Source organism: Hahella sp. NS-SX17 (assembly GCF_057367735.1).
This window is the reverse complement of the sequence record NZ_CM170632.1, coordinates 4609732-4666295: the sequence shown is the minus strand read 5'-3', so window position 1 is coordinate 4666295 and position 56564 is coordinate 4609732. Positions and strand designations below refer to the sequence as shown.

54 protein-coding genes (1 of these 54 running past the window's edge) are annotated in these 56564 nt (G+C 54.1%); 25 read left to right on the top strand and 29 right to left on the bottom strand.

Going from position 1 to position 56564, the window contains the following annotated elements; translation table 11 throughout:
* The first annotated feature begins 228 nt into the window (after nucleotides 1-228).
* A complete protein-coding gene (locus AC2IBB_RS20595; protein ID WP_486328636.1) occupies nucleotides 229-765 on the top strand; it encodes a suppressor of fused domain protein in 537 nt (178 codons plus the stop codon).
* Nucleotides 766-957: 192 nt separating this feature from the next.
* Here AC2IBB_RS20595 and AC2IBB_RS20590 read toward each other — a convergent pair whose 3' ends face one another.
* The 3 genes from AC2IBB_RS20590 to AC2IBB_RS20580 all read right to left on the bottom strand — a co-directional run bounded on the left by AC2IBB_RS20590 (nucleotide 958) and on the right by AC2IBB_RS20580 (nucleotide 2279).
* The gene (locus tag AC2IBB_RS20590; protein WP_486328635.1) at nucleotides 958-1137 is read right to left on the bottom strand and encodes a hypothetical protein; all 180 of its coding nucleotides are present in this window, start codon (nucleotides 1135-1137) and stop codon (nucleotides 958-960) included.
* A gap of 226 nt (nucleotides 1138-1363) precedes the next feature.
* Complete coding sequence (locus AC2IBB_RS20585; protein WP_486328634.1) at nucleotides 1364-1813, bottom strand: hypothetical protein; 450 nt, start codon at nucleotides 1811-1813, stop codon at nucleotides 1364-1366.
* Nucleotides 1814-2126: 313 nt separating this feature from the next.
* Entirely contained in the window at nucleotides 2127-2279 is a 153-nt protein-coding gene (locus AC2IBB_RS20580; protein WP_486328633.1) for a hypothetical protein, read from the bottom strand.
* Nucleotides 2280-2488: 209 nt separating this feature from the next.
* Here AC2IBB_RS20580 and AC2IBB_RS20575 point away from each other — a divergent pair, with 209 nt between their 5' ends.
* Nucleotides 2489-2785: a hypothetical protein gene (locus AC2IBB_RS20575; RefSeq protein WP_486328632.1), complete on the top strand. Its 297-nt coding sequence runs from the start codon at nucleotides 2489-2491 to the stop codon at nucleotides 2783-2785.
* 163 nt (nucleotides 2786-2948) lie between these two features.
* On the opposite strand, the gene AC2IBB_RS20570 is transcribed toward AC2IBB_RS20575, so the two are convergent.
* Nucleotides 2949-3905, bottom strand: coding sequence for a substrate-binding domain-containing protein (locus AC2IBB_RS20570; RefSeq protein ID WP_486328631.1), 957 nt, complete (start codon nucleotides 3903-3905; stop codon nucleotides 2949-2951).
* A 429-nt stretch (nucleotides 3906-4334) separates the two neighbouring features.
* On the opposite strand from AC2IBB_RS20570, the gene AC2IBB_RS20565 reads away from it, so the two are divergent.
* Entirely contained in the window at nucleotides 4335-4523 is a 189-nt protein-coding gene (locus AC2IBB_RS20565; protein WP_486328630.1) for a hypothetical protein, read from the top strand.
* A gap of 26 nt (nucleotides 4524-4549) precedes the next feature.
* Here the strand turns inward: AC2IBB_RS20565 and AC2IBB_RS20560 are convergent, their stop codons facing one another.
* The 3 genes from AC2IBB_RS20560 to AC2IBB_RS20550 all read right to left on the bottom strand — a co-directional run bounded on the left by AC2IBB_RS20560 (nucleotide 4550) and on the right by AC2IBB_RS20550 (nucleotide 7649).
* Nucleotides 4550-5833 (bottom strand): sensor histidine kinase, encoded by a 1284-nt coding sequence (locus AC2IBB_RS20560; RefSeq protein WP_486328629.1) that lies wholly within the window; start codon nucleotides 5831-5833, stop codon nucleotides 4550-4552.
* Between the two features lie 157 nt (nucleotides 5834-5990).
* Nucleotides 5991-6425 carry a group III truncated hemoglobin gene (locus tag AC2IBB_RS20555; protein WP_486328628.1) on the bottom strand — a complete coding sequence of 145 codons (435 nt, stop codon included), beginning with the start codon at nucleotides 6423-6425 and terminating at the stop codon, nucleotides 5991-5993.
* Between the two features lie 27 nt (nucleotides 6426-6452).
* Entirely contained in the window at nucleotides 6453-7649 is a 1197-nt protein-coding gene (locus AC2IBB_RS20550) for a multidrug effflux MFS transporter (protein WP_486328627.1), read from the bottom strand.
* A gap of 249 nt (nucleotides 7650-7898) precedes the next feature.
* Between AC2IBB_RS20550 and AC2IBB_RS20545 the strand changes: the two genes are divergently transcribed.
* Both AC2IBB_RS20545 and AC2IBB_RS20540 read left to right on the top strand, forming a co-directional pair.
* Complete coding sequence (locus AC2IBB_RS20545; RefSeq protein ID WP_486328626.1) at nucleotides 7899-8369, top strand: hypothetical protein; 471 nt, start codon at nucleotides 7899-7901, stop codon at nucleotides 8367-8369.
* 63 nt (nucleotides 8370-8432) lie between these two features.
* The gene (locus AC2IBB_RS20540) at nucleotides 8433-9074 is read left to right on the top strand and encodes a glutaredoxin domain-containing protein (protein ID WP_486328625.1); all 642 of its coding nucleotides are present in this window, start codon (nucleotides 8433-8435) and stop codon (nucleotides 9072-9074) included.
* A 48-nt stretch (nucleotides 9075-9122) separates the two neighbouring features.
* Here AC2IBB_RS20540 and AC2IBB_RS20535 read toward each other — a convergent pair whose 3' ends face one another.
* Together AC2IBB_RS20535 and AC2IBB_RS20530 are read right to left on the bottom strand one after the other, a co-directional pair.
* Entirely contained in the window at nucleotides 9123-9680 is a 558-nt protein-coding gene (locus AC2IBB_RS20535; RefSeq protein ID WP_486328624.1) for a 3'-5' exonuclease family protein, read from the bottom strand.
* 41 nt (nucleotides 9681-9721) lie between these two features.
* Nucleotides 9722-12520 (bottom strand): hypothetical protein, encoded by a 2799-nt coding sequence (locus tag AC2IBB_RS20530; RefSeq protein WP_486328623.1) that lies wholly within the window; start codon nucleotides 12518-12520, stop codon nucleotides 9722-9724.
* Nucleotides 12521-12810: 290 nt separating this feature from the next.
* Here AC2IBB_RS20530 and AC2IBB_RS20525 point away from each other — a divergent pair, with 290 nt between their 5' ends.
* From AC2IBB_RS20525 to AC2IBB_RS20515, 3 genes are all read left to right on the top strand, one after another.
* Nucleotides 12811-13476, top strand: coding sequence for a class I SAM-dependent methyltransferase (locus AC2IBB_RS20525; RefSeq protein WP_486328622.1), 666 nt, complete (start codon nucleotides 12811-12813; stop codon nucleotides 13474-13476).
* A gap of 42 nt (nucleotides 13477-13518) precedes the next feature.
* Nucleotides 13519-14727 carry a hypothetical protein gene (locus tag AC2IBB_RS20520; protein WP_486328621.1) on the top strand — a complete coding sequence of 403 codons (1209 nt, stop codon included), beginning with the start codon at nucleotides 13519-13521 and terminating at the stop codon, nucleotides 14725-14727.
* Nucleotides 14728-14851: 124 nt separating this feature from the next.
* On the top strand, nucleotides 14852-16690 hold the full coding sequence (locus AC2IBB_RS20515; RefSeq protein ID WP_486328620.1) for a di-heme-cytochrome C peroxidase: 1839 nt from the start codon (nucleotides 14852-14854) through the stop codon (nucleotides 16688-16690).
* Between the two features lie 95 nt (nucleotides 16691-16785).
* Here AC2IBB_RS20515 and AC2IBB_RS20510 read toward each other — a convergent pair whose 3' ends face one another.
* Nucleotides 16786-17043, bottom strand: coding sequence for a hypothetical protein (locus AC2IBB_RS20510; protein WP_486328619.1), 258 nt, complete (start codon nucleotides 17041-17043; stop codon nucleotides 16786-16788).
* Between the two features lie 183 nt (nucleotides 17044-17226).
* Between AC2IBB_RS20510 and AC2IBB_RS20505 the strand changes: the two genes are divergently transcribed.
* From AC2IBB_RS20505 to AC2IBB_RS20485, 5 genes are all read left to right on the top strand, one after another.
* Complete coding sequence (locus tag AC2IBB_RS20505) at nucleotides 17227-17961, top strand: AraC family transcriptional regulator (RefSeq protein WP_486328618.1); 735 nt, start codon at nucleotides 17227-17229, stop codon at nucleotides 17959-17961.
* Nucleotides 17962-18083: 122 nt separating this feature from the next.
* Entirely contained in the window at nucleotides 18084-19172 is a 1089-nt protein-coding gene (locus AC2IBB_RS20500; protein ID WP_486328617.1) for a YHYH protein, read from the top strand.
* Between the two features lie 13 nt (nucleotides 19173-19185).
* Entirely contained in the window at nucleotides 19186-20289 is a 1104-nt protein-coding gene (locus tag AC2IBB_RS20495) for a HupE/UreJ family protein (RefSeq protein ID WP_486328616.1), read from the top strand.
* Nucleotides 20290-20502: 213 nt separating this feature from the next.
* Nucleotides 20503-21117 (top strand): LysE family translocator, encoded by a 615-nt coding sequence (locus AC2IBB_RS20490; RefSeq protein ID WP_486328615.1) that lies wholly within the window; start codon nucleotides 20503-20505, stop codon nucleotides 21115-21117.
* A gap of 38 nt (nucleotides 21118-21155) precedes the next feature.
* Entirely contained in the window at nucleotides 21156-21947 is a 792-nt protein-coding gene (locus tag AC2IBB_RS20485; RefSeq protein WP_486328614.1) for a suppressor of fused domain protein, read from the top strand.
* A 46-nt stretch (nucleotides 21948-21993) separates the two neighbouring features.
* Here the strand turns inward: AC2IBB_RS20485 and AC2IBB_RS20480 are convergent, their stop codons facing one another.
* Entirely contained in the window at nucleotides 21994-22497 is a 504-nt protein-coding gene (locus tag AC2IBB_RS20480; protein ID WP_486328613.1) for a GNAT family N-acetyltransferase, read from the bottom strand.
* Nucleotides 22498-22849: 352 nt separating this feature from the next.
* On the opposite strand from AC2IBB_RS20480, the gene AC2IBB_RS20475 reads away from it, so the two are divergent.
* Entirely contained in the window at nucleotides 22850-24502 is a 1653-nt protein-coding gene (locus AC2IBB_RS20475) for an ABC transporter substrate-binding protein (RefSeq protein WP_486328612.1), read from the top strand.
* Nucleotides 24503-24524: 22 nt separating this feature from the next.
* Here the strand turns inward: AC2IBB_RS20475 and AC2IBB_RS20470 are convergent, their stop codons facing one another.
* Nucleotides 24525-24953, bottom strand: a complete 429-nt coding sequence (locus AC2IBB_RS20470; protein WP_486328611.1) for a hypothetical protein — start codon at nucleotides 24951-24953, stop codon at nucleotides 24525-24527.
* Nucleotides 24954-25131: 178 nt separating this feature from the next.
* Between AC2IBB_RS20470 and AC2IBB_RS20465 the strand changes: the two genes are divergently transcribed.
* Nucleotides 25132-25731: a hypothetical protein gene (locus AC2IBB_RS20465; protein ID WP_486328610.1), complete on the top strand. Its 600-nt coding sequence runs from the start codon at nucleotides 25132-25134 to the stop codon at nucleotides 25729-25731.
* 52 nt (nucleotides 25732-25783) lie between these two features.
* On the opposite strand, the gene AC2IBB_RS20460 is transcribed toward AC2IBB_RS20465, so the two are convergent.
* From AC2IBB_RS20460 to AC2IBB_RS20450, 3 genes are all read right to left on the bottom strand, one after another.
* Nucleotides 25784-26113: a beta-lactamase hydrolase domain-containing protein gene (locus AC2IBB_RS20460; RefSeq protein WP_486328609.1), complete on the bottom strand. Its 330-nt coding sequence runs from the start codon at nucleotides 26111-26113 to the stop codon at nucleotides 25784-25786.
* A 104-nt stretch (nucleotides 26114-26217) separates the two neighbouring features.
* Nucleotides 26218-27618, bottom strand: coding sequence for a DUF5666 domain-containing protein (locus tag AC2IBB_RS20455; protein WP_486328608.1), 1401 nt, complete (start codon nucleotides 27616-27618; stop codon nucleotides 26218-26220).
* Entirely contained in the window at nucleotides 27615-28460 is an 846-nt protein-coding gene (locus tag AC2IBB_RS20450; RefSeq protein ID WP_486328607.1) for a DUF6502 family protein, read from the bottom strand. The genes AC2IBB_RS20455 and AC2IBB_RS20450 overlap by 4 nt, the downstream gene beginning before the upstream one ends.
* Nucleotides 28461-28576: 116 nt before the next feature.
* On the opposite strand from AC2IBB_RS20450, the gene AC2IBB_RS20445 reads away from it, so the two are divergent.
* Nucleotides 28577-30115 carry a DUF4382 domain-containing protein gene (locus tag AC2IBB_RS20445; protein ID WP_486328606.1) on the top strand — a complete coding sequence of 513 codons (1539 nt, stop codon included), beginning with the start codon at nucleotides 28577-28579 and terminating at the stop codon, nucleotides 30113-30115.
* A gap of 91 nt (nucleotides 30116-30206) precedes the next feature.
* On the opposite strand, the gene AC2IBB_RS20440 is transcribed toward AC2IBB_RS20445, so the two are convergent.
* The 4 genes from AC2IBB_RS20440 to AC2IBB_RS20425 form a co-directional block, all read right to left on the bottom strand.
* Nucleotides 30207-30956: an MBL fold metallo-hydrolase gene (locus tag AC2IBB_RS20440; protein WP_486328605.1), complete on the bottom strand. Its 750-nt coding sequence runs from the start codon at nucleotides 30954-30956 to the stop codon at nucleotides 30207-30209.
* A gap of 238 nt (nucleotides 30957-31194) precedes the next feature.
* Entirely contained in the window at nucleotides 31195-32415 is a 1221-nt protein-coding gene (locus tag AC2IBB_RS20435; protein ID WP_486328604.1) for a 1-acyl-sn-glycerol-3-phosphate acyltransferase, read from the bottom strand.
* 101 nt (nucleotides 32416-32516) lie between these two features.
* Nucleotides 32517-34127 (bottom strand): glycerol-3-phosphate dehydrogenase/oxidase, encoded by a 1611-nt coding sequence (locus tag AC2IBB_RS20430; protein ID WP_486328603.1) that lies wholly within the window; start codon nucleotides 34125-34127, stop codon nucleotides 32517-32519.
* 89 nt (nucleotides 34128-34216) lie between these two features.
* Nucleotides 34217-35119, bottom strand: coding sequence for a LysR family transcriptional regulator (locus AC2IBB_RS20425; RefSeq protein WP_486328602.1), 903 nt, complete (start codon nucleotides 35117-35119; stop codon nucleotides 34217-34219).
* A gap of 128 nt (nucleotides 35120-35247) precedes the next feature.
* On the opposite strand from AC2IBB_RS20425, the gene AC2IBB_RS20420 reads away from it, so the two are divergent.
* Both AC2IBB_RS20420 and AC2IBB_RS20415 read left to right on the top strand, forming a co-directional pair.
* Entirely contained in the window at nucleotides 35248-36240 is a 993-nt protein-coding gene (locus tag AC2IBB_RS20420; protein ID WP_486328601.1) for an NADP-dependent oxidoreductase, read from the top strand.
* A gap of 190 nt (nucleotides 36241-36430) precedes the next feature.
* Nucleotides 36431-37669: a vWA domain-containing protein gene (locus AC2IBB_RS20415; RefSeq protein WP_486328600.1), complete on the top strand. Its 1239-nt coding sequence runs from the start codon at nucleotides 36431-36433 to the stop codon at nucleotides 37667-37669.
* 89 nt (nucleotides 37670-37758) lie between these two features.
* Here AC2IBB_RS20415 and AC2IBB_RS20410 read toward each other — a convergent pair whose 3' ends face one another.
* Entirely contained in the window at nucleotides 37759-39405 is a 1647-nt protein-coding gene (locus AC2IBB_RS20410) for an autotransporter domain-containing protein (protein WP_486328599.1), read from the bottom strand.
* Between the two features lie 95 nt (nucleotides 39406-39500).
* Here AC2IBB_RS20410 and AC2IBB_RS20405 point away from each other — a divergent pair, with 95 nt between their 5' ends.
* Both AC2IBB_RS20405 and AC2IBB_RS20400 read left to right on the top strand, forming a co-directional pair.
* Nucleotides 39501-40700: a glycosyltransferase gene (locus AC2IBB_RS20405; protein WP_486328598.1), complete on the top strand. Its 1200-nt coding sequence runs from the start codon at nucleotides 39501-39503 to the stop codon at nucleotides 40698-40700.
* Entirely contained in the window at nucleotides 40697-41446 is a 750-nt protein-coding gene (locus tag AC2IBB_RS20400; protein WP_486328597.1) for a hypothetical protein, read from the top strand. Before AC2IBB_RS20405 ends, AC2IBB_RS20400 begins: the two co-directional genes overlap by 4 nt.
* A gap of 35 nt (nucleotides 41447-41481) precedes the next feature.
* Here the strand turns inward: AC2IBB_RS20400 and AC2IBB_RS20395 are convergent, their stop codons facing one another.
* From AC2IBB_RS20395 to AC2IBB_RS20385, 3 genes are all read right to left on the bottom strand, one after another.
* Nucleotides 41482-42972 carry a YdgA family protein gene (locus AC2IBB_RS20395; RefSeq protein ID WP_486328596.1) on the bottom strand — a complete coding sequence of 497 codons (1491 nt, stop codon included), beginning with the start codon at nucleotides 42970-42972 and terminating at the stop codon, nucleotides 41482-41484.
* Nucleotides 42973-43113: 141 nt separating this feature from the next.
* Nucleotides 43114-44076, bottom strand: coding sequence for a hypothetical protein (locus AC2IBB_RS20390; protein WP_486328595.1), 963 nt, complete (start codon nucleotides 44074-44076; stop codon nucleotides 43114-43116).
* A 40-nt stretch (nucleotides 44077-44116) separates the two neighbouring features.
* Nucleotides 44117-44947, bottom strand: coding sequence for a M90 family metallopeptidase (locus tag AC2IBB_RS20385; protein WP_486328594.1), 831 nt, complete (start codon nucleotides 44945-44947; stop codon nucleotides 44117-44119).
* Nucleotides 44948-45096: 149 nt separating this feature from the next.
* Between AC2IBB_RS20385 and AC2IBB_RS20380 the strand changes: the two genes are divergently transcribed.
* On the top strand, nucleotides 45097-46194 hold the full coding sequence (locus tag AC2IBB_RS20380; protein WP_486328593.1) for an ADP-ribosylglycohydrolase family protein: 1098 nt from the start codon (nucleotides 45097-45099) through the stop codon (nucleotides 46192-46194).
* Between the two features lie 11 nt (nucleotides 46195-46205).
* On the opposite strand, the gene AC2IBB_RS20375 is transcribed toward AC2IBB_RS20380, so the two are convergent.
* The gene (locus tag AC2IBB_RS20375) at nucleotides 46206-47171 is read right to left on the bottom strand and encodes a GlxA family transcriptional regulator (protein ID WP_486328592.1); all 966 of its coding nucleotides are present in this window, start codon (nucleotides 47169-47171) and stop codon (nucleotides 46206-46208) included.
* Nucleotides 47172-47380: 209 nt separating this feature from the next.
* Here AC2IBB_RS20375 and AC2IBB_RS20370 point away from each other — a divergent pair, with 209 nt between their 5' ends.
* Complete coding sequence (locus tag AC2IBB_RS20370) at nucleotides 47381-47998, top strand: DJ-1/PfpI family protein (protein ID WP_486328591.1); 618 nt, start codon at nucleotides 47381-47383, stop codon at nucleotides 47996-47998.
* A gap of 154 nt (nucleotides 47999-48152) precedes the next feature.
* Complete coding sequence (locus AC2IBB_RS20365) at nucleotides 48153-50234, top strand: PKD domain-containing protein (RefSeq protein WP_486328590.1); 2082 nt, start codon at nucleotides 48153-48155, stop codon at nucleotides 50232-50234.
* A 95-nt stretch (nucleotides 50235-50329) separates the two neighbouring features.
* Here the strand turns inward: AC2IBB_RS20365 and AC2IBB_RS20360 are convergent, their stop codons facing one another.
* The 3 genes from AC2IBB_RS20360 to AC2IBB_RS20350 are packed head-to-tail and all read right to left on the bottom strand — an operon-like array spanning nucleotide 50330 to nucleotide 51988.
* On the bottom strand, nucleotides 50330-51160 hold the full coding sequence (locus tag AC2IBB_RS20360; RefSeq protein WP_486328589.1) for a sulfite exporter TauE/SafE family protein: 831 nt from the start codon (nucleotides 51158-51160) through the stop codon (nucleotides 50330-50332).
* Nucleotides 51154-51615 carry a protein tyrosine phosphatase family protein gene (locus AC2IBB_RS20355; protein ID WP_486328588.1) on the bottom strand — a complete coding sequence of 154 codons (462 nt, stop codon included), beginning with the start codon at nucleotides 51613-51615 and terminating at the stop codon, nucleotides 51154-51156. Before AC2IBB_RS20355 ends, AC2IBB_RS20360 begins: the two co-directional genes overlap by 7 nt.
* On the bottom strand, nucleotides 51605-51988 hold the full coding sequence (locus AC2IBB_RS20350; protein WP_486328587.1) for an ArsR/SmtB family transcription factor: 384 nt from the start codon (nucleotides 51986-51988) through the stop codon (nucleotides 51605-51607). Before AC2IBB_RS20350 ends, AC2IBB_RS20355 begins: the two co-directional genes overlap by 11 nt.
* A gap of 141 nt (nucleotides 51989-52129) precedes the next feature.
* Here AC2IBB_RS20350 and AC2IBB_RS20345 point away from each other — a divergent pair, with 141 nt between their 5' ends.
* Nucleotides 52130-52993 carry an MBL fold metallo-hydrolase gene (locus AC2IBB_RS20345; protein ID WP_486328586.1) on the top strand — a complete coding sequence of 288 codons (864 nt, stop codon included), beginning with the start codon at nucleotides 52130-52132 and terminating at the stop codon, nucleotides 52991-52993.
* Nucleotides 52994-53156: 163 nt separating this feature from the next.
* On the opposite strand, the gene AC2IBB_RS20340 is transcribed toward AC2IBB_RS20345, so the two are convergent.
* Both AC2IBB_RS20340 and AC2IBB_RS20335 read right to left on the bottom strand, forming a co-directional pair.
* Nucleotides 53157-55004: a trypsin-like peptidase domain-containing protein gene (locus AC2IBB_RS20340; protein ID WP_486328585.1), complete on the bottom strand. Its 1848-nt coding sequence runs from the start codon at nucleotides 55002-55004 to the stop codon at nucleotides 53157-53159.
* A gap of 188 nt (nucleotides 55005-55192) precedes the next feature.
* Complete coding sequence (locus tag AC2IBB_RS20335) at nucleotides 55193-55984, bottom strand: substrate-binding periplasmic protein (protein ID WP_486328584.1); 792 nt, start codon at nucleotides 55982-55984, stop codon at nucleotides 55193-55195.
* A 544-nt stretch (nucleotides 55985-56528) separates the two neighbouring features.
* Between AC2IBB_RS20335 and AC2IBB_RS20330 the strand changes: the two genes are divergently transcribed.
* On the top strand, nucleotides 56529-56564 hold the start of the coding sequence (locus tag AC2IBB_RS20330; RefSeq protein ID WP_486328583.1) for a transporter substrate-binding domain-containing protein. 702 nt of this gene lie beyond the right edge of the window; only the first 36 of its 738 coding nucleotides appear in the window; it begins with the start codon at nucleotides 56529-56531; its stop codon lies off the right edge, out of view.

Here is a 56564-nt window from a genome sequence, read left to right as displayed (position 1 = left end):
AACGTGCGTCTATTGTAAAACGAATGACTCGACCGAGGTTGACCATATCCGGTCTCAAAAACAGGATTGGATAGAAGGTGGATATAACGACTCAAGGGATGTTAGAAGTGATAGAGTGAGAGCCCCCCCAACCTTGTTGGCGCCTGTAAATCATGTAACGCTTCAAAAGGTAGCAAACCACTAGATAAAGGCGAAGGCCAATGGACCCCGCCAAAGGATAGATAATATATGACGGCAATCTTAGACTATTACCAATCCAAATACGGTGAAGCATCTAGAACTGCAAAATTTGTCTCGCCAGATGGGCAGGAAGTTTATGTGTTAAAGTGGGACGAATCGAAAACAAACGAAGGCGTTACAATGTATGTGACGCTTGGAGCCAGTAACTTACTTGGCGACTCAAATGAAAGTTGTGAGTTTTTTATAGGGCTCACTCCAGAAGTAGATAGTATCGCGGATGCATTAGCAGAGATTGCTCTTCATGGTAATGGCGCAAAAGGTATCCCTAATAGCGGAGATACCACAACCTTAGCCTATAACCTATGGGGGGGTACATCTGCGCGTACATTTATGTTTACTGATGGAGATGAATTAATTCCTTCAGTAAAAAATGAGCTTGGTAAAGATATTAGCTTTATTCAATTGGTTCCTCTATTTGATAACGAATTGCAATATAAAAAAATGAATGGTGAAGGCGCCCTCTGGGAAATATTAGAGAAGATGGAAGTCCCATACTGGGACTCTACAAGAGAGGACTCCTTGTGAAAAGGTTAGCAATTGGCTTCCACTTTGAATGCACTGAAAAAGCTTGAAAGCCCAGGTTCCAAACTAGGCACTCGCCTAGTCGCTGCGCTCACTTCTCCTTCCTGCAAAGACTAATCACACCACGGGCGGCTATAGCCGCCCGAATACTTCTAAAAGCCAACCAATAGGGGCGAATGCCTCTCAAGATTCAAACTAAGGCATAAGCCCGCTAATCTGACCTTTCAAAGCGCCTGCGCGGCTCGCCTGGCTGCTATGGCTCCCACTGCTTGATGGCGTCCCGCTTCCTCCGCCTCCGTGGGTGTGGCTCGCAGTCGTAGCCGCCAACTCCTGAACCACCCCGATCAGATCAGCAATCACCTGTAACACATCCACACCCCCACCGCCTATGGCGATGGTTGGCGCTGGTCTGCGTGTCGTCGCCTTGGACCGACGCTTGGCGGTTTCGCGCGACGGCTTGGTTAAGATCGGCGGCGGTGGTCAGGTTCAGGTTATCCGCCGCCGATATGCTCCGCGCTATGTTCGCTGACCTCGGTTCGGCTGTCCTGGTAACGCTCCTGGTTGTCCAGGGCCTCCACTCGCCGGCGGGCGCTTTTGTCGGTTATGTCTCCATGCGTTTCCCGCAGCCAGTCGCCTTTGGCGCTAACACGTTGGCGCACCGCTTCGGAGTGCTGCCACACCAGGTCACCGGGCTGGACGCTCCTAGCCCCTGTCCCAATACCGTGCGGATAAAGGGCTGATCCGGCAGGCCGTAGGCGAACGCCACCTCCACGATGGTTCCGGGTTCCGGGAAACCAAATTGCCCGCGCTCAATGCCGCCATAAGACACCGGCAACGGGACGCAACGATAAAGCGGTAACTCCGGGTCGTCTTCGCCCTGGGGCGTCAGGACGCGGACGTCTACGGCGTAGCGGGGACGGAAGCGGTCGCAGAGTTCCGGCTTTTGCAGGGGGGCGCTGATCGCCACCACCTTGGCCAGGCGCGGCAAGTGGTGATTCCCGCTCAGTTCTGGAAACATTCGCAATACTATCTTTTTAATCTCTTCGTCCACGGCGCAGCGCTCCAGGTCAGGTTCATATGATTGTCGGCCAGAGACACCTGGGTGACGTAATGGGTTTGGTTCAGCCAGACGCCTGGGCGGAGTTTTGGCGTTGCTGGCAGGCGGGCGCGGTGAGCCACGCCGAAGCCGTTTAATAAATTCGTCGGGATCTCCACGGGTCGGGTCGCTCAGTAGCTATGCGCCCACCCGCCCACGTAGACCGCGCCGTCGTCTTGCTGTTGCCAGGTCAGTTGCGGGATGGCGTACACTTCCCCAAGGCGTCCATGGAGTGATAACCGCCGCCCCAGGAGTAAAACGCCGGCGCTTAGGTGGTGGCGTAGGGCTCTGGCGGCGTCACGAATGTCAGCCCGCTGATCTGGCTGATCGCCGTCAGGGGGGCATTCAAGGTCACATGGCGGTCATGTTCCCGGTAGAATACCTGTTGTTGTTGGCTGTCCAGGGGCGCGCAACTTTCCACCTAACCGATAAAAACCGCTGTAGGGGCTTGGGGTTATATTCGTAAATCAGCGGCTTTTCGGTCGATTGCGAAGAGTGTTACAAAGGTATTAAGGAGCACCATGAATCAAACTCTTAACAAGGCCAGGCGCCATTGTGCATTACATGCGCAGAACCTCGTTTCGCTGGGCCAGTATTGGTGACGATAACACTCAGGGGAGGCTAAGTGCTGTGAGCATAATAGAAGAGCAGTTGAACCAGATCTTTTCGATAAGAATCGTAACGACTGGCGGACTACCGGAAGAAATGAAAACGGAGCTTGATAAGATTATTCTTGAGCATAGCCTGAAAGATATTTTACAGGCTTTAGATGCTTTAAGGACTAGATATATAGAGGAAGAGATTGCGGCAAGAAAATGTATGGGAGGGTCAGGTATGGGCGCTGAGTTCCATATGGCGGCTGCATTGCGGATTCATTACCTGGATGCAGGTCGTGAGTATGTCAGTGAAATTAGCAAGCCGTTGTAGGCTTGTTGCACAAATAGGCGTGTAGCTGCAATGGCTTATGCTTTGCCTCAGCCGCGCTGAGGGTCTTTAAAACTCTGTGTTAACCAAGTCACAGATGGTATGAGGTTTAGCCGTCTCTCAAAGTTATCGATAACTGGGAAAATATCCGGGTGCTTCTCAGACTCTATTCTGCATTGCAAGACTCAATATTTTCCGGTGTGCAGTAATGATAATCCAGATGATAAAACTCCTTATCGGGCTCTTCGCCATATTTAATATATTGGTACAGTAATTCCGCGCCCAATCTGCCCATTTCAAATGGTCTTTGCCCAATATTCGCGGTAGACAGCCCTTCTGACAGCGCCTCTAACTGTAAAGGTTCTGTGTCGGCGGAAACGATGACAATTTCATTGTCAGCAATTCTAGGCGCAAACTTCTTGAATTGGGGGATGTAGTCCGGCGAAAACTGAGCAAAACCCGCAACGGCGATAATTATGGGAGGAGGTTTGTAGGCCGTAATCATTTGTTCCAACTGGAAGATTGCAGTATCTCTTTTACCCTCTGAATAGAGCGGACAGCGACTGTTTTCTCTCCAGCCCTCTCGCAGCGCCAGACGAACGCCGTCAATACGTTCATTCAGGTTTGGAGTGGTGGGATGACCGCTTTGAATACAGAACTCTGTAATGCTTGCAGAACGCTTGTAGTGCTTTGCGTAGTTGCCGAGCGCTTTGCCAAAGTCAACATTATCAGTCCCGACATAAGCCATCCTGTAACTTCTGTGCGCCGGAAGTAAATCAGAGTCAAACATAATTGTCGGGATAGACTTCGACTTGGCGATAACAAGCGCTCTTTGCACCAAGTGCTCTGAATCCGTTGTTGATATCAGCAATCCATCGACGCCCTGGTTTAGAATTCTTTGCACAACCATTGCCTGGGATCTGGGGTCCTGAAAATCAGCTGGACCATCATAGATGCAGACAACCTCAGAGTGTGTCTCAGCAAAGCGCTGGCACCCGTTATAGGACGAGATGTAAAAGCTGTCGTTCTTTGTTTTTCCGATCACAGCGATCCGGATAGCCTCCGCAGTGCTATCGACAGCGATCAGGAGAAGCGCAAGGGCGAATGTGAGATGTTTAGTCATAATGCCAAGCCCAAAGATTCACGGCCTTTCCGTGAGGCTGATTCTGAACATTTCAGGAAACCGCTATGTTTCATTATAGAAGGGGTTAGCGAATCTGATTTTACCCGCCTAACCGGGTCATTTTTGACCCATTTATTACTTTCCTCCATATAAATGCTCATCTAGCTGATGATTAACATGGCAATGATATTTGCCTGCAAGGTGTGATGCGCTGGTGGTTGGCGGGAGAGGCGGAGGGATGTTCTCAGGGTTGTGTGCAGCGGGCGCTGGAGGGATGAGTGCGGCAGAGGGCTATTGGTCTGCGCGCACTTAGTGACGGTGGCGTTATCTACTATTCCCTTGAAAAGTCTTGATGCGATCGCATGTAAGAATGTAACAGCCGTTGGAATTACGCTGAAATAGACAATGTCGTCAGGCAAGGAGTTGTCAATGAAACCCGATGAATTCATGAAGAAATACGGCTTCGATGAAGAAGACGAGAAAGAGCACAGTCTGCAGGAGAACGCTAAAGAGCGGGCCAGGCATTTGCATCGACCCAACGCCGGAACGCCCTTCGACTGGGAGGACTGGGAGCGTTATCGCAAAGAGCATGATGTGGACGAAGAAAAGGCGGACTAGCTGCTCTTCATTGCAGGCTTGGCCGCTCAGACGCGGGGCAGTTCCAGAAAGAAGCGACAGCCTCCTTCAGGCAGGTTTTGGAAGCCGATGTGTCCTTGGTGCTGCTCAATAATAGCTTTGCTGATGTAGAGACCGAGACCAGAGCCTCCGGTGCTGCGGTTGGCCGCAGTATCGGCTTGTGCGAAGCGAGTGAAAAGGCGTTTGGCCAGTTCCTGGGGAATGCCGGGACCCTGATCGATGACGTCAATATTCAGCCTCTCCGATTTATCCTGAAGCTTTACCTCGATCACGCCGCCGTGGGGGGAAAATTTCAGGGCGTTTGACAGTAAGTTTTGCAGCACTTGCAGCAAACGGTCGTGGTCCGCTTTGACAGGAGGTGCGGCCTGAGGTTGGTAGCGCAGTGTTACACTCTGCAGAGAGGCGGCCGGAGTGATAGTGTCCACGGCTTCCTGAATCAGCTCCCCGGGGTCTAATGGCGCCAGGTCCAAGGTTAACCGGCCTGACTCGATGCGCTCTATGTCGAGCACCTCATTCACCAGTTTTACCAGGCGCACGGTGTTGTTGCAGGCCATTTGCAGCATGTGGGCTTTCTGTTCCGGGTTATGGTCGAAACGGCCGCTTTGCAACAGTCCTAATGAGCCTTGGATAGCGGTTAAAGGCGTGCGTAACTCGTGACTGACGACGGCGACCCATTCCCGACGGATGTGGTCGAGCCTGTCTTTCTCCGCTTCGGCGCGACGTCTTGCTTCCTCGTAGATATGGGCGATGATGGCGACAAAGATCATGGAAGCGATGCTGGCGGACATTCGTCCAATTAAAGAGTCATCCCAGCCTTTGCCTTGTATCAGCGCCATGTCGTGGGCCTTTAGAATGGCGAACAGGCCGATTGCCGCCAACAGGACAATTCCCGGCGCCCGATATTTATCGCCGACGAAGCCAGCAATGAGCGGCAACGCTGGCAGCCAGGTCAGCACGCGAGAAGTGAGGCCGCCGTCGCTCCAGGCGGTGGCGAGAATGATGAAGAGCGTGGATAGCAATAGCAAGTCCGCAGCCAGGCCGGGTCGTCCAGTCAACCAGAGAGCGAGCAGGCCGGATAACAGGGATGGCGTGGCGAAGGCGACGACGACGGTCGAGCTGCTCCAGCCGTCAGTGGCGTAGCGCACCGTCGCCATCATTGCAGCGCTGACAAAGCCATACAACAGCAGACCGACGAGGACTCTCCGGCGGCTCAGTTGCGCTTCGGACAAGGACGCGCCGCCGGGAATAAGCCTGTCGAGTAAACCAACATGCAGCTCTTTAAGTTTCTTCATTATGCGTTGTGCTTGTGGCTGGACTTTCCGGTTTTCCATCCATCGCCGTCAATGCGGAAGAGCAGGTTCGGGCGGGTTGAAGCTGAGGAAAGGCCAGCCCTTAGTGTTGCTGGAGTCAGTGTGTTGTTTGACTACCAGTTTAGACGAGAAATCAAGCTTATAGTGCGGAGTAAAAGTTGGCGTCATCGCCGGGAGTGGCGTTGCGGGCGGTCTCAAATGCTTTGGACATGGAGTCGGCGATGGCGGTTGCGCGGGTCTTCATCAATTCCGCTTTCGGCCCTGCGTGATAACGGTCTATTTCCTGCCGCCACAGAGTAAGCCAGCGTTCGAAGTGTTCTGGGCGCAAAGGGGATTTGGCGTCCAGCGCCGCATGGGCTTCGTAGACTCTGCCTTGAAAGCCTGCGCGCACCCCGAACAATAGAGAGTTCCAGAAGGCGATGATGCGCGGCAGATGGGCGGGTAAGTCAATGGCCGCTATGTCCGTAAAGAAAAAGCCAACCTGCTCATCGTTTAAAAGCAGGCCATAGAAGCGCTCGACGATATCTTGAATATCGTCGATGCTGGCGATGTCCTGCACAGGCTGCGTAGTCACAAGACTTTCCCCTTTATTATGTCTTGGTTATGCGCCAGCAAAGGCTTTTCGCGCTGCACTGGGAGCGCCCCAGGCGAAAGCGGCGTTCAACAGGGCGCATAGCAGCATGATGGCGACAATGGGAATCAGTGTGCCGTCGGACAAGGCGGATGACAAGGCGCTGATAGCGCCGGAAATAGTGAATTGCAATGCGCCCATCAACGCAGAGGCTGTGCCGCTGTTGCTCTTGAAAAACTGAATGAAACAGGCGGAGCCGTTGGGCATGGCGGCTCCCAGAGAGCCTACGGAAAGCATCAGCGCCGGCGCGAACAGATACAGTGACGGGTGGAAGACCGCAATCGACACCAGGGCGACCACCCCACAGGTCTGCAGCCATACCGCCAGCCGCAATAATTGGGCGGACTCCACCCAGGTCAGCAATGTACGGTTGGCCATACTCATTAAGGCCATGACGACAATGTTGCCAGCAAAGAGCATGGAGAAGGCAAAGTCGGACAAGCCGAACCATTCCTGATAAATGAAAGAGGCGTGGGTCAAAAATGTCAGCATGACGCTGAAGCCCAGTGACTGAATAAAGATGAAGCGCAGGGCGGCGGTGTTTTTCAGAATCTCCATGTAGTCTGTCAGCACATTGCGCTTAGGGGGCGGAGAATGAGGCGGCGCATCGGCGAACAAGGAAAACCAGAGCGTGACGATTACCACCCCGGTGTACAGCGCCAGAAACAGGAATATCCAGCGCCAGTCAGCAAAAGCGAGAATGGTGCTGCCCAACGTCGGGGCGATCGCTGGCGCTGCAATCATGATCAGTCCGATCAGAGAAAACAGTTTGGCGGTTTCCTGTCCTTCCGTGCGGTCGCGAATAATGGCGGGCACGCTTACGGCGCACCATCCGCCACCGAAGGCCTGTGTAAAGCGCCAGATCAGCAGGGACGCCAGACTTTCACTCTGCGACAGCATGAGACAGGAAACCAGGAATACGCCCAGGCCAATGAGCATGATGCGACTGCGGCCAAGACGGTCTGATAATGGCCCGCCGATTAACTGGCCAATAGCAAGCCCGAGAATATACACGCTGATGCTGAGAGAGACGTCGTGAATATCCGCGGCAATTGCTTTGGCGATATCGGGAAAGGCGGGTAGGTACGTGTCGATGGCGAAAGGGCCGAGAGCGACCGCCATCGCTAGAATAAAGGCTAGACGTGAGTGGCTTGTAGAAGATGTCATGAGTCGGCTGCGCTGGAGCTTTGTACGAAAAAACAACAAAGCTTGGTTATAACGAAGAAAGCAGGCTAGGATGCCTAATCCTGACCGCCCGGACAAGTGGTAAATTTCGAATTCCTTATGTAATTAATTCGAATTGAAAAATTAACGGATCTGCTCACCGCCATTCCGCATATTCCCTTCGGCTGATTTCATTAGTTTGGAATTGCAGTTAGATTGAACTTACCCTGAAACACAATAAAAATTGATTTTATGTTGCACGATAGATCATTTTTACTGAAATCGAAAGACGCCCTTACTGAAGCGGATCTGCTCAAGACGGAAAGCCCATTTTACGCCAGCGTATTACTGCGGGAGGCGGGGCGCACTATGTTAATGCCTGACCGTATCGGCGCGGCCTGCTGGATTGGAAAAAGCTATTCATTGCGGGATATTCCGTCCTCGCAATCAAGATATTACGCCAGATGGTTCAAGGACTTGCTGGATCGTTTGCGTCAGGAGCGGGTGTTTCTGGTGTATAACGACGACGCGCCGCCGCAAATGCCGATTTTCCAGCGCAGCAAGTTCGGAAATGGTTTGGAGGCCGCCCCGGATTGCGCCGAACTCGCATCTCGTCTGCTCGGTGAATTGAATGCTGACATGGCGCAAAGCGGGAAAAGCGAACCCGCGTCTCACGCTAACCGAGCCCGGCGGAAAAAGCAGGCGGCCTTGATGTTTGAGTAATGTTTGCACACACGGGCAAAAAATGGTCTCATTGCGCGCCTTTTTGTTGTCGTGGTGTTTTTCATGAAAAAGTTGTTCGTCCTGGCGGTGATCGCGGGTCTCATTTATCAGTTCAAGCCGGAGTGGATTCCGTTTACCCAGCCCGAAGGCGCTTATCACGCCGATGGCTCTCCCAGAACGCTGCTGTTTACCTTTAGCGATTGCAAGAAGCCCTGCGCTAAAGTCAAAGACGAATTAGAACGCAGAGGCGCGGCTTTCGAAGAAGTGGTGGTGGACGCCAACGCGGAAAACCGCCTGTTGTGGGACAGCTTCTCTCCCTATAACTCATTCCCATTGTTGATTGTCGGCAAAGAGCGGGCGTATGGCGATATGAGCATTGAGGTGGCGACGACGTTGGCGTTGAACTATGGCGATGGCTTGCTCACTTCAGAAGAGCGTGGATTGACGTCTTCCCACTTCAACTCAGATGGCTCCCCGAGGGTCGTGATGTATAGCGCCGACTGGTGTCCTTATTGCAAAAAACTGCGTGGCGCCTTTAGGGATGACGGCATGGCGTTCAAGGAAATTGATGTGGAGAAGGCGCGCAATAAAGAGCAGCTTATCCGTACCCTTGGCATTAGCGGTTACCCCGTGACTTATGTGGGATACCGTCGGGTGGTGGGAGACGATATCAAGGCCATAAAAAAAGCGCTCGCCAGTTATTAGTCATCACTAAATATCCAAACATGAAAAAGACCGCAATTGCGGTCTTTTTTATTTCAGGTTCTCCTGCAGAATATTACAGAACAGCGCCCCCTGTTCGATGGCGTCGTCCAGCGCCACATGAGTATGGGGCAGGGGATCAAACCAATGTTGGGGCATCTTACGTTTGGCGGTTTCCCTGAAGGGCGTTTTCAGCACCGCCATCGCGTAGCTTTTGATGTCCAGCGCAGAGTGAGAAAACGGACTCTCTCCGGTGAATTTCATCAGATACCAGTAGACGAACATAAAGTCGTAGGAAGCGGGATAACCGACGAAAACCGGCTTGCCGGGCAATTGCTTGAGCCACTGCAGATACTGCTGCATTGCTTGTTGCGGCGGCTGCAGGTCCTGGCGACAGGCTTCCCAGGCGGCCTGATTCTGTTCCCACCAGGCTTGTGTATCCGGGTGAGCGGAGGCTTCAGGGAGTGTTTCCAGGTTGGCGGAGAAGGTCCCGACCAATTCCTTTTCCGCCGTATAAGCCGCTGACGCGAAGCTCAGCATGGAATGCGGTCCGGGAATCGGTCCGTCCGCTTCCACATCGGTACTGACATAAATTTCTGGTTTCGCCATGAGTCACCTGTGCTAATTAAGTAAGAAATGTGTCGAAAGACTTAATCATTGGCCGCTAAATAGGGCGCAATGCCAGTGAATACGGGGCGGTAGGACACCGCCTCCGCCTGCGACAATTCCGCCAACGGGTATTTCTTGCCTTTCCGATAGCGGGGGTTGTTAGAGTCAGTCACTTTGCCATGGCTCAGCAGCGCCTTGATCAATACCTCTATATATAGGCTGCGTATGGGAATTTCATCGTGGATGAAAACCTCCATGATTGCTTCCAGCAGATATCGCTGCGCTGCACGCAGTCCTTGATACTTTAATATGTCGTGTATGCAAGGGATTCCGTCTGCGAGGATGTCGCCGCGAGAGATCTGTGCTCCCTCGAGAGCTGGAGAATAGAAATAGCTCGGCTCGAGTGTGTGACGCTTTCCATTCGTTTCCGTAATGGTGGGGTGCAATAGACTCCCACCGTAGCGAGAGGCAGGGGGGACCTTTTCGAAAGAAAGGCGCCCGTTAACAGGTGATATTATTTGTTTTTGTACATAAGCGTATTTGGAGGCGCGTCCAGTCAGAAAGTATTCCAGTTTGTCAGGGCAGTGATAGAGATCTTTGCTTGGGCTCTGCTTATTCCTTGCTCCTATTTTTTCGCCTTTGTGTACGGTCGCTTTGTCAGTAATGAATATGGAGTCGTTAGGCAAGAGTGGAATCTTGGAGAGTTGTGCACCGGACTCAGAGTAAATAAGTATTGTGGGAGACTGGGTGCGATTATCTTTTTGACGCTTATTTAAAATAATGAAAGATTTCAGTTCGGTAAGCTCGTCATGGACTTCTTCGAATGTCTCGTCCTTAATAAGCTGGTGAAAGACAGCAACGCCATCTTCGAGAGCGATAATAGGCTGATGGTAGGGGTGGGTTTGAAAAAGAGCGTCTCCTGCTTTGATTTGAATCCCATCTTGCACTAACAATGTATCCCCATATCCAACCAGAACGCTGGACCACAGGTTTCCTGCGTCATCTAGAATATTTATTCTGCCATTGAAGGAGCAGGCTACAAACTTTTGTTCTTCCTTATGGATAAGAGTACTTAACCCTGCAAATTGGACCCATCCAGACTTGTTTGCACGTGTGATGTTGTCTTTGGGAGTCGTGCGAAAAGTTGCAGCGCCAAAACTCACAACAATGGGCTCTATAGTTTTAGATAAATGTGCGAATGTAATGTTCGTCAGTGCGGCGATATTTGTGTTGAGCGGCGACCAGTATTGAAGCGTTGGAGACTGTCCACAACATACTTGGCAAACGCCTGCTTCAGCTTGGCAAGTTAGCGGGGACCTTACAACAACGCCGAGCACCTGATGGTTCTGCATCTGACCAAGATGACGTGGCCTGATGACTTTATTGGCTTCAAGAATAACTTGTCCGGTTGCTGGCGATTGGACCGGTTGAGCCGTGACTCGCCCTATCAACGCTGCATTATTGGCAATCTCTGAATGAGAGAGAGGAATGGGGAAACCTGCTTCGGCGTTGCAGTCTTCGACAAGCGTAATTAGCTGCTTATTTATGCGATTAAGCTGTTGGAAAAGTGTTGCGGCGCTTTGCCTCCTTTTAACATTGGCTTTTAACTCGGAGCGGTATATTTCCGCTTCAATGAAGTGCTCAAGAGGCCTGACGCCGCCAGCTTTGTTGCTAGGAAGGGCTGTGGTGGCGTACATGAAATTTTTTCTCAACATATGGATGGCGACAATTGAGCAACAACCTGAGACAGAATCTTTCCCAAGTGCGTTTACCTCGTTGTGCCACAATGTTGGAGAGGTAAGACCAAATCGTTCTGAGAGAAGCGTATCTATTTGTTGGATTGCACTGTTGTGAGTCGTGAAAAGTATAGCGCCATGCTTGTTATAGCGCTCACCTTGGGTGAAAAGTCCTGCTTCATACTGTTCGTAAAACTCCAGCAACTCAGACTCACTCTCCTTCCGAAGTCGCGGTAGATCCGGCAGTGTCTCCAGTTCTTTGAATGATGGAGAGATTGTGAGATGGGGGCGGTATGTATGCGCCAACGTGGTCAATATCTCCGCAAGCATGGGAAGGTCAAAGCTCGACTCCAGGGCCACACGGGCGAACAGTGTGTCGAGAAACAGTTTGTTGAAACAGCGGTTCAGTTCCTCTAATGAGAACCAGCGTGAGAGACTCCGGCTCGCCAAGATACGACCCACCGTTGAGAGCGTGCGGTTGCGACCGACTCTCACTTGTTGCTGTAGTGACGCCAGACCTCGATCATATCGATGCACCGCTTCGTCAGGGTGTAACAGGTCCAGGGTTGGTTTGGCGTCATCCCTGCAGGTCAGCTCGTATAAGGTGATGATATCCGCATTGTTCAGCCTGTTGTGTCCAGGGAACTTGAATTCCTTGTCAGGATCACATTCAAACTGTTGAACTGCACTGACTGTCTGGGCTTCAGTTTGCAGATAGACCCTGGCTCTGGCTCCGTATTCCACATAGTTGTCGGGGTAGTCCTGCGCCGATAACTGGATGGTCGGATCACCGGTGAGACAGGGGATAAGGCTCAAGCTTCGCCAAGGCGAACCCGGAAAATGTATCGCTACCCGATTCTGCGACATGAGCGTCGTTAGGGTCTCAGGCAGGACTGATAAGGAGAGGGCGCGGATATCGCCCTGTGCAAGGCGGGGCGTCAGAAGCGGCGCGAATACTTTGACAGCGACAGACAGGGGCAGCCCCACATGTCCCTGGCGCATTAGCGGCGAATGAACGCTGACAGCGCCTGTTTCGTTTGGATAATTCAATCCTTCGATTATCAGGGCCCGTAATTCCGGCGCTAAATCTTTTATTGCATGCATATCAAATACCCGCTGTTGACAGATGGTCAATGAGCCGTATAATGGCGCTTACATACCTTCCATAAGTTACATATCTTCTTGTTTTCCCTGGCAAAAAAAACCGCTAACGTTAATACTCTTTCATCCTTCTTGCAATGACTTTCCTATATGATGGCGTCTCCGTCGATGGAGTGGCGTTTATCCTTTGCTGATGCGGGTTGGCGACAGCAATTTCAGGACTGCGTTCTATACTTGGCTCAGAACTGAAACTAAGTTTGCGAACTTTTGCAATCTGCGTTGAGGACAAAGGGATGAACGGACAAGAAAAAGTCTTGTTGGACGCTGAGCCGGGCCAAGCGGTTTATAACCGCCTCACCTTGCCGTTGTATGACTCAATGGTGCTTGGCTTCTCCAATTACTTTGCTTGGCGTTGTCCATCGGCGAATCTGCTCGAAATGTATAACCGGAACCTGTCTGCTTCACACTTGGAGATAGGCGTGGGCACCGGCTATTTTCTCGATCATAGTTCTCCTGTCGTTCAGCTCGAAAAGCTGACGTTATTGGATTTGAATCCAACCTGCCTGCGCTATACCGCCAGACGCTTGAAGCGCTACCAGCCGCGGTTGCTGAGGCACAATGCGTTGGAACCCTTCCCTTTGGGCTCACAACAGTTCGGCTCTGTGGGATTGAACTATCTCCTGCACTGTTTGCCCGGTTCGCCGGAGCAGAAAGGCGTTGTGTTCGACCATGTGAAAGCTGTATTGGCGGAGGTAGGCGTCTGCTTCGGTTCGGCGATCGTTAATAACGGCGGTGAATCCCGGTTGGGCGGACTGTTGAAGATGATCTACAACCGCAAAGGGATATTCAGCAACTTGAAGGATACCGCCGACGCCTGGATTGAGCAGTTGGAAGCTAGGTTCAGGCGGGTGCAAACGCAAGAGATCGGCGCTGTTCTGCTATTTTCCGCCAGAGACTGATCTTGTTGCGGTCACTAACTGACTGGCGACAGAGAGCAAAAAATGGCAATTACCTCAAAAAGAACCGGAGTCATCGCGACCGTGGCCGTTATCTGGTTAATCGCGACCTCTTACATTGTATATATCAGTCTCACCACCGAAGCGGGTTCTGACCGCAGGCGGGACATGCGGGAGTTTCAACATGGCGTGGACTTCGTGCGTCGGGCTGACGGCAAGTATGTGCTGATCTGGTCCAGTTCCGGATCGCCTCTGGACCCGAAGGAGGCGGACGGAGATGAATGGATACACGATGTTTATTATTCCCTCATCGATCCGGAAAACCCGCAACTTGACCCGGTCACCCTGATCTCAGCTCCCTGGGCTCAGGAGCCCGCCAGCTCCGCGATCAATAGTGACGGCCACATTATGGTCACCATGGAAGACGCCTGGAATGCGCAGAATGTGCTGGCGCAGACCTTCGGGCTGTACGACAGCAACATGAGCCCGGTCAAAGCTTATCAACAAGTCATATACGACGGCGGTCATTCCGGTCATGTGGCGGCGTCCGGTAAACGCTTTGTGGTGTTTTATTCAGATGAGTGGGTGGATGGCGGCGGCGTCGACGACCTTGGCTCCGGCGACGATGTGATGATGGCGGTTTACGACACCCATGGCGAACTACTGCATGAACGACATGTCGCTGTCGGCGATCGCACCCGGGACTGGTGGCCGCTGGCGGCGGGCTCTGATCGCAGGGCGTTGCTGGTGTGGCAGCGCTTTGTTGATGATAAGCCCTACGCCCGCCTGATGTATCGCATGTATGACCCAGTGGGCGACAAATGGGTGAAAGGGGAGACCGAGCTGGTCAAAACCCAGGAATACTATACCTACGATGTGCAATACATCGGCGCCATTGACCGCTTTCTGGTGACAGGCGCTTACAGCAACGGCGGCGGATTCGCCTATTTGATCGCCTCTGACGGCTCCATCACCGCCAGAAACACCAGCCTGCCGCCTCTGGTGAGGGAAGCGCAACCGGCCATTCGAACCGTGAACGGCAAGTTGCTGGCGGTCTATCCCGCAGCGCCGGACAGGTTGATGGTGTTGTCTCTCACCAAGACGTCAATCTCGCTTGAGAAGCGGATACCGGTGGACTATCGCTGGTCCTACATTGGAACCGATGGCGTTTTCCTGGATGACGGCACGGTGTATTTCGTGTCTCTCTCCGCTAACGGACCCAAACAGCTGAAAGTCAGCGTCAACCTCGATTAAGCCTCTCGCCCAGGCCGACGGACTGAGCGCCGTCGGCGATCCCTGTCTATAGTAAAAGTGGCTGTGAATGATAAACGAATGGAGATTCTCATAGGGAATACCCCAAAGGGAAAGGATCAAGGCTATGGCTACAAGACAGGCAAAGTCGGAGAAGGATAAATGGCGGCGAGGAAATAGATCGCGTCTCATAGGGATGCTTGCGCTGGCGTTGACGTCAGGACTGATGGGATCTTGCGCCTTAAAGCAACAAGGCGAATGGATTCAGGAAGGAGAGAAAGTACCCGGCGCCAAGGGCGATGTGGTGGACCTGGATCAGGGGTGGACCGATGACACCCAGGCGGCGTTTTACTTTTCCTCTCAAGGTTCGCGGATTATTCCTTACAAATGGTTTCTGGTGCTGGAGCGCAAGGACAGTCAGGCGCTGTTCCGTGCGGATGACCATATGGAGCGCATGCGCTATCTGCCGTCTACTCAGGTAGGCTCCTGGAACCCGGACGGACTCCCGGTGGGTTTCGTCAAGGATATTGGAGAAAACGGCGAGCAATGGATGGGGTTTAGTTGCGCCGCCTGTCATACCGGCCAGGTCAGTTATCGGGGGCAGGAGATTCGTATTGACGGCGGTCCAACCCTGGGCGACGTGCAGACTTTCAACGCCGCACTGGTGGATGCGTTAAGCCGCACCTATCAGGACAACGCCAAGTTCGACCGTTTCGCCAACAATGTACTGGGCGAGCCGGATATGGAGGCGAAATTCAAGTTGCGTCAGGCGCTGTTGGCGCAAACGGAAGAGCTGGCCACCCGCAATCTGATCAACCATTCCGCCCCCCACCAGCCGGATTATGGCTATGGACGGGTGGACGCCATCGGGCAGATCTTCAACCAGATCATGGTTTACTTCAACGATATGCCCAACAATGGGCATCCCGCCAATGCGCCGGTGAGCTATCCGTTTCTGTGGGGAACCCAGCAGTCGGATGTGGTGCAATGGACGGGCTTCGCGCCTAATGGTCCGTTTGATTTCGGCGCGCTGATTCGCAATGCGGGCGAAGTGCTGGGCGTTTACGGGCAAATTGATATTCCTGACGATAAATCGGTGTATCGTTACAAGTCCTCGTTTGATATCAAGGGGCTGGGCGATCTGGAAGCCTGGGTGGCGGATCTGCGTTCGCCGGCGTGGCCGACGGAGTATCTTCCCGCCGTTAACCCGGAAGTCGCCGCTCAAGGCAAGATGCACTATGACAAGTACTGTTTGAGCTGCCACCAAGTGATACCTCGTAGCCGTGAGGCGGCGATCTACAGCGCAGTGCTGACTCCGATCAATGAGGTTGGCACCGATCCGCTTGAGTGGACCAATATGATGAAGTGCTATGAAGCCGGTAAGTATGAAGGCCGCAAGAGCATGGGCATCGCAGGCGAGCCTATTCCCGCCAAGACCTCTGGGCTTGAGCCTCTGGTGAATGCTGCGGTGGGCGGCTTGTTGGAGCACACGGCGGACTCTATTGACGCAGCCTCCGTGGACTATGCGACCGAGCTGCATTCCGAGAAGGCGCGCCAGGAGAAACTCAAGGATATTATGGAGCAGTTCAAAATCAAGCAGTCGCCATCCGTCGCCTGTGGAGACAACCTTCCTATCAGTGAGGGGACTTACAAGGCGCGGCCATTGAATGGCATTTGGGCCACGGCCCCCTATCTGCATAACGGTTCCGTGCCGAATCTGTACGAGCTGTTGCTGCCGGCGTCGCAGCGCTCCAAGAAGTTTTATCTGGGTTCGCGGGAGCTGGATGTGGGCAAAGTCGGGTATGTCTCCATTCCCCATATGACGCTGTCGGACGGCACGCTGATCAAGACGTTTGAATACGATACGACTCTGAAAGGCAATTCCAACAGCGGGCATGAGTATGGCGCTAAAGACTTGAAGGAGTCTGAACGTTTGCAGTTGGTGGAATATCTGAAAACGTTATGAGGCGATACCTGCTGAGATGACTGGAGCGCTGTTGGGCGTTCCAGTCCGTTCTATGTCTTGGCGTCGTGGTAGAGCTTCGATCCGACTGTTAGCGGCTAGCCTCCAGTTTGCGCCACCAGCGCGCGAATCTCCGGATCTCTGACTTCAAAGGTGTCGAACACCCCTAACTGACGCAGGCCTGGAATCAATTCCAGCAAATCGTTTTTCGCCGAGGTCCGCTCCGCATCGGAAAGACGTTCGTCCTTCATATCCCGAACGCTCAACATAAACGCGGCGATAGAGCCCTTGCGCAGGGTGACGCCTTGATAGGCGAACATGTTTTCGTTTTCGGCAAGCACTTGTTCTGGTTTCATATCAGCAATTTCCTTTGGGGGGGTTAACGGCGCTGAGGTGTGAGCGCCGGATTGATTTCCATGTTATTTCCTCCTAGATTGACCGGCTAACGCCAATCAGAAAATAAATTGCTCAATTCAGCCAACACTATGTCCTCTTCCATCACAACCACTGATTCGCCGGCTTTATCCCAGGAAATTCTAGTGCGCCGACTGAGATCGGAGGGGATGGAAGAAAGGGAAGGGCATTGTCATGAACAGGGGCAATTGTTCTGCGTATTGCAGGGGCTGACGGTGGCGGATACAGATGCCGGGCGCTGGTTAATGCCGTGCAATCGTCTGGGCTGGATACCTCCAGGCGTACGGCACGGCGCGCAGTATTTCGGCGCCATAGCCGGCTGGAGCCTTTACCTGCATCCCGATATTTGCGAACCCTTGCCTGACGAGCCATGCGTCTATGAAGCGAACGCTTTGATGACGCCTATCATCGCGCGAATTGCTGAATGGCCCCCTGGCGAGTCTCTAGACGCTTCCCGACGCCGTTTGTTGCATGTCCTGCTGGATGAAATTCAGGCCGCGCGGAGAGCCGCGCTGCACCTGCCCATGCCAAGAGACAAACGCCTCCTGCGTCTGAGTCATAAACTGCTCGCGGACCCGGAAAACAACGATTCCTTGCTGGCGCTGGCCAGTGACATCGGCATGAGCGAACGCACGCTGACCCGCAAATTTCGCGAAGAAACTGGTCTGTCCCTGGGACAATGGCGACAGCTGGCCAGACTGGCCCGCGCCCTCGAACTACTGGCCCAGGGCGTCCCCGTCACCCAAACCGCCCTGGACCTGGGATACGACAGCGTCAGCGCTTTTATTACGCTGTTTCGGCGTTATTTTGGGGAGACGCCGGGGCGGTATTTGAAACAGTCAGGATCACTGACAATTTAGTCTCTGTATTAAGCATTTCCTCATTTCTTACACACTTCTTCCGTAGTTCCTGCGGATTCGCCTTTTAGTATGTTTTTCACGGATCAGGAAGAACAACGTGAATAACAGATGTAGGTGGCTGTATGAAAAGCTCTTTAAAAACAAAAAGCGGTGATGAGTATTATGATGCGATCAGGCTGGGTGGAAGTGGTTTGGCGGCGCTGTGTTTGAGTACAGGACTGATTCTGGCCGGTTGCGGAGGCTCTGCGGCGGTGTCCGATGGGGAGGCCAGCGATGACTCGGGAACGGTGGTGGACGAGGGCTCCTCAAGCGGTGCGTCGGGCGATGCTGGAGACGCCTTCAGCGTTGATATCACCAATGCAATATTCACCGAAACCAGCGGCGACTGCGCCGATTATGACAACACGCTTGAAGCCTCCGTCACAGATATCCAGCGCGGGTTTGGTTTTGATGCGGCGGTGACTATCAGCAGCGACTCGGACAGTTGCACACTAATTTCCAACTCGATTCCCAACCACGACTTTAACGACGCCACCGCGCATTTCGCCAACAATGTGGCGGAAGTCAGTCAGAGCTTCAATATTCCCAGAAACCCTTCCTTTGCGTCCTCCACCACCTCGCTCAGTCAGCGTCTGGTCAATGGCGTGATGTTGAACGGAGTGATATTGGATCTGTTGTCCGCAGGTTGCTATAACCCCTCCAGCCCCATGGCGGATGCGGACGGCAACATCGCCATTGGGTGTCCGGACACGTCCGATTGGCTGTTGGACCCTCTGGGCGCAGATAGCAAATTCGGCGCGGACGCCCATAACGCCCACACCCAGCCGGGCGGCCTGTACCATTATCATGGCAACCCCAACGCCATGTTCGACAGCAACCCCGGACCAAATGGATCGCCGGTGATTGGCTTCGCGGCTGATGGCTTTCCGATCTATGGCAGCTATTTTCTGGACCCTGACACAGGAACGGTGCGCAAGGCCGTATCCGGCTACACGCTAAAGACCGGTTCCCGGGGGACCAAGAGCACGACTAACCCGGGCGGCTCCTACGATGGAACCTATATTGACGATTGGGCGTTCACCAACGCTGGCGACCTTGACGCCTGTAACGGCATGACGGTTGACGGTCATTACGGCTACTACGTGACGGATGCCTATCCCTGGGTGCTGAATTGTTTCCGAGGCGCGCCTGACAGCTCGTTCTACAAATAAAAGGAGGTTGGCGATGAGCGCTTTCAGATTCGCATTCGCAGTGTTGTTTGCTCTTCTGACCGCCCCGGCGTGGGCGCACCAGGCTGGCGTCACCGATACCGCCGTGCAGATCGGCGCCAGCAAAGTGAAAGTTGTGTATACCGCGCCAGAGGCGGAGCTCGCCGCCGACTCCGTCATCGCTTCCAGGAGCGAAGCGATGACGGCCTTGGTTGGCGCCGGCTTTCAGTTGCGTAACGACAATCGCGCCTGCGCTCTCATCGACGCCCGCTCACAGACCCTGGAGCAAATCGCCTCGCGTCAGTTCGCCATGCTTTACGACTGCGGTAGCGATATCGGCGTCTTAACGGTTGGTTATCTTCTGTTGCAAAACAATGCCGAGCACAAGAATTTCGTGCGCATAGTCCTGGCGGACCGTACCGCCACGGTGGTGTTTGACAGCGCGCGCAGAACCCAGGAGATTCCCGTCGCGCAGTCATTGCGGGCATGGCGCAAAGCGCTGACGGACGACTTTATGGGGGACTTGGGCGGCTCCAGCGGCATGAGCCAGTATTCCGACTATTTTATGCTGGGGCTGGAGCACATCGTCTTCGGCTTTGATCATCTGTTGTTTTTGCTGGGCCTGCTGTTACTGCCTTTGGGATGGAAACAACTGGCTGCGTTGATCACCTCCTTTACGGTTGCGCATTCGATCACGCTGGCGGCCTCCGTATTGAACTGGGTCAGTCCGCCGATGATGTGGGTGGAGGCGGGCATTGCGTTAAGCATTGTCTACGTGGCGCTGGAGAATTTGTGGGAGCTGCGCGGAGAACTCTCGCCGAAAAACATATCCGCACGCTGGAAACGCCGCTTGCTGGTGACTTTTGCATTCGGCTTGATCCATGGCTTTGGATTTTCATTCATCCTGCGGGAAATTGGACTTGGCGATCAGCTGGCGGGGGCGTTGATGTCGTTCAATTTAGGTGTGGAGGCCGGGCAGATTGCTATCGTAACGGCGGCTTACGCCCTGATCTATTACGCCATGAAAGAGTGGAATCTGCTGCGTATGGCGCGGTTCGGGTCCCTGTTTGTGGCGTCGATGGGAGGCTACTGGCTGGTGGAGAGGTTGGTCGGCTATTAATCCGGCAGACAAATAGCTTCCTTCTATCTATTCGCCGGCCACGACAGGGCCCGAACCTCTCAGGCGGTGTTTTCGGCGCAGAAGGCGAGACTTCGCCACAGAATTGCTTGCATTCGGGCTCCATGGGGTTGATTGCGGACTGGGCGAATGTTAGAACTTGGCTTTCCCCACTAACGGAAAGCCTTATCGCCACGCCATAAGCAAGGGACAAATATGGTTAGCATTGAATATCTGATTACCTCCCTGATTGTCGTCTTGCTGCCGGGAACTGGCGTGTTGTACACCGTTTCCGCCGGATTAATGAGCGGACGGCGCGCGGCCATGTTCGCTGCGTTAGGAAGCACTTTGGGCATCATTCCCCATCTGTTGGCGTGCGCTTTGGGTCTGGCTGCGATTCTGCACGCCAGCAGCCTGGCTTTCCAGGCGGTCAAGTATGCTGGCGTAACCTACCTCATGTATCTCGCCTGGGTGATGTGGAAGGAGTCTGGCGCTATGGCTTTTGATGAGGCGCCTCAAGAGAAAAAAGCGTCCCGCTTTGCGGTCAAAGCCTGCCTGATCAATATTTTGAATCCCAAGCTTTCCATCTTCTTTCTGGCGTTCCTGCCCCAATTCGTTCCCCCTGATGCGGCTTCGCCGGTCTCGCATATGTTGCTGTTAAGCACAATATTCATGGGGATGACGCTGGTGGTCTTCACGCTTTACGGGCTGTTCGCCAACGCGGTGCGCGATTACATAGCGGGCTCCCCAAAACTGATGCAGTGGATACAGAAAACATTCGCCGGCGCTTTCGTTGCGCTAGGCGTCAAGCTCGCGACAGTGGAGCGTTGAGAGCCTCAACTCACAGGAAGTCGTCAAAAGGAGTGAGCGTGAAGAGCTTATTTAACAAACTGGCCGGATTGTTTTCCAACAGGCCGCATGCGAGTAATCAGGCCGCCGCGCCGCTCACGCAGAATGAAAGTCCCCAAGAGCAGTTCTGGCAAAAAGTCTACGATGAGCGATCGGCCTACTATGAAGCGCACTTTGGCGCGTTGCCGTCAGAAATTTTGAAGATTGGCCACATGTTTGGCGTATGGCCCGGCGGCGGTTTGTATATGATTCCCGCCCACAAACTGGGCGAAGGAATGTGGGTATACACCACCTTTGGTTTCACCAATCCAGATATGCCTACGGGCGTGGCGGCGAATAATGTGGAAGTGGAAAAAGACGACCAAGGCCGCGTCCTCAGCAGTGCGGCCACGCTGACCCCTAAAGACGTCGCGCCACATGACGACAGCGTGCCCGGATACGGGTACGAAATGCTTGTCATCGCCAAGGAAAAAGCGGAATGGCCGCTTTGGTTTTTACAGTGGACCGCCAACGCGGAGATTCTCAACGACGCGGGCATACTGGAGCGGGTCAGCAAACATGACGGCCTGACAGTAGAGGAGATTCAGGCCGGCGAATCCGAGTTCATCAACGTCCTGATTGCAAAAGCCCAGCCCCCGCTGCCGTCATCAGGAACGCTCTCCAATGGCAATATGGAGATCCTGATCGCCACTGTCATCACCGACGAGGAGATGCGCTGGTCCATGGAGCATGGTCGGCCAGCGTTGCTACAAAGATTGATGAAAGCCGGCGTGGGGCAGGTGAGCGATCGCCATCGGGCGAGTGTGGTGTGAGCGCTTTTTGATTCTGGGCTAAGCAATTATCGATGTCTCGTCTGTTTCACTCTGCATGCAATTCCGGCTGCGCTATCAGATACTCATAGAAACGAGTGTCGGAATGGCTGGCGGCGAGATGGAAGTTATTTCTCACCAGCATTTTGTGCGAGGCGGCGTTATCCCTGGCGACGCCGCAGCTTAATTTTGCGACGCCTTTGTTCTGCCTCGCCCAACCAATAATTCCTTCCATGAGCTCCGTACCAAGCCCTTGCGACCAATATGCCTCCCCTAAAATGTAGCCCAGGCGCAATTCGGTGAGCCCCGAAGGGAGAGAGATCGGAAAGAGAAATACGAACCCGACGACGTCGGTAGACATGATTTCCTTCACGACAAACACCGGCGACTCCGCTAACCGGTCGTCCAGCCATGCTATGGCGTCCTGCCGATTGACGATGGGGCGCCAGTCGTCAGGAGCAAAGCGGGTTGCGTTCGGTGTGAGAATCCTTTCTATGTCGTGATAAAGGTCATCGCCCTCGCCGGTGGAGGTCACGCAGCGAAGGTTGTACACATAAAGTCTTTGTGTTTTGAATCCACATCGGTACATAGCGGTTTAGCGCTCTCTGGGCTGGCCTTAATGGGCGATTCAGGTAGATATCTATCCTAGAGAGCGGGAGTAGGGCGAGGTAGAGCGGATATAGGTATTAAATCGGCGGATTTTGGGATTTACTGCGTTAGGGAATATCACCGAAACTGCCTTTTCTGACTACACTAAGTCAGTAGACTGACCAACGCCGCCGCCAGTGGTAGTGCCAGTGATAGTGGACGAAACGAGCGCTTCTGCGATGTTATCCAAACGACGCCAAGGACAAAGCTTATCGACTCCGTTTAAAGCGCTGTTATCTCTCTTTGCGCTGGGGTGCATGATGTTTGCGTCCAAAAGCGTTCAGGCCAAAACAGCGCAGGAGTGGGTGGAAACGGAGTTCACCCCCTCAACCCTCAGCCGTGGGCGGCAACTGCAGGAAATGCAGTGGTTTCATAAAGCCTCTGAGCCGTTTCGGGGCATGACGATTTATGTGGTGTCGGAGCCTATCGATACCCATTGGTATGAAGCCGATACGCTCGCCAAAGCCTTCGAAGACATTACCGGCATCCGCGTCGTGCATGAAATCACGGGCGAAGATGATGTGGTGCGTAAGCTGCTGGCTCAGATTGAGACGCAACACAACATTTACGATGGATTTATCAGTGATTCAGACCTGATTGGCGGGCACTTCCGCAGCGGCGCGGTGGTGGCGTTATCGGATTATATGCAGGGGGAAGGCAAAGACGTCACCTTACCGACCTTGGATATAGAGGACTTCTTTGGCCTGTCTTTCACGACCGGGCCTGATGGAAAAGTCTATCAATTGCCTGATCAGCAATTTCCCAGCGTGTACTGGTATCGCCATGACTGGTTCAGCCGGAAGGACTTGAAGGACCGTTTCCGCAAACTCTATGGTTATGAGCTGGGCGTGCCGATGAACTGGTCCGCCTACGAGGATATTGCGGAATTTTTCACCGTGCATGTGCGGGAGCTGGACGGCCATCGGGTATGGGGACACATGGATTACGGCAAAACCGATCCCTCCCTGGGGTGGCGTATCTCCGACGCCTGGCTGGCGATGGCGGGGATGGGCGATAAAGGATTACCCAATGGACTGCCGGTGGACGATTGGGGTATTCGAGTGGAGGACTGCCGGCCGGTTGGCGCCAGTGTTCAGCGCGGCGGCGCTCTAGATAGTCCGGCGGCTATTTACGGCATCCGCAAATTTCTCGACTGGTTCCGGCTGGCGCCGCCAGAGGCCCTTAATGTAACGGATAAAGTGATGGGTGAATGGGTCGGCTCCGGACTGATCGCGCAGCAAGCGTTTTGGTATACGGCTTATCTGGCGCAAATCACCCAACCGGGACTGCCCGTCGTCAACGCCGACGGCACGCCAAAATGGCGGATTGCGCCGTCACCGCTGGGAGCGTATTGGCGGGAGGGGATGAAGTCCGGCTATCAGGACGCCGGTTCCTGGACCTTTCTGAAAAATACGCCGGAGAAGCGCCGCAAAGCGGCCTGGTTATATGCGCAGTTCACCGTATCCAAGACAGTGTCCCTGAAAAAGACAATGGTGGGGCTCACGCCAATCCGATTATCCGATATCAACTCCCAGGCGATGACGGACCGTGCGCCTTATCTGGGTGGATTGGTGGAGTTCTATCGCTCCAACGCCCGTTACTATTGGACCCCGACGGGCGCCAACGTGCCCAGTTATCCCAAACTATCTCCCCTGTGGTGGAAGTATATGACTCAGGCGTTCAAAGGAACCCAGCCGGTAGAGAAGGTCATGCATGATCTGGCGCAGGCCATGGATGAAGAACTGGCGGCGATCGGCCGGGAAGAACCCGGCCCCTGCGCGCCCCGCCTTAACCCCCAATCCTCCAGAGAATACTGGCTCAACCAACCCGGCTCGCCAAAACCCGAGCTCAACGAACGCCCGCCGGGTAAAACCTTGAGTTATGAAGAGGCGTTAAAGGCGTGGCATTGAGAGCCTTCAGGTTGGAGACTATTCAAAATGGAAAGAAGGCGCTTAAAACCGGCCCCAAAGGCAGCGTCAGCAACAGTAAGGCATAGATCGAGAGCGCTGTAATAAACGCGGCGAGGTTCAGCAGCTTTTGTGTCAGAGGGGCATTTCGCATCAGGCTTTCCTCGCGCAGAGGAAACACGCTCTTATCCAGGTTGAAGACAGCGTATAAGCTCAGGATGGAGATGGCGGCCAGTATCGATACCGATAGCCATTGCTGAAACAGGCTGACAATGACCGCAGTGGTGATGCAGGCTTCGAACAGCATGAGTCCGGCGGAGTGGAAAAAGCGATATCTGGCGAAGCCCTTATGGCAGTGGTTGCAGTATAGTGGCGCGCCGATCACGCCGGAATGTTTGTCCCATATTTCCAGACTGTTTTCTGAGCAGGCGGGGCAGTCGGCGTACGTAAGCATTTTGTCTGACTTCTTGAGTGGCGAAATGACTGATACGTCGCAGCATTCAGGATTTGCCATGAGAATGCAAAAAATCCAGGCATGTGTTCTCACTTGGAGCGGCTCTCTTCTTGAAGCATTGCTCTTTACGCAGCTAGAATTCTCTTCCCCTGAATATACTTACCAAAGGTCTAAGGCTATGCAGCAGCAGTCCTCGTCCTCCGCGAGCAACGACGGCCGTCGCACACATGAAACACACGCCAAGAAAGAGGGCAGCGGCATCAAGGAGTCCAGTTTCTGGATCAGCCAGATTTTCATGATTCTGGCGACAGTGCTCGGCGTCTATCTGGCGGCGCAGGAAGGACTGAATCAGGCGATTATTTTTGATGACCTGACTTCCCGGCAAAACAATTATTACTTGCGCAACTCGCTGGCCAGCGAGCTGCAGAGCAACCTCATGCAAGCGGAGAAGTATGCGGAGTTTGTGAAATCCCCTCCCAGCCGCAGCGCGATCAAGATGTTTCCGCTTCAGCTCGATTTATTCGTGTGGGAAAGCATGCGTTACTCTCCCTCGGCGCTGGAGACGCCTAGTCAGTTCATTCTCGAAATTCAACGCTATTACCGGGAAATAGAAGACATTCGCGGAAAGATTGAGAGCAGCGCCTATGCGCCTCATTACGGCGCAGAGGAAATAAAAAAGCGTACAGAGCGGATGAAAAGCGAGGTGCTGCCCAAGCTGCTCGCCAATATCGATACTTTGCGACGTTACTTAAAAGATCATAATGTCCCGGTCGATTAACCTTCCAAAGCGCATGGTTCGCGCCATTAACATGGCGATGATATTGGCCTGATTAATATTTGTGCCGGGTCTCCGACATTACCCATAAGGAAATGCCATTGCTGACGCTTCTGCAGAAAGCCAGCACCGGCTTTTCGCAATGCTCCATGATATCGATAAAAGAACTGATTTGAGTTTGTTCGTCCGCATTTTTATGTGAAGGAACGCTGTGGTAAGACAGTCCGAGGGCGTCAGCCCCGCGGCGTAGAGATTCGGACTCCGCCTCCTGGTCGGGTTCGTTATTGACGATTGAGCGCACGCCCAGTTGGGCGGCGGCCTCCAGCTCGTCGCTTGACAGGCTGGAGGTGACGTAAAAATCAATTGCTAATCTGGTAATCGACACTGTTTACCGCCTTCTAATCGTAATAGACGCCAATCCCTGATGTAGGACTCTTTGTGAAGCCCCGCGCAAAGCAGCTGGTTTTAGCCAGCGCTTTCGCGGGCCCCTTAGTTGTTGTTCTTCACCTTAATTCTCTGCGCCTTGACGGACTGCATGCCGGTCAAGTCGCCTACAATTTCCACAAACGCGCCCACCTTGAGTCCGTTTTGCGAACCGGAGGCGTCGCTGATGTCCACGGCGATCCCAAGAATGCTCAGCACTTCGCCGGAGATGGCCGTTACCGGGCCTTCCACTGTTACCGCATCATCCGCGCGCAGACGTTCAATGCGAGAAGCGGTCAAAGGTGTGAGGCCGCTCGCCGCCCTGATGGACAGTCTGTCGCCGCTGCGAATGTCATCCAGACCGAAATAGGGCTGGTGCGCTTCGCTGCGGTCATCGAAGGAGGTCAGTTCATTGACGCTGAACGCGACGCCAAGGACGACGACCTGCTTGCCGGTTTCGCTGACTGAATCCACTGTTGCTTCGATATGAATGTCATTGGTTTTCTTGAAGGTAATCGTTTGCGCCTGCAATACGCCCTCCGCGTCAATTGGGCCTTCCGCTTCGATACGGACGCCATCCGCTAAATCCTGCTTCTGGCCCCTTCTGAATTTGGCGCCGGCGGCGTTAACAGGCTGGCCGCTCAAATAGAAGCTTTGTTGCGACGCAAAGTCAGTGATGATGCCTTCATACTCCAGTCTGACGCCGCTGGCGGATACATCGCCGCGGGTTTTCAGTTTGACTTTCGCGGCGATGACGCCGGTATCTTCAAAGAAGCGCCCGTTGACTCTCACGTATTGGCCAACCTCAGGTTGTCCGCTGGAGAAGCCCTGCAGATCCGCCATGCTGTAATCCACGCTCAGATCGCCGATGACAAAAGTGCGATTAGGCGTGTCCACGCTTTGGATAACGGCGTTCACAGCCACCTGTTCGCCATCGCTGTAGGCGTCCGCAACTTTCTCGATGCGAGTGGCCACAACGCCTGTTGCGTCGGTTAACCCGCTGATCGCCACCACCTGTCCGATAGCGAGGTCGCTGAAATTGAGGTTTTCAAATACAGCGCTATCAGGAATCAGCGCAGTTTGTCCCAGCACTGTGATTTCTGCGTTATAGTCATCGACGAAGTTCACCTCGGATACAGGGCCAAACAAGGTTTGTTCAAAACTGATGCGACGAGCGTCGCCGGTTGTTTCACCTGCGTCCAAAGCGCCCTCGATAAGCACCACCATGCCCACTTTTAGTGCGCTTTCGGAATAGCCGCTAACGCTGTCGATAACGATGTCTGCTGAATCCGTCTCGTATTCCACGCCATTGACGAATACGCTGCCGAAGCCGCTGATTTCGCCGCGAGCGGCCACTGGCGCGCCAGTGCCTTCAATACCTCCGTCAGAAGATGCGCCGCCGGAGCAGGCTGATAGCAGGCTGGTCGTCAATACCAGCGCCGTCAGGGCGTATATGAATCTGCTCATGGCTGCTCCTCGCGGGTTAAGGACTGCTCGAAATAGTATACGCCTATTCCTGCGCGAAACTTCCCGCTGCCCTGGAGTTTGGCATTGACGCCTCTGTCGTACCCGGATAACCACCGGTTTATACGTTGCAAAATTTCTTCCACCTCTTCTTTACTGCGTCCGCGTATCGCTTCCAGACACTCCATGGGGATATCGTTGTACGCCACGGTGCGTTGCACGCGCGCTTCAGTGCGATCCGCCTCCAGATTGTGGTCTATGGTGCGAAGCAGATCCGCAACCGCAGTACTCATAATCCTTAGCTTCTCTTTTAGGTCGGTTTGCGGCACGTAGCCGTCCACTTTCAGAGCAACCCGTTTGCCCGCCGCCTCTCCCTGATCGCTGACCTCCACGGAGTCCAGCCTGATCAGCTCATCCAGGACTGCGCGCACCGGCACGTCGCCGCCATAGAGACGCACCAGCTCGCTGAAGCTGTTGTCTCCCTCATCCATAGGAAGGGAGAGCGGCGCGCCATGCTCGTCCTGAAAACGAATGTCTCTGATCCATCCGTTGACGACCCTGGAGCTTCTGTTGGCGCTTTGCGCCTCGCCAGTCTCAATGGGGTTGGGCAGCTTCTCCAGTCTGGCGATTTCTTTGCGGTTAATGCCAGTCAATACGGACACTCTGGAGAGGCTCTGCTTACGGTTAGGGAGAGGAAACTCCTCGGTAGCGGCGTCTATATAGGCGCGCTTCGCGATCTCTGCGAACTCGTTGTACGACATGCCGCGCCGCAACAGCAGCGCAGCCAAGGGTCGCAATAATTTGTAAATGGCGGCGTACAGCGCCTGACTTAATGCTTGGTCCATGATTTGGGATATTATCGCCAAACTGTTGGTAAAAATGTGAACTGGATCGCAAAATGACTCCAATGTTTGGGCTTATTATCCCAAAATAACACAACCAACCCATAGGAGTAGATGTCATGAATCGTTGGATTGCCATAGCGTTCACGTTGCTAATCGCCTCATGCGGCGGCGGAGGCGGCGGCTCCGGCAGTGATGACACTTCCGCTGCGGACGCCAAAGTGGGCTTGATTCTCACGGACGCGCCCAGCGGCGATTATACAAGAGCCATGATTACTTTCACGAAAGTCGAGCTGGTGGGCGATCAGGGCAAGGTAACCCTGTTCAGCGGCGAGGAGACTTTCGACTTATTGAGTCTTCCCGACTTTTACGAATTTCTGGACACCACCGACGTGCCCGCCGGCAAATACAGCTCTTTGCGCATCACCACGTCAGACGTGAATTTGTATGAAGACGACGGGGCGGGCGGTGAAACCGAAGTGCCTTCCAAGTTGCCTTCCAAAGTCATTAAAGTGGTGAATCAGGGTGGCTTCACTGTCACGCCAGGCTCCGTACTGTTCATTGAAATCGATTTTGATATGAACAAAGCCCTCAAGTTTACGACCACGGGGCAGGGCAAAGTTATCATTCGCCCAGTCGTGTTCGCCAACATTCGTTCCGAGATCCCCAATAACAAGTTCGTACGGGTTCACGGCGACATTGAAAGCGTGGGCGACGGCGCCTTCAGTCTGTGCCGCACTCAGTTCGTTACCGATACAGACTCCACCCCAGCCGCCAGTTCCGAGGACTGCATGCGCGTGCGGATGGATGAGGGTACCGGCATCTTCGCCAGCAACGGACTTCCCGCTGAGGCGTCGTCACTGCTTGAAGGCGATGAAGTGACGGTCATTGGACGCTTGGTTCGCACTGTCGCCACGTCCCCAGATATTGACGATGCGAACTTGCCGGAAGAAGGCTACTGCATTGTCTGGTATCTGGATCGCAGCGTAGAAGAACAGCCAGCCGCGCAGTTGTGCTCAACAGTTTTCGACGCGCCTGAGGGAGCGGTTCTGGTTAACAGTCAAGGCGTCGTGGACGCTCATATCTTCGCCATCAATGCGCTGACCATCGAAGAAGGTCCGTTGACGGCGTTCAGACGTTACTCCGGTGCAGCGAACTCTGCTGTGGATGTAGACACGAGTCGCTTTGACGTCGCTCTGGATGAAGGGCAGGGCATCGCCACAGATAGCCCCATCGCCGTGCAATTGTTCCCGAAAACCCGTGTATTCAACGATGCGGGAACTGAATTGACGCAGGCGGATATCCAAGTAGGTCTGAACGCTCTGATTGATGCGGTATTGGCGTTGCCGAGCGGGGAGGATAATTATCTGCGTTCGCCTTTCCTGGTGTTGAGCGAGAATGATGAAGAAGAGGGCGTCAGTGGCGAACTGTTGTCTGTGGACGGCGATAACCTCCGCCTGACGGTAAGCGGCGATGCGGGCGACCAGTGTGTTGACGCCGTCGGCGCTAACATCTATCTGGTGGTAACTTCAGGCGATGAGACCACTAATAGGTCTGCGGCGTTCAGCGATCTGGCGGCGGGGGATACGCTGGATATCTTCGGAGAAGAAGATATAGCGGATGGTTGCTTCAACGCAGAGACAATTTTTATCTATTAAGGATAAATGATGTCTTAGTGGGCGCTGACGTCAGCGTCCCGCATATGACCGCGCCGGGGAACAGGGAGCATCTGTTTCCCGGCGTTGTTTTTTACAGAAGCTCCCAGTCCCCACGCACCAGACGGAAACACTGTCCCTGCTCCGGTAGATAGACATCCTCACGCTGGTATATCAGATCGCCCAGGCGGGCTTTTTCCTGTTCCAGAACCTGATACAGGCATATCAGACTACCGGGTTTGAAGTTGAGCCCATGACAGGCCTCCCAACTGCCGTGAAAATCATGCCGGTCTTTTTTAATCGAGCGGCATTCGAGAAATACTAAATCCGCTTCTCCAGCCAGACGTAAGGGCGCTTCCAGCAACACGCCTTCTCCGTTGAAGAACAGAGCGCCGTTAGGTCCGGACAGCAGTAATGCGCGGTTGGGCGAGGCATGTTGCGTCATGGCGGTGGATAAGCTCCACGGACCAACGGCGAGCCCCTTATCTGACTGTTTCCAGCGCAGCAGGAAACAGAGCCGTTGCTCAGGCCAGATGGCGTAATTCAGCAGGTTTTGCAGCAGGGGGCGATAACCGTGGGGCGTAATCAGCAGCAAGGGTTTAGTGCGCCCCTTGGCGTGCATCCAATTTACCAGGGTAATAAGCCCGGCTGCATGATCCGGGCCGCAGTGGCTCAGCAGAATAGCGTCGATATCCTCAATGGCTGTCTCTCTTCGCCACAAGGCCTGAGGCACGCTGGGTCCACAGCCTATCAACATTTGAAAACCCTCTTCCGTGACGAGCAGGGATGAGTTTACCCGGGTGCGGTCGTAGGCTTCGCCGCTCCCCAACACTTCAATGTGCATAGCTTTCCTCATAAATCCTGGGGCCTGGATGAAATAGCTTGTATTCCATTCACTCCAACGACCGCGATGACGGCGTCGATAGTCTCAGGCGTCGCCGATGCGGCCGCCCATTGTAACCAAATACAAAGGCGCCGGGGCAACTCCCGTTACGTTGCAGAGTGGATCAGGCGTTTTAAGTTAATCTATTGAATTTTAAAAAGATACCAAACGGCGGCGCAAAGCCGCCGTGGGTGAGAGATCAGGCTTGCGGCGCGGAGTCTCCCGGGGCGCCGGCGAACTTATTGATCAAAGGATTGGCGTACATTTCCAGAATGTAGCGCTGCAGCAGGTTAGGGTAGCCACCGACCCGGTCTGAGAACTCCGAGGCTTTCTGCCCCATCTCATCCCGGTCCAGGTTATCCCAGGCCTGTCTGGCTTGCCCCGCCAGCTCCTGCAGGCGATGCAGCGACTCTTCCTGCAAATGAGCGAAAGACTCGCTCAGTGTCTTCAACTGCTCAAACGCCAGAATGTTGGAGGGGAAGAGCTTGTAGTTACGGGTGATCTGTCGGTCGATTGCGGCGGCCACTTCTTCCGCATCCTCGAAATCCTGTTGCAGCGGCTCGCCGAAAGCGATGTGCACACGACCTTTGGGACAGGAGATGCCGCGAATGATGCTGGCGATATCCTCGCCTTCGCCCTTCACGTATTCTGATTGCTCACGCGCCTGCAGCTCCTTCGCTTTGAGCAGATCGCAGGGATCGTATTCATAAGATATGGACACCGGCACAATATTCATGCGTTTGATAGTGTCTGCGAACGCCATGCCTTGCTTGCGCCCATAAATATTGAGCATTTTGATAATGGCCGGATCGGTTTTATCCAGACCGTTTTTCGCCCGCCCTTCGCGCTGGGCGATCCAGATAGCGCGGTTCTGGGATAGCGTGTGGTCGATGTAGGCGGACAGTTGAGTCAGCGCCTGCAACTTGGCTTTGTGCCCTTCCACCGAACGCTTGACGATAAAGCTTCGGTTCAGGCGCATGATGTCGGAGACCAGCGGGTTCGACAGCAGGTTGTCGCCGATGGCGATTTCCACGAGTTCGCGACCGGATTGATACAGCGCGAAGTTGACCAGCGCCGGGTCCATGGCGATGTCGCGATGATTGCTGATGAACAGACAGGATCGGTCCTTGGGAAGCTTGTCCAGCCCTTCATAAGTGAAGCCGGACGTGGTTTTTCTCACGGTGTTGACCATGAAGCCCGCCACCATAGTCTGAACGTCGTGTATCGTGTTGATTCTGCGCAGATTTTGCTGCAGATTGCGTCTTACCAGGAACGAGGTGAGACTGCGGCAGTATTTGGATAACCTGGGAAACTTATAATGTTCTATGGCCCGGACGAGTTGCTCGTCCTGGCGCAGCCGCGAGATCACCTGAGGAACTTCATCATCCCGATAAGGACGAATATCATCAAATGTACTCATGAATTATATTTATGCTCATGCTTATTGGACGCGCAAGTGTCTCATTATTGTCACAGCCGGTCCATTACAAAATGTATGTGGAACGCGGTGATAATGGGGCCCTAAGCGCTTGTTTCTTTGAAATATTCCGCCCACTTTTCATCCGCTTCGTCTGCAAACAGAATCCGGCAGGCTGTTTTCAGGCCCTGGGCGTTTTTGATTTTATCACGCCGCACCACCAAAGATATTTTCGATCTTCGGCGTAGAAAGTCATCCAACTTGGTCACCATTTCCCGTCGGGCCGCCTGTTCGATCTCGCAACGCAGATATTCCGCATTCTCGATCAACAACTCCGCCTGCCTGGGATCGGCGCGAATGGTCTCCAGCAAGTCAAAGGCATGCCCGGCGTAACGTCGCCAAAGCCGGGTCGACAGTTTTTCAGAGGAGGAGGGCGGCGTCAGGCTGTCGAGATCCATGAGTCGAGCCTGATGCATGAACTCCTCTTTAACGCGGCTGGGAGGCTCTCCGTACCAGATTTTATCAGGGTAGGGAGGATACAGCCCCAGCGCCGCCGCAGCCTGACATATTTCGTCGCCCACGTTCAAACAATCGGTGAGCTTGCCGCCGAAGATGCTGATATGTCGCTCCTGGGCGTTGACTTCGATCACGTGCTTACGAGACAACTGTAGCCAGTCCGTCTTGTCCCCATTGTCGCCTTGCACCGCCAATGGGCGGACGCCGCACCGCTCCGCCACCACATCGCTTTCGGTCAACGGCTGCGGCAGGCGCAGACGCGCATTGATATTGTCTAGTACGAACTTGCGATCTTCCGGCGTCACCGTCGCATAAGGGGACTCCATACGCGTGTCCGTGGTGCCGATGCAGGTTTTCGGCCCCATGGGAATCACAAAAAACAGGCGGCCGTCATCGGCGAAAAAAGTCAGCACCCGTTTGTTCTCCGTGATGCGATCAACTATCAGATGTATGCCTTTGGAGAAGGCGTGCCGACATTTGGTGGTCTGTCCGGTGAGATGGTTATGTTCATCGACAAAAGGGCCGCAGGCGTTGACCAGCAATCCTGCGCGAATCTGAAACTCCTCTCCGGAAATGTTATCCCGCGCGTTGACGGTCCAGATACGGTCCGCCTGATGAGCGCTGACGGACTCCACATAGTTAGTGGCGATGCAGCCGTAATCCATCGCCCGACGAATGAAGTTGAAGGCGAAGCGGGCGTCATTGTCATGCAGAAAGGCGTCAGAGTATTCGAACCCTCCTGTGCTGCCGTCAGTATTGACGATAGGTTCTTCACGGTCGATCCGCTTTGGCGTCAGGTAGTGGGGGAAGCGCGTGAAGCCGTTCCCCATCAACCAATACAGCACCCCACCCAGATAAAGAAACCAGGGCGGATAACGAAACCCTTTTTTAATCGTGGTGAAAAAGCGGATTTCCTGCACAGTGGAGGGATAGCTGCGCATCAACTTGTTGCGCGACATGCATAATTTGCGCACCAGACCGAATTCGTAAGTCTCCATGTACTTGATGCCGCCCCAGGCCAGGTTGGATGACTCCTGGCTGGTGAAGCCGGCGAAGTCGCCCCGGTCGATCAACGCCACCTTTAATCCTCGCGCGGACATGGCGGCTGCGGAAACTGCGCCATTTATGCCGCCGCCGATAACCAGAGCGTCGAAGCTGAGGCGCCGGAGCTTGCTGAGGTTATTGTCTCTGAGCTGCATGAAAACCGGTCTCCTCCGGTTAGAAAGACAACGACGGCGGACATCTCATTATCCAGTATTGCAGGCGGGGACGGATTTCGCGAATTCCGTTAGTCCCGCGCCAGTCTTGAAACCAGAAAGTCCACTGCTGCCTTGACTTTGGGGACCGCATATTTGGGACGTTGATAGAGCAGGTAGATGCCAAGCTGCGTGGCGCGGCTGACGTGCAAAGGATAATCCAGCTCCAGTATGTGAAACCCTGCTGGAAGAGCGCCTGAGCGCAACGCCCAGTTTGGCATCATCGCCAGTCCCTTGCCGTCACTGGCCCACTGTCGTAGGAGACGAGGGGCGCTGGTGATCAGTGCAGGACGTATGTCGACCTGCCTCCAGCGACCGTTGATGTTGGCCTGCCAGTAAAGCACTTGATCGGAAGTACGGAAAAAGAGCGCCCGATGCTGACTTAAGTCTTCTACCCGGAGCGGCGTTCCGTAACGTCTCAGGTAGGCGTCGGAGGCGGCCAGTGAGAAGTTATTGTCGTCAATGTATTTAGCCACCACCCGCTCATCCGGGATCTGGCCGGCGCGAACGGCGATATCCACCGTATCCCGCATGATATCGACGACCTTATCCGTCAGGTCGATATCAATGATGATCTCGGGATAAAGCGCCTCAAACTCAGGCAGGATCGGCACAATCCGGTTCTCACCATACGAGGGGCTGCAGCTGATGCGCAATACGCCTGAGGGCTTGCTGCGGTAATTGACGATGAGTTCATCCGCATTATCGAGGCTGCGCAATATCTGGCTGCAATGCTGGAGATAGATCTCGCCTATTTCCGTCAGCCTCACGACCCGGGTGGTGCGATGCAGCAGGCGTGCGCCCAGTTCTTCTTCCAGAGCCTGAATCTGACGGGTGACGCTGGACACGGGAATATCGAAGTGTCGAGCGGTTTCACTGAAGCTGCCGGTTTTTCCTACGTTATCGAAAAAACGTAGCGCTCTGAGTTTATCCATATAACCTATATTTTTGCTGAAATGACAAAAGTCATTTGAAAAATAGCATATTTATCTATTTGGGCGGCAAAAATAAACTGGCTTCAGAATTTCGTGATTTATGAATAGCCAGACTTAAGGAGCGTGGCATGAACTACAAAGCTGTTAAATTAGTGAAAAGACCCGAAACAGACATTACACCGGATAGCTTCGAGCTGGTGGAGTTCGACACGCCTGCGCTGGAGCCAGGGCAAATCCTGATCAAACAGACGCATATGTCGCTGGACCCGGCGATGCGTGGATGGATGAGCGCGGCGACTGACAGTTATATTCCGCCAGTGGGTTTGGGCGAAGTCATGCGCTCCAGTGGCGTGGGGGAAGTCTTGGAGTCCAGGAATGATAAGTTTCCTGTGGGCGCTAAAGTGGCGGGTATGTTCGGATGGCGAGAGTATTTGGTCAGCGGCGGCGAAGGCGTCTCCATCATGCCGCAAGAACTGCCTGCGGAAGCGATACTGTCCGTGCTGGCGTTGCCTGGCGTGACCGCCTATCACGGGTTGATGGAAGTGGCGAAGCCCAAGGCTGGTGAAACCTTGCTGGTTTCGGGCGCGGCGGGCTCTGTCGGCTCGCTGGTTGGACAAATCGCCAAGGCGGAGGGGCTACGTGTCATTGGGGTTGCTGGCTCGGAGGAAAAATGTCGCTGGCTGGTGGAGGAACTGGGCTTTGACGCCGCCATCAATTATAAGTCGGAGGACTTGGCTCAGGCGGTGAAAGCCGCCGCGCCGAATGGGATCGACATTTATTTTGAAAATACCGGCGGCCCTATTCAACATGTCGCTATGGCCAATATGAACGCATTTGGACGTATCGTGGTGTGTGGCGTCATCGCCGATTACAACGCTGCGACCCCGGCGCCGGGACCAAGCTGGACGCAAATTGTGAAGAAGCGTCTGAGCATTCAAGGTTTCACTATGCCGGATCATATGCATCGCTTTGGCGAGTTGTCGCAAAAAGTCGGCGCTTATCTCCTGGCGGGGAAAATCAAGTACCGCACTCACGAATTGAATGGTCTGGAAAGCGCGATAAAAGGGATCAATCTGCTGTTTACCGGGGCCAATGAAGGCAAGCTGTTAGTGCGCCTGTAATCGCTACTCTTGTCGTTATATCTCTCCATGTCTCTCCGTGTGCGGCCGCAGAGAATGCGGCGCTGCGGAGAGATGTAAATTTTATGTAAACACTTTCCGCGCTTTTTTTACAAACTCATGTCTGATGTCTTTGAGTCTGCAACCGTATTCTGACTCCAACGCAAAAACACTGCATTGAAGGAGCCGGAATATGAACACCGCATCACGTCCTACTCAGACCTTATCGACAATTTCCGTTGGCGCCCCTGGCCATACCCCGTTTCGTAAAGCGCTACTGGCGACGGCGATGTTAGCCTGTTGCGGGCTACCTGGACTGGTATGGAGCGCGGAGGCGCGTGCCGAATCTGTCCAACTCGTGACGCAAGCGGTAACCCAGCCGGCCATTGCCCCGCGCATTCAAGTGGCTATTTTATTGGACACCAGCAGCAGCATGGATGGTTTGATCAATCAGACGCGTAATCAGTTGTGGAAAATGGTGGACGAATTTTCTAAAGCCAAGAAAAACGGCGTCACGCCAATACTGGAAGTCGCGGTGTATGAATACGGTAATGATGGGCTTTCTTCGCAAAACGGCTACATTCGCCAAGTGACTGGGCTAACCAGAGAACTGGATCGGGTGTCGGAGGCGCTGTTCTCTCTCACTACCAACGGTGGCGATGAGTTCTGTGGGTATGCCATCAACTCCGCCGTCAAAGATCTGCAATGGAGCCAATCCTCCAATGATATCCGCGCCATCTTTATCGCCGGAAACGAACCTTTCACGCAAGGCCCGGTTTCCTTCCGGGAAGCGATTGCACTGGCCAAACAGAAAGACATAACCGTCAACACTATCTTCGCCGGCGCCTACAACGAAGGTGGAGAGAGCGGTTGGCGGCAGGGCGCACAGCTGGCGGGCGGCAATTACATGAGCATCGATCAGGACCAGCAGGTAGCGCAAATTGCAGCGCCTCAAGATAAAGAAATCGCCGCCTTGAACGCCCGACTCAACGAGACCTATGTGCCCTATGGCGCGGGAGGCGCGGCGGCGTCCAAGCGTCAATACGAGCAGGATGTGAACAGTCAGAATGTCTCACTTGGTTTGCTGGCGCAAAGAGCCAAGTCCAAAGCTTCCGTTGCTTACGATAACTCAAGCTGGGATTTAGTGGACGCCTACGAAGCCGGGGACGTGGCGTTGGAGGAAGTAGAGGCGGAAGCATTGCCTGAGCCGATGGTTGGGATGAGCAAAAAGGAAAAAGTAGAGTATATAGAAACCAAGAAAACAGAGCGCAAGGCGTTGCAGGACAAAATTAAAGCTTTGAGCGACGAGAGAGACGTCTACATTGCAGAGGAAAGTCTTAAAGCGGCCAAGTCGGACGCCAATACAGTGGATGAAGCGCTGATCTCCGCCATTCGTAAGCAAGGCGAACAGAAAGCTTTCGAATTCAAATAGCCGACTTTCTACACACTCCTTTTTGCAGAGTCTTGCATACTAAAAAGGCGGCCTGTACAGGCCGCCTTTTGCATTCAGGACGATAAGACTTACAGCTCGTAACGCAGACCTGTGTTGATCTGATAAGCGCTGCTGTTGTCGTAACTGACGTTCTGCTGATAATCGATAAATGCGGAAACGCCATTCTTCATGACGGCGACTGCGCCCAGATTGAAGATGTAGTACAGGCTGTCTTCGCCATCCGGGCTCAACTCAAACTTGGTTGCGTCGGAATCACCGATAAAGTGGAACTTGACAGGCCCGAAGTTAGTGCTGGATTCACTCACCGCGGATGCCTGGAAGCTAGGCTGCAACACACCCCAGTTATAGCTGACGGGATAGGTGGCTTCAAAGCCGGCGCTGGTGGTTATCTGGTCGAGGTTTTGCTCGCCGACGTGTACAGACCAGCCTTCACCGCCAGTTTCATCAAAGCTGTCGATTTCTGTGTTGGAGTAGTTCAAGCGCAGGAAAGGCTGTACGGACAGAGCGCCGCTGTTGAACAACATGCTTGCTTGCAATGCGACGTTCAATTGTTTGCTGTCAGTCTCGCCTTTTGCCGTGGCGGAGAATTCAGTACCGGATTCGGTATAGTTAATGCGACGCTTGGTGTTGTAGTCGCCAGCGCCGTAGCCCACCTGCATATCCAGGCCGAAATTGCCGATGTAGTAAGAGCCATAACCAGTCAGGTTGTAAGCGTCCGCATCCACACCGCCGCCGCTTTCAGAGAACGACAGGTCGTTCTGTCCCCATCCCAGCGCAGCGCCGACCAACAGGTTCTGGCTGACGCGGTAATCGGAACCCAGAGTAAAGCCGTCGTTATCATATTCGTATGCAGATTCACGGTCGGTCCTGTCGTGCTCTACGGATTCGCGATGCAGGCTCAGGAACACGCCGAAAGGAGAGGTCTGTACGTCGCCAGCGGCGCCGCCGGTCATGATCTGCTCACCCCAGGTGCGGCCGTTAACGGAAACTTGAATGTTTTCGTTATCCTGGCGCACAGAAGTCATGCGCTTGAATATACGGTTAGTGTGCGCTTGCGAGGTTTCGGACGCGACGCGCAACAGGGAAAGGGTTTCTTCCGGCGCCAGTTGGTTAATGATGGCGTCTACCTTGCTGGAGTCTTCTTCAGCAAGCGTGTATAGCGCGGAGCAGCGCTGTGCGAGCTTGCCTTCCTCACCTTCCGCTTCAACAGAAGCGCTGCTACAGATTGCATCAAGTACGCTTGAGACGCGGCGGTCATTCTCGCCTTTCGTCAGTGATAAGAGGTCCACTTCACTAGGCCCGGTTACATTAATAGTGAAAATAGCGCTGCTTTCACCGGACGGATCCTCACCATCTCCAGGGGGGAAACATGGGTCTGGACGATGCTCTCCACCGTAATCTCCACCGTAGTCGGTGCAATCATCGACCTCATCTTTTATTGTGTAGCGAAAAGTATCCTGGCCGACGAAATCAGGATCCGGGGTGTACATAAATAGCCCTTCGTAACGTGTAACCGTGCCGTTTGCTGGCTGCTCAAAGTCGGATACATAGATTACGTGCCCTTCTGTATCAGTGTCGTTCCCTAGTGGATTTATCACTAGCGCCTGATTCATTGGCGTGGTTTCAAAATCGTTGTTCGCTACAGGCGTAGCGTTAGCTACGGGCGCCATCGCAGCGCCTGCGAGAAAATACAGTGGCAGTTTGTTCCGTTGCATGTTTAACCTTAGCTGAATAATGTAGTTAGAATTTTGGGCCGCACATTGTACGTAAAATGGGCGGCAAATTAAAACTGGGGGAACTACTATAAAGCATGAGCAAGTTGGTGTTTTGTTGGGAATTAGGGGGCGAACTAGGTCATTTGGCGACACTTTCCGGATTGGCGCGGGAGTTTGTTAAGCATGGCCATGAGGTGACGCTGATACTGAAAGACCTCTCCAGAGTCCCGCACTTTTTTGCCGATATTCCGGTGACAATATTACAAGCTCCCGTCTGGTCGGCAAAGGGAAAAAGCGCGCGGTCAAGTAGCTGCCTCGCTGATATTCTGCTGAAGAAGGGGTATGGGTCTGTGGAGGGGCTAGCCACTTTGGTCAGCGCCTGGCAGACGTTGTTCCGGTTAATACAACCGGATGCGTTATTTTTTGATTTCGCGCCTACCGCCATGCTGGCGGCGCACTCCATGCCCGCGCCCAAGTTCGCCATCGGCGCAGGATTCAGTGAACTTTCTCCCGGCCAGCCCAACCCTAACATCCGGGCTGAGTCAGCAGACTACAGTCAGGTGTATGAGGCTGAAACAAAGGTAGTGGCCAACATGAATCCACTGGTGCAAGCGATGGGACTGGCGCCGTTGTCTTTTTTATCGGATTTGTTTCAGGTTGACGCCGCTTTTATAGTCAGTTACCCAGAGCTTGATTTTCAGGCCGCGCATCGGCAGCACTCGTTGTATTGCGGCCCGGTCGCTGGCGATTTTCCTGGAGAGGTCGCGGTGTGGCCGCAAGAGAAGGGGAAAAAAGTGGTCGCCTATCTAAAACCCTTCTACGAGCATTTGGAGAAAGTATTGGAAGGAATTGCGCGCCTGGATGAAACGGCCTTGATTGTCTGTCCAGGTATCTCCACAGATATCATGGCGCGATATCAAAGTGAGGCGCTGAAAATTTACCCTTATCCTGTCGCGCTGGACCAGGTTATACAAGGCGCTGACTTATCAATATGCCATGGCGGCATGGGCATGCTGGCGAAAAGTGTAAAAGCGGGCGTTCCTGTAGCCTGTCTTCCTACCCAGCAAGAGCAGTTTCTCAATAGCCGGAGCGCCTGCGTAAGCGGTCTGGGTCAGATTCTCGACGCAGGGGACGTGGCGGCTTTTCTCGGCGGGTTGCGGGATCTTCTGGCATCGGATGCGATACAGGCCAGAGTTCGCGAATGCGCGGATAAATATACTGGACTGCCGCGGGGCGCCGAAGCGGTCCGCCAACAGGTGGACTCGATACTGTCAGCCAGGGGGCGAAAGTCTTGAAAACCGTCGTTATTCAGTCATTCCGCACCCATGACGTTCCGCCCTGGGTGGAAAAGTGCCAGCGCAGTGTAATCCAGTGGGCGCAGCTTCAGGGTTATGAATATCTTTTCTACGATGATCGTTTCTTTGACTGTCTGCCTGATTGGTATCGGGCGCGCACGGGCGGGCAGATTCACTTGATGGCGGACCTGGCGCGCCTTGAGCGCGCAGCGGAGTTGCTGGCGGCTGAGTACGAACGTGTGATCTGGGTGGACATCGACGTCTACATTGGCTCACCTGAGCGATTGCAAGTTGCGGAGTCGGATAGCTTCGCATTTTGTCGGGAGGTGTGGATCAGCGAGAGTGATGGCGCGATACATCGATACCATCGCGTTAATAACGCCATCGCCGTCTTTTGTCGCGGCAATCCCTTTCTGGACTTCTATCGGTACTCCTGCAAGCAGATGGTGCGCCACAGCGAAGCGTTGCGTCATGTGACTATCGGCACGTCCTGGTTGACTCATCTGCATGAGCGAGTGCGTTTTCCCTTGATGAACCATGTGGCGCTGTTAAGCCCATGGGTGTTGCAGGATCTGAGTCGGGGAGAGGGGCGATATCTGGACTTGTATCGTCAGGAGTTTGCTGCGCCGGTCTATGCGGCGAATCTATGTCTGACTTTCAGAAACAAGAACTTGACGGGACGAACGGTGACGGATGGGGATTTCGAGCGCGCTATATTACACTTCGCGCGTTTAGGGGAGGAATAGCGCCCTGAGACGCTATTCCTCAATGAGCTGATGGTTTAACCGCCATTCGGGTTGAACGGCTGGCCATTTACGATCAACGCCCCTTTGGCGAAGCCTACTTTGGCGTTGTACTGAGCAGACGCTTCGTCGTAGTTCAGGAACCCCATTTGCACATACATTTGCGCCATGTTGGAAAACTGCATAAGCAGCATCTCTTTCATTTGCGCTTTGTCTTCGTCGGTTAATTCCATTTTGCTGCTTTGCGCAGCAACCATGATGTCCGCGTAGTTGCTGATTAACGCTTCATCCAGTTTCCCTTCTGCGTTTAACAGAACGTTGGCCATCAAAGCTTGTGGTTGCTCCTTCAGGATATCTGCGGATAGCTGGTCAACGCCATCCATACGCAGGTCTGCGTTGGCGTTAAAGCTGTTTTCGCCCAGCTTAAGTTCCCATTTATCAATTTTGATATCCGCCTTTTTCGCCAAGGTGATCAAGTCGCCCACGATAGCGTCTTTCTGGTTTTCCAGTTCGGAGAGAAACTGATCAGGATCCGTAGAGGCGGTAGCTTGGGCGTTAATCTGCTTGATGACGCCGACTAAACGGTTGCTGGCTTCTGTCTCAAAGTTATTGAAGGACATGTCCAGCGTCATGGAGCCTGCATCCATCCCGTTATACAGCATGTTGCTCACATTGACGGATGCGACGCTGCTCAGCATATTTTCTGCGATTGTATCTTTGCCTGTCACCGTGATGGCGCTGATGCTGAAGTTTTGGCCTTCTTCTCCGCCGACTTTAATGTCGCTGATAACTTGCTCTGAGACGCCAGCCCAGAGGTGCTCCAGGACTTGATTCAACTCCATTTTCAAAGTGTAGGAGCCGACCTTGACGTCGCCGACTTCTTCGCCTTTGTGGGCTGTCAAACTGAGGCCTTGCCAATTGATGTCAGCCACAATATGGTCGCGCGCAGCGCTGAGGCCGATAACGCCTTGCATGGGAGAGACGTTAATCTTCAGCGACTTTCCCGCTTCTTCTTTGTCCAGATTGATAGGCTTGGAAGAGAAAGTGATGGTGTTTGATCCATCGACTTTGAAGGCGGATTCAAGGGTAAATGGGCCTTCTTCGCCAAACTGCTGGATATAGAAGTCAGCTAACTCTTTTTCAGAGGCGAAGACTTCCGCCAGACCACAATCCGCTTGGTTTTGAAGCGGCATGACTTTGGTGGTTGCAGTCAACAGGCCGCCTTTCAGCAGGGTCATGTAGTCGTGTTTGATGTCTGTCACCAGGTCCAGGCACAGCGGCTGATCGCTGGCGGAGCCCATCATGGCTTGAAACTCGGGGGAGAGCTGCAGACGATTGATCGCCTGGGAGCTGAGGAAACCTTTTTCGTATTTTTGAACGGTTAGTTCAACAGGCAGGCCGTTGAAAGCCAGATATGAAGAAACGTCCTGTACGCCAGCGTCGAAATTCTGTTCGGCTTTATGTGCTATGACAAAGGGAGCCGCGGCCACTGCAACGGCGATGGGCGCCGCTAACCATATTTTTTTCATATCGAATTACTTATGTGAAGGTGTGTGAATGAGTCATTAGGCATAGACTCAAGCTTACAAAAGGCGGGAATTCTAGCCTTTTTGGCGAGGATGTCTATATGGGGGACTATCTATATCTCCCCTGTGCAGGCTGTTATCAGGTTAGTCGAACCAGTTATGAGAGCCGCCGCCGGAATTATGGTATTTCGGGAAGTCTGAGAAAGAGCTGCGTAGAGTGGTGATGGAATCCACCCGGATAAAATCCTCTTCCTGAAAGAACGATGTTTTGGTCACCGGTTCGTTCACGACTTTGACGACCCGATACGTGAATTCATTGATTTTACTGACCACCTGCGCCGTTTTGGCCAGGGCTTGGCCAGTGAGCTTCAGGGCTTTTTCCAGTCTGGGGTCAAGCCTGCTTTCCTCGTCTTTTTCATTTTCCTTTTTGGACTGGTCGGCGTGTTCAGGGACTTTCTCCTGCATTTGCAACGTCACTTTGAAAGGGAATCCTGTGACTTCATCAGGTATCCTTAACTCCGTATAACGCAGCCAGTCTCTGGGAATGCCCAGGTGATCACAGTGTATCGTCGTGTACAGTTCAGGTGAGATGGAGTTCGGTTGCGTGATATCCAGCTGTTGGCATGTATGTTCGTCATAAGTCGCCGGTTCAGGTTGGGCGACGACGAGGGTGTTTTTGTTTTTTTGCATGCGATTGAAGTAGGTTCCGAACCCGAAGCGATCATAATCCATGATGCTCCAGAGCCCCTGGTTTTCCATGTACTTCAGATATTCCTTGATGGTGACCTGAGTGTAGTATTTCTCCGAACCATTGCGACGAAACATCAGTACGGCATCTTCCAAAGGATAGATAGTGACGCCGGAGTAGTCGTTTTTGGAATGAGCCACCACTCTTTGAATGGCGTCGTGATCGACGGTGTAGACGATATCATCCCTGGTAACGTACTTCAGGAAATTATCTTCTTTGATCGCGTAGATATGTCCCGTGAATGCTGACTTGGCTGCAGACGAGGACTCCTCCGCCTGAATAGTGTGGCTGACTGTGGATAGCGCAGCGCTTAGCAGTGAACCAAGGATAAATGACGAGGAACGGAAGTGTCTGGACATAACGCGGGATCATGGTTGAGTGTGAGAGGAAAAGGCCGAGTTATACCCAATCCCTGGGGTCCACACAATAGTAGTTACGCAGCTCGCGAAACAGCTCAGGATGTTTTTCCGCCATCTCCTTCGGCTTTTCGTAAAAGGTTTCTGTCGCGACGGCGAAAAACTCGGCGGGATTGGTGGCGCCGTAGTGATCCATGACCGACTTTTCACCTTTGAAGGCGCTGTCACGCAGAATATTGAACTCATCTGACAACACCCGGGCCCAACTACGGTAACTGGTGGGTGTCCGTAGCAGAGGTGCGCCGTTGGTGGAGCCTGACTCGCTGTCCAGCTGATGCGCAAACTCATGTAACACGACGTTTTGGCCATCGGTAAAGTCACGGGCGCCGGCGATAACGTCGTCCCAGGATAAGATCACTTTGCCGTTGCTCCAGGATTCGCCTAACAGTCCGTGAGAGGCGACGGAGACGGCGCCATCGTCACTGGGTTCTTCCCGTTCCGCCCTGAAGGCTTCCGGGTACACCAAAATGAAGCGCAGATCGTTATATTCGCTGGTGGCCCTGTTCAACAGCAGCAGGCACGCCTCGCCAGCGATAGTAACCCGCATTTCGTCAGTGATCTCCAGGCCCGCGCAGCCGTAGAAAGTTTTCTGGTGAAGGAAAACGTTGATGCGTCCTTGTAACTGGCGCTTGAGGTTATCAGGCAGACGTTTATACACCGGCAGATTGGCTTCCAGTATCACCTCCCATGTTTCGGGAAATGGAGCGGAGCGAATTTTTCTGAGACGCTGGCTGGGGTACCACATCACCATCACGAAGGCGCTGGCTGCGAGGATAAAAAACACGATAAAAGGCGCCAACTCTTTGAAACTCATACAATCACTGCCTTGCGTTATAAGACCTACGTCATAGTGTAACCTGATCGCGCGCCTGAGCATAAATGTGAGGACTCTGCTAAACAATAGGTTATGGAGTTGTCACGGGCGGCCGCCTATCGAGATGAGAATGAGGGAGCCAAAATTTTATGGGTCAGGACAATACACATCAGATAGAGGCTCTAAAAGGGACCTTGCTGGGACTGATGGTAGGCGACTCAATAGGCCTGCCTTGTGAGGGCATTGGCCCGGCGCGATTGGCGCGCCTGTTTCCGGGACCTTTACGGCAGCGCTTGGTGTTTGGAGGAGGGATGGTGTCAGATGATAGCGAGCATGCGGCCATGACCGCTGCTGCGCTGGCGCGATGGGGTAACCATGCGGATGAGTTCGCTGCCGATCTGGCATGGCGTCTGCGCTGGTGGTTGGCGCGTTTGCCCGCTGGCGTCGGGCTGGCTACCGGACGCGCTCTGATTAAGTTATGGATGGGATTTCCACCAGGACGCAGCGGCGTCTGGTCGGCGGGAAACGGACCCGCCATGCGCGCGCCGGTCCTCGGCGTGGCTCTGGGCGCTGAACCGGAAACTCTGCTTGCCTTTCTGCGCGCCTCCACTCAGCTGACCCACCGTGACCCGAAGGCGCTTGTGGGCGCTATAGCTGCGGCTTGTGCTGCGTACATGGCGTCGCAGGGGCGGGTCGATATAACCGCATACAGATCAGATTTACCGCGTTTTTTCGAACAGATAGAGTCGTCAGAGGCGGCTCGGGAAGCGATCGACGAATTCAACAATCTGCTGGATAAACTGAGTTTGGCGTTAGGGGAACGCCTGACGCCTGCGCAGTTTGCCCGGGAACTTGGATTGGAGCGGGGAGTGACGGGATATATGTATCACACGATACCAGTCGTGTTGTACGTCTGGTTCGTCCACCCCAGAGACTTCGCCGCAGCAATACAGAGCATGGTTGCACTGGGGGGCGATACCGACACGACTGCTGCAATTCTGGGCGGGATTATAGGCGCGGGCGTTGGCGAAAAAGGAATACCCGCATCCTGGCTGCAGGGGATAAGGGATTGGCCTTTCAACCCCAAGTACTTCCGCGCGCTGGCGGAACGTGTGGACCAGGCTGTAAACAGAGGGGAGCCGGCGCGGACGCCACTGTTGCCTGGGCCCCTGCTGTTGGGGCGCAATCTGGCGTTTCTGGTCATCGTTTTGTGGCATGGTTTCAGGCGTCTGGCGCCGCCTTATTGAGCCTGGCTGGTTTATTCTTTTTTGTCGTAGGCGGAGGGAGGCGCGCCAAAGCGGTTTTTCCAGGCTTTGCGAAAAGCGTGCGCGGACTGAAACCCCACTGTTTCAGCCAGGCGTTCGATGTTCATATGCTGGCCATCTCTCAATAATTTTTGGGCGGCTTCAAGTCTCAGAATGAGTTGGTACTGTTTGATACTGACGCCGGTGGCGAGACGGAAACGGCGCGTCAGCTGCCGGTAGCCAAGGTTGATTTCCCGCTCCAACTGTGCGGCGGTCCACGGTTGCTCTGGCGCTGCGGAAATACGATCCTGTAAGCGATGAACTTTATGATCCAGATGATTGCGATAGCGGCGGCGCTCGGAGATTTGCGCCTGCTCGCCGTCTCTGCGCGCGTAAATCACCAGTTCTCGGGCAATCTGCTGCGCCAGATCGTCGTCAAAGTTTTCTGCAATCCAGGAAAGAATCATGTCTGCGCCCGTAGTCACGCCTGCGGACGTAATGATGGGCCCGTCGCGCACATACAGGCGATTCTCCAACACCGTCGCGCTGGGCTCGGCAAGCTTCAAACTGTCCACATGGCCGTAGTGGGTGGTGCAGTGGCGGTTGCGCAACAGTCCGGCGCCGGCCAAGTAGAATGCGCCGGTGCATACGGACGCAATCGTCCCTTGGGGGTGGCGCTGTCCGTAGTTTTGTAGCCAGATCAGGCCTCGCTGACTCTCCTTATCGCTGACCATGTCATCTTTGTACTTGCTGCCGTTAACGATGAGCAAGTCGAAGACGGTGGCGTCTGAAGGCAGTGAGGCCAGTCCGCTCAGCGTGACGCCCTGGTAACTGGAGATAGATGGCGCGGGAGAGAAGAATGACAACTCCACCTGCCCTGGTCGGTGGTCGCTAAGCGCGCGCAGCGCCTGCGCCGGGCCGGATAAGTCGAGTAGGTGAGTGTCGGGGAAGAGTAAAAAACCTATTTTCAGCGGCGGCATAGCGGTGATTACTCGCAGTCAACGGAGGTGGCGATGAATACTTCTGGACTTGGCGTCACCGCCTGTTGCAACAGCTTTCTGTAAGATGGCCGAAAAGTTACCAATGTTGTCCCTGTCGGCGATGTCTTATCGTATTGCGATATCTTAGTCTTAACGACATGGATTGTGAATATTAATAAGCAATGCGTACTAACGGAGAGAGGCGGAATATGAAAGAAAAAATCAACGTCGCAGCAGTTCTATTCGAAGGTTTTGAGCTTCTTGATTTTTACGGGCCACTGGAAATGTTTGGTCTGGCTGATGAATTTTTCGTTGTTTATCAGGTGGCTGAGAAAGTCGGGCCTGTGCGTAGCTCTGCAGGCCTGTGCGGCTATGCGGAATATGATTTGACGGATGAACGAGGCTATGACTTGATTCTTGTTCCCGGTGGGTCGGGGACGCGCCAGCAGGCGGCCAATCCGGTATTGCTTGAGTGGCTGCGGCGACAGGCGCACAGCGCCAGAATACTTGCTTCGGTGTGCACCGGGGCTGGAGTGCTGGCGGCGGCGGGACTGCTGGATGGCTACCGCGCCACCACTAATAAACTGTCTTTCGCATGGCCGATGTCGCAAGGGCCTGAAACGGAGTGGGTGAAACAGGCGCGCTGGGTGGAAGACCGGAACCGGTTCACTTCCGCAGGGATATCAGCGGGGATGGATATGGCGCTGCGATTGATTGAGGTGCTGATTGACGCTGACACTGCGGAGCGGGTGGCGGCTGAAGCGGAGTATGAATGGACTCGGGACCCTTCCCACGACCCATTCGCAAGCCGCTTCGGATTAGTTTAATGATAAATTGTAATGTTTGTTGCTATGATCCAGCGTTCCGTCAGCTAAGTGATTGACGCCGTGGGACTCTCAAGGTCCGCAGGTCGCTTGCCCGTCGCATCGAAGTGAGATGGTCAAGCGCCGTCCGATACATTACACACAGAAGGATGTTGGTTTGAAACCAGTTGTTGGAACTCTGTTGGTAGGAAGCGTTTCTCTAGGGATGATTGGGTGTTCAGGAGGGGGAGGATCGGGTGGCTCGGAGCCCGTTAAAGCTGATCCGCCAGTCAGTAATATCGCCTCAGTCCATTTTCGTGATCAGGATGGCGCTGCCGGCGTCATTGCAGGCGCCGTTGATATCAGGTTGTTGCGGGCGGCTGCGGAAGGGGAAAGCGTACGTCTTTATTGGCTGGACCCCGCCCATGGGACTCGATTGGGCGGCATCGTAGCGGAGTCCGCTGCAGGCGCTCCGACTCATGTCACCGTGCCCGGTGGGAGCGCGACGCCTCAGGAAGGCGCCCAGCTCTTCGCTTATACCGCCACGGCGGCGGGAGTATCTAAAGACGGCGCGCCAGTCAAATTTTTGGATTATCAAAGCAGCGCCGAAGTCCAGGGACCTGGCGGTTCAGCCTTGGCGAGTTGGCGTTATGGCGTTGATCGACCTGCGCTGAAAGTCGCTAAGTCAGAGGACGGCCGCTGTACTTTCGATAATGGGCTGGTGCAAGTGATAGATATGGCGAATGAAGTAGACGCGGTATACGAAGGCGGCTCCGGCGATCAACCGAATACCGTCGATGAGCGAAACTTCCCTCCCTATGACTTCGATTGCAGCGGCTTAATGGAAAACAACTTCCGCACGACATGGGCGGACGACGCAGAAACTGAGGTCTGGACCTATTCCTCTCTGAATGACGCCCTGTTCTACGGGACGCTGACCCATGACATGTTCGCCAAATATCTGGGCGAGCCGCCTTTGGAAGGCAAATTACGCCTGCGTGTTCATTATGGCGACTGGTGGCAAGCCAATGCCTACTGGGATGGCGCTTACGCCAATTTCAGCGACGCCGTGGGAGTGGCCTATGGACTGGCGACCCTGGACATCGTCGCTCATGAAATTGGCCATGGCGTCTTGTCGCGCATCAGCCGCCTCAAGGTGTTTGGCGCAGAGATGAGTAGTGACGCCAGAACCGTGCATGAAGCTTTTGGAGATATATCCGGTGCGATGGCGAAATACGAGCACACTGGCGAACTGGACTGGGTGCACGCTAAAGAGTCGAATTATCGGATGCGTCAGCTTGATCGCATTGTGACCGAGTCCGGGGCGATCACCAGTTACCTGGATTATGACGACGCAGGCAATAATGTTTACCTGCGTATTGGCATGATGACTTACCCCTTCTATCAACTGGCGAATAAGTGGAGTCCAGAGCGGGCGTACCGGCTTTATATCAAGGCCGCCAGGGATTGCTGGGACCCGCAGATGAACTTGCGCGGCGCAGCGCAGTGTCTGCGTACAACGGCGAACGCCATGGGTGAGTCTGAGCAGGACGTGGTGACGGCGTTCAGGGCGGTCAAGATACAGTTGCTGGAGCAGGATACGCTGGCTCACTTCAAGGAGGAGTCCTATAAGTTGCGGGTCGACTTCACAGATGACAGTCGCAGCGATAGCGCCATCGCCTCCTGGCGTTGGGAATTTGGCGACGGCCTGATGTCGACAGAGGCGTCGCCGCAGCATCTGTATGACGATAAAGGGACCTATGAGGTTGCTCTGCAGGTGACGGATGTCGAAGGGCGTACGGACCGCTTCACTAAAGCCGTTACGGTCACGGATGAATACTGCGCTTTTTTTCAGGCCGAGAACGCGTCTCGCCGTATTGATCAAGTGACTGTCGCCGGGACAGTCATCGACACGCCGGACCTTTTGCGTACGGACTACACCGAGAACGCCATCGTCATCACTGACGCGAACGCTGTGGCCATAACAGTTAAAGGCGATAAGTTAGCCGCGTCGCCCTCCAACACCTGGAAGATCTGGCTGGATGCGGATAACGATGGACGCTTTGAAGAGAGTGCGAATGAGATGCTGCGCGAGGTGACGCAATCTGAGGCGGATGCTTATGAGCTGACGACCACGATTCAGTTGCCGGACGGGTTAAGCGGTGGGCCGCTGTATATGCGCATCGCTGGGGATTACGCCATCCACTCTCCCTGCAATTTGAAAAAAGGCTCGGGCGTGGATATTCGCATCGCGCTGTAATTTCAGATCGCGCTCTGACGCAGGGATAAACAAGCCCGCAGTGACAATGATCGCCGCGGGCTTTTTAATGTCTGCATGATCAGGGATGTACTGGTCTACAGCAGAGACTTCAGGACCATCATCACGCCGACTCCCGCCATGATGACGGCGAAGCCCTGTTGCAGGTGCGGCCCTGCAAAGCGCGGCGCTAGACGGCGTCCTCCCAGCATGCCCGCCATGGCTCCGGCGACGAAGGGCAGGGCGATCATCCAGGGAAGTGTTTTGCCGCTGAGCATGAATAAACTGACAGTGCCTGCACTGGTGAGGGCGACCGCCATCAGCGACGTCGCCACTGCAGAATGGAAGGGTAGCGGCGACACCATGCGTAAAGCGGGGACGATAACGAATCCGCCGCCCACGCCTAACAGGCCAGACAGGAAACCGGTGAGCGCGCCGCTGCTGACGATCGCCATGGAGCAAGGGCGGGTCCAGCGCAGACGCCCGGTGTCAGGGTTGAGCTGGCAGATGGGCCCTTTGAGTTCAGAGCCGTCACTTTGCACGGTCGCCCAGCCCATTTTGGCTTCATCTGGGGCGCGTTTCGCCTGTCGCCACATACGCAGCGCCACCGCCAGCAATACGACTGCGAAAATCGTCGCCAGAAGGTGCACCGGCGCCCGGTGGGCGGCCCAAAGTCCGATGGGAGCCATCAGCATACCGGCCAGGGCCATCACCGTTGCGGCGCGATAACGTACGGAGCCCTGCGGCCACGCGTTAACTACGCCCAATGCGGCGGCGGCGCTGACCGCCAGCAAAGCCACCGGCGCGGCTTGCGGCAGTGTCCAGCCGAGACTCCACATCAACAACGGAACGGCGATAATGGAGCCGCCGGCGCCAGTCAGCCCAAGCAGCACTCCTACGGCGATTCCCAGGAGCGCAGCTATCAGCATGTATGCGGCGCGGCGGCGGTCAGCAGACGGCGTACCTCCGGTTCCAGGCCAGCCAGGCCTCCCGCCCAGCCGATGTCCAAAGCTTCTTCCACGGATGCGCCGTCCACGAAGAAGGCCTTCAGCGCCAGCAGCGCGCCAACGCGGTTGCTGCTCATACAATGGACCAACACGGGACAGTTTTCCGGCGCATTCAATATGTCGGCCAGCGCTCTGGCGTTTGCTTCGGTCAGGTCCTGGGGGCCTGCGACTGGAATGCTGACCAGCCGCAACCCCTCGTCGTCCACCGGGAACGCGCTCAGCAATGGGGTTTCGTGGGGCTGACACAAGCTGACGACAGTTTTGACTCCGGCCGCCCGGATACGCGGAAAGTCGTCCGGCGCAGGCAGGCCGCAAGTTATTAGTTCGGGTTGCGGCCGGCGCAAGTTGGGCAGCAGCAGAGAGACGTCATCTGTCATTGGGTTCTCCTTGAGTGGTTGGATTTGTTGCAGCCTGGCTGCAATAGTGGCGGTGCAGGAGTTTGACGATCGCCATGGCCGGCCCTTCCGCCACTGAGTAGTAAACGGTTTGCGCCTGTTTGCGCGTATGCACCAGATGTTGATGGCGCAACACCGCCAAATGTTGAGACAGCGCTGATTGCGATAGATCCACAAATTGATTCAGCTCGCTGACCCGGCGCTCGCCTTCCGATAGCGCACACAGGATCATCAAGCGGTGCGGATTGGAGAGAGCCTGCATCAGCGCCGCCGCGGCTTCCGCATTCAAGGCCGTTCCCAGTAATTCTGGGGGAGAGGCGTTTGCTGAATGTGGCGTGGCGACTTTGCTTTTCATTTAGGTAAATCTAAATAAGTGTTTCCTAAAACAGTCTCAGCTAATATATTTAATATACGCTGGTAGCGCAATGCTCGTACGCGATCCATTCTATGCTGTCGCTGTCGGCGAACTTAAGGTTATAAATCCAAGGGGATGGAAATGAATTTGATCGTGCGGCCCTTTTTTGATCGGGCGACGTACACCCTCAGCTATGTCACGCATGGAGAAGGCGAGGCTGCTTGCGCCATCATCGATCCGGTGCTGGATTACGACGCTGCGGCGGGGCGCGTTAGTACAGAGTCTGCGCAGAAAATCGTTGAATATGTTCGCGATAATGAGCTACAGGTTGAGTGGATTCTTGAAACCCATGCCCATGCGGACCACTTATCCGCGGCGCAATGGCTGAAGCGTGAAGTCGGGGGCAAAGTCGCTATTGGCGAGCACATTCGCGAGGTGCAGAGCGCTTTCGGCCGCGTTTTCGATCTGGGGCGGGACTTTCTGGCGGACGGCTCCCAGTTTGATCACTTGTTTCACGACGGAGAGGTCTTTCATATTGGCGCGACGCCCGCCAGGGTGATGTACACGCCAGGCCATACCCCGGCTTGCATTAGTTATGTGGTCGCGGATGCGGTGTTTATTGGAGACACCCTGTTCATGCCCGATTATGGCGCCGCGCGGGCGGATTTTCCGGGCGGCGACGCAGCGGAGCTATATCGTTCTATTCACCGTATTCTGGCGTTGCCGCCGCAAACCCGTTTGTTTGTCTGTCACGACTATCTTCCCAACGGTCGCGAGTTACGCTTTGAGAGCACGGTTGCGGAGCAACGTAAAGAGAATGTGTTGTGCCATGAGGGCGTCACCGAGCAGGGGTTCGTGCAGGAACGCAGAGCCCGGGACGCCAAGCTGGGGCACCCCGCTCTCATGCTGCCTTCCCTGCAGGTTAACATTCGCGGCGGTCGCCTGCCGGAAGCGGCGGACAATGGCGTCCGCTACATAAAGGTTCCCTTGAATCAGATCGAGTAAGATCTCAATCGTCCCTATTAATCGGGCAGACAAATCGCTTCCTTATAATTGTCTGCAACGACTGAGCCTGCGCAGGTCAGGTCCTGTCTCCCGCGGCTGGCCGCTGCGCAGGCGCATTCATGCCCCTGACTATTAACATGCCAGTATCATTGCCATATTAATATTATCTGGTCGCCTTGGCGGCCAGTGAGATTTCCGTGGCGACATTGCTGTACCGTTTGACGTAATCATTGGATATGGCGGTCGCCTTGGCGATTTGTTGGTTGTTCATAATGCCTTTGAGAAACTGCTTCATTTCAGAGGCGCGCTTAGGGTCCCAATCGGTAACTTCTTTTCCTTTTTTATTCAGCTCTGCGGCGGTCAACCATGCATAGGCTTCTACATAATCCTTGTTGACTCCCAGCTTTTTGTAATAGCAGTAAGCGACGCTCAATTGTGAAACCGGATTCCCGTTTTGAGCGGCTTTGAGGAAGTGTTCAAAGCCTTTGCTTTCATTTTTAGAGAGGCCTTGTCCATTGAGATACATAATGCCCAGATTGTGCAAAGCATTGGTGCTACCGGCGGCGATGGCTTTCTCAAAATAGTCGGCGGCTTTGTCATAGGAGCGATAGACAATTTGTCCTTCTTTATAGATCAGCCCTAGAGAGTTCAATGCTTCTTTGCTGTTCTGGTCGCCGGCTTCCGTCAGCCATTTTAACGCCGACGCGCTATTGGGGCTGATTCCCACGCCATACTGATACATTTGGCCCAGCAGCATTTGCGCTTCCGCAATGCCGGCTGCCGCTGCTTTCTTCATGTAATCCGCCGACAAGTAATAGTCCTGCTGTCCGGCCATTCCTTCCAGCAGCATCTTGCCCATGTAAAAGTGGCCTTTTGGGTGTCCATGGGAAGAGGAGGTCTTGCAGGAGCTCATGGCCTCTGCGTACTTTGCGGTGGTGAAGTCCTGTTCACAGGTTTTGCTTAACTTGTCGACATCCACGGCGACCGGTTGCGCATTACGTAATGCCGTTTCGCGATAGCTGTCATAATCAAAAGCAGCGCTGGATTGAGTAGCGGCAGGTTGTGATGAAGCATTGCCCGTCAGCAGCAGATGGTGATTAATCTGCTCTTTGACGGTGGCGATGGGAATCGCCATGCCGATACCCTCCATACCGTTCAGACGCAAGGTATTCACGCCGATGACCTTGGCGTTGGCGTCCAGTAGAGGGCCGCCGCTGTTGCCTGGGTTGATGGCGGCGTCTGTTTGCAACAGAGCCACGCCTTCAAAGTCTCTGATCCCGGAGAGAATGCCGGAGGTGACGGTGAATTCGAGTCCGGCGGGAGAGCCGACGGTGTAAGTAGGTTGTCCGACGGCTGGATCGGCTTTCACCGCAGAGTCAAAGTAACGGCAATCGCTGACTGCTCCGACCAGAAAGGCCAGGTCGGTGTTTTCGCTTTTAACTATGGTATGCGCGGAGAAAGTGCGTCCATCCAGGGTCTTAACCTGGACGCTGGCGTTTCTCTGTTCGGAAGACATTTTATCGTAAGCTTGCTGCAGTTCCTGACGGTATTGTTCCATTCTGCGCAGTTTATCCTGATCCACACTATGCTGATCCGAGCCTTTATATTTGGGATAGCGCTTCTCCCAAGCAGCGATGCGTTCACGCATCACCTGCGTTTCTCTGTCCGCTTTATCCATCGCGGCGGAAACATTGAGCAGTGCGGGGCTATCAAATTCCACCACATGTTTGTTGGTGACGATCAGGCAGTCTTTGTTGATGAAGAAACCGGAACCTACGCTGGCGCCCACGCTGATGGAGACGGCGGCTTCCCGGGCTTCCTGAATAGTGCGGATGATGCGTGTGTCGACGTTCCGGCCGACTTGGTCTTTCTGCTCTACGATGGCGATGTGCGTCCCTTTCTGGGATGGCGCCGGCGCGTTGTCATTCGAGCAGGCGGTGAGCAGCGTCGATGTGATGAAGCTGGCTGCAAGCAAGCAGAAAGTCGTGGCGGAGACTCGGATATAGGACATGGATCACCTTATAGGGGGATGAGTATCGGCATGCGCCATTGCATGCGCCATTATAGGTCGCGTGGAGCGGTGTCTTGGGTTGCGCGCGCATGGATTTGACGTTGTTTTGCAACTGTAAAACTGAAGGAGTTGGGATTTGGCGAGGCGTTGTGTATTCATGGCGACGTCCATGTCTGGCAGATCCTGGATTATTGAAATTCAGTGGGGCCGGGAGCGAGTTCTTCCATGCCGAAGCGTTTTTTCAGCTCCTCGTAAGCATTGTCCATGCGATATAAGCGATAGGCTTCGGCGAACTCTTCCGCCATGCCGTCCGGCGCTTTGCGGGAAAACGCGGCATACATGCGTTTACCGGGAAACAGCGCGCCATCCAGGCGTTGTACTTGTTCGTCCAGACCGGATATCTCCGCACGGGCTCTTTCTATGGCGCTGGTGGAGCCGAAGATGGCGTCGAAGCGACTGCTGATCAGCATGATGAAAAGCTGCGACTGGTTAACGGTAGGCTGCTCTATGGGGGCCTCTCTGCGGATCAGATCAATAACTTGGTCGCTCATGTAATAGCCGCTGGCCGCCGCTGTGCGCCAGCGCCAGATAAACTGCTCCAATGGCGGCTCATAACGAATTTCGTCTTTCCGGTCGCGGCGGATATAGAGGGTGGTGCGCGAGACATGGAGCAGGTTGTCCGGCAAAAAGGCGGCGAACTTTTGTCTTTCAGGAGAAATGGCGACGAAGGTCACCGCATGCACGCCGCCTTCCTCCAGTTCTTTCATGGCCCTTTTCCAGGGATGTCGACGGAACTCGATATCCCAACTAAGCCGCCCCGCCACCGCACGCATAATCTCAATGTGAAAACCGGTGAGATGCGCCGTTTCGTCGATATACTCAAAGGGCGAATTATTGGCTTCCTCCATGCCCACCAACAACGTCCTGGCCTGACACCATGGCGCAAGCCAGCAGCAAAAAGCGACCAGAAACCATTTCATGGAAACGGACCTCCCGATGTGTACGCTTGTGTGGGTTGAATAGACGCCGCAAGTAGCTGTATTAAGTATAGGCGTTAGATTTCGGAGCGCGCCTAAATTAACCTCCGCTATTCACTTGAGAAATCGAAAGGAGCATAGAGCGCGGTACAGTTTTGCATTACGAATAGCTGCTATCTTGATCGCAAGCTCTACTGTGTTTGTAGGCGCCTGTTCACTGTGGCGAAGCGCTGCGAGTGACGAATCACTTTTATCAATCCCTGTACTTAGCTCAGAAAATTTAGATATATCGGGCCTTCTTCCACGGATAACAGTGAGGAAAAGCGGATAACGATAAATTGTCGTATGTTGGAGCCGAAATGGATTGCGAACACGCCAATCAAAAAGTTTGACGGCGCGGATACATGGGAATTTATTGAGGAATGACAAAATTTTACTGACGTAGAGACCTGAAGCCCCCCGATTGTCTGGCAAATCCGGCGCCTTCAACCATAATTTGATTGAACGGACGCATAGATTTTCCGTTAATCAATTGAGGGTTTCTTCGATGAAGTTTAAATCCGCCATTTTGACCTTCCTTGCG

What these genes read in the sequence shown, in the direction of transcription:
- AC2IBB_RS20520 (WP_486328621.1), top strand. Translation starts at nt 13,519, where the DNA reads ATGGCAATTACCTCAAAAAGAACCGGAGTCATCGCGACCGTGGCCGTT.
- AC2IBB_RS20410 (WP_486328599.1), bottom strand. Translation starts at nt 39,405, where the DNA reads ATGCAACGGAACAAACTGCCACTGTATTTTCTCGCAGGCGCTGCGATG.
- AC2IBB_RS20350 (WP_486328587.1), bottom strand. Translation starts at nt 51,988, where the DNA reads ATGAAAAGCAAAGTCGCCACGCCACATTCAGCAAACGCCTCTCCCCCA.
- AC2IBB_RS20525 (WP_486328622.1), top strand. Translation starts at nt 12,811, where the DNA reads ATGAACGGACAAGAAAAAGTCTTGTTGGACGCTGAGCCGGGCCAAGCG.
- AC2IBB_RS20375 (WP_486328592.1), bottom strand. Translation starts at nt 47,171, where the DNA reads ATGCCGCCGCTGAAAATAGGTTTTTTACTCTTCCCCGACACTCACCTA.
- AC2IBB_RS20435 (WP_486328604.1), bottom strand. Translation starts at nt 32,415, where the DNA reads ATGAGTACATTTGATGATATTCGTCCTTATCGGGATGATGAAGTTCCT.
- AC2IBB_RS20455 (WP_486328608.1), bottom strand. Translation starts at nt 27,618, where the DNA reads ATGAGCAGATTCATATACGCCCTGACGGCGCTGGTATTGACGACCAGC.
- AC2IBB_RS20445 (WP_486328606.1), top strand. Translation starts at nt 28,577, where the DNA reads ATGAATCGTTGGATTGCCATAGCGTTCACGTTGCTAATCGCCTCATGC.
- AC2IBB_RS20545 (WP_486328626.1), top strand. Translation starts at nt 7,899, where the DNA reads ATGTTGCACGATAGATCATTTTTACTGAAATCGAAAGACGCCCTTACT.
- AC2IBB_RS20500 (WP_486328617.1), top strand. Translation starts at nt 18,084, where the DNA reads ATGAAAAGCTCTTTAAAAACAAAAAGCGGTGATGAGTATTATGATGCG.
- AC2IBB_RS20595 (WP_486328636.1), top strand. Translation starts at nt 229, where the DNA reads ATGACGGCAATCTTAGACTATTACCAATCCAAATACGGTGAAGCATCT.
- AC2IBB_RS20495 (WP_486328616.1), top strand. Translation starts at nt 19,186, where the DNA reads ATGAGCGCTTTCAGATTCGCATTCGCAGTGTTGTTTGCTCTTCTGACC.
- AC2IBB_RS20565 (WP_486328630.1), top strand. Translation starts at nt 4,335, where the DNA reads ATGAAACCCGATGAATTCATGAAGAAATACGGCTTCGATGAAGAAGAC.
- AC2IBB_RS20355 (WP_486328588.1), bottom strand. Translation starts at nt 51,615, where the DNA reads ATGACAGATGACGTCTCTCTGCTGCTGCCCAACTTGCGCCGGCCGCAA.
- AC2IBB_RS20405 (WP_486328598.1), top strand. Translation starts at nt 39,501, where the DNA reads ATGAGCAAGTTGGTGTTTTGTTGGGAATTAGGGGGCGAACTAGGTCAT.
- AC2IBB_RS20560 (WP_486328629.1), bottom strand. Translation starts at nt 5,833, where the DNA reads ATGAAGAAACTTAAAGAGCTGCATGTTGGTTTACTCGACAGGCTTATT.
- AC2IBB_RS20535 (WP_486328624.1), bottom strand. Translation starts at nt 9,680, where the DNA reads ATGGCGAAACCAGAAATTTATGTCAGTACCGATGTGGAAGCGGACGGA.
- AC2IBB_RS20550 (WP_486328627.1), bottom strand. Translation starts at nt 7,649, where the DNA reads ATGACATCTTCTACAAGCCACTCACGTCTAGCCTTTATTCTAGCGATG.
- AC2IBB_RS20425 (WP_486328602.1), bottom strand. Translation starts at nt 35,119, where the DNA reads ATGGATAAACTCAGAGCGCTACGTTTTTTCGATAACGTAGGAAAAACC.
- AC2IBB_RS20370 (WP_486328591.1), top strand. Translation starts at nt 47,381, where the DNA reads ATGAAAGAAAAAATCAACGTCGCAGCAGTTCTATTCGAAGGTTTTGAG.
- AC2IBB_RS20390 (WP_486328595.1), bottom strand. Translation starts at nt 44,076, where the DNA reads ATGTCCAGACACTTCCGTTCCTCGTCATTTATCCTTGGTTCACTGCTA.
- AC2IBB_RS20345 (WP_486328586.1), top strand. Translation starts at nt 52,130, where the DNA reads ATGAATTTGATCGTGCGGCCCTTTTTTGATCGGGCGACGTACACCCTC.
- AC2IBB_RS20335 (WP_486328584.1), bottom strand. Translation starts at nt 55,984, where the DNA reads ATGAAATGGTTTCTGGTCGCTTTTTGCTGCTGGCTTGCGCCATGGTGT.
- AC2IBB_RS20515 (WP_486328620.1), top strand. Translation starts at nt 14,852, where the DNA reads ATGGCTACAAGACAGGCAAAGTCGGAGAAGGATAAATGGCGGCGAGGA.
- AC2IBB_RS20540 (WP_486328625.1), top strand. Translation starts at nt 8,433, where the DNA reads ATGAAAAAGTTGTTCGTCCTGGCGGTGATCGCGGGTCTCATTTATCAG.
- AC2IBB_RS20530 (WP_486328623.1), bottom strand. Translation starts at nt 12,520, where the DNA reads ATGCATGCAATAAAAGATTTAGCGCCGGAATTACGGGCCCTGATAATC.
- AC2IBB_RS20465 (WP_486328610.1), top strand. Translation starts at nt 25,132, where the DNA reads ATGCAGCAGCAGTCCTCGTCCTCCGCGAGCAACGACGGCCGTCGCACA.
- AC2IBB_RS20430 (WP_486328603.1), bottom strand. Translation starts at nt 34,127, where the DNA reads ATGCAGCTCAGAGACAATAACCTCAGCAAGCTCCGGCGCCTCAGCTTC.
- AC2IBB_RS20450 (WP_486328607.1), bottom strand. Translation starts at nt 28,460, where the DNA reads ATGGACCAAGCATTAAGTCAGGCGCTGTACGCCGCCATTTACAAATTA.
- AC2IBB_RS20395 (WP_486328596.1), bottom strand. Translation starts at nt 42,972, where the DNA reads ATGAAAAAAATATGGTTAGCGGCGCCCATCGCCGTTGCAGTGGCCGCG.
- AC2IBB_RS20510 (WP_486328619.1), bottom strand. Translation starts at nt 17,043, where the DNA reads ATGAAACCAGAACAAGTGCTTGCCGAAAACGAAAACATGTTCGCCTAT.
- AC2IBB_RS20385 (WP_486328594.1), bottom strand. Translation starts at nt 44,947, where the DNA reads ATGAGTTTCAAAGAGTTGGCGCCTTTTATCGTGTTTTTTATCCTCGCA.
- AC2IBB_RS20475 (WP_486328612.1), top strand. Translation starts at nt 22,850, where the DNA reads ATGATGTTTGCGTCCAAAAGCGTTCAGGCCAAAACAGCGCAGGAGTGG.
- AC2IBB_RS20570 (WP_486328631.1), bottom strand. Translation starts at nt 3,905, where the DNA reads ATGACTAAACATCTCACATTCGCCCTTGCGCTTCTCCTGATCGCTGTC.
- AC2IBB_RS20360 (WP_486328589.1), bottom strand. Translation starts at nt 51,160, where the DNA reads ATGCTGATAGCTGCGCTCCTGGGAATCGCCGTAGGAGTGCTGCTTGGG.
- AC2IBB_RS20470 (WP_486328611.1), bottom strand. Translation starts at nt 24,953, where the DNA reads ATGCTTACGTACGCCGACTGCCCCGCCTGCTCAGAAAACAGTCTGGAA.
- AC2IBB_RS20380 (WP_486328593.1), top strand. Translation starts at nt 45,097, where the DNA reads ATGGGTCAGGACAATACACATCAGATAGAGGCTCTAAAAGGGACCTTG.
- AC2IBB_RS20440 (WP_486328605.1), bottom strand. Translation starts at nt 30,956, where the DNA reads ATGCACATTGAAGTGTTGGGGAGCGGCGAAGCCTACGACCGCACCCGG.
- AC2IBB_RS20420 (WP_486328601.1), top strand. Translation starts at nt 35,248, where the DNA reads ATGAACTACAAAGCTGTTAAATTAGTGAAAAGACCCGAAACAGACATT.
- AC2IBB_RS20415 (WP_486328600.1), top strand. Translation starts at nt 36,431, where the DNA reads ATGAACACCGCATCACGTCCTACTCAGACCTTATCGACAATTTCCGTT.
- AC2IBB_RS20490 (WP_486328615.1), top strand. Translation starts at nt 20,503, where the DNA reads ATGGTTAGCATTGAATATCTGATTACCTCCCTGATTGTCGTCTTGCTG.
- AC2IBB_RS20340 (WP_486328585.1), bottom strand. Translation starts at nt 55,004, where the DNA reads ATGTCCTATATCCGAGTCTCCGCCACGACTTTCTGCTTGCTTGCAGCC.